Origin of the sequence: Vibrio variabilis (genome assembly GCF_003263785.1) — a bacterium.
Lineage (GTDB): Bacteria > Pseudomonadota > Gammaproteobacteria > Enterobacterales > Vibrionaceae > Vibrio > Vibrio variabilis.
Genome location: NZ_JYJK01000059.1, coordinates 1 through 57,671, shown reverse-complemented (window position 1 = coordinate 57,671; position 57,671 = coordinate 1). Strand labels below are relative to the sequence as shown.

43 protein-coding genes, 14 pseudogenes and 1 other annotated feature (1 of these 58 running past the window's edge) are annotated in these 57,671 nt (G+C 47.0%); of the genes and pseudogenes, 36 read left to right on the top strand and 21 right to left on the bottom strand.

Features of this window, described 5'->3' with window-relative positions; genetic code table 11:
• The 5 genes and pseudogenes from TZ48_RS08620 to TZ48_RS08600 all read left to right on the top strand — a co-directional run.
• Nucleotides 1–236, top strand: the 3' end of a protein-coding gene (locus TZ48_RS08620; RefSeq protein ID WP_112478867.1) for a sn-glycerol-3-phosphate import ATP-binding protein UgpC. The gene continues 868 nt to the left of window position 1, outside the view; 236 of the gene's 1,104 nt are visible here — the last part of the coding sequence; the start codon falls outside the window, past its left edge; the stop codon is at nt 234–236.
• Nucleotides 229–1,031: pseudogene (locus TZ48_RS08615) on the top strand (HAD-IIB family hydrolase). The gene TZ48_RS08620 and the pseudogene TZ48_RS08615 overlap by 8 nt, the downstream one beginning before the upstream one ends.
• A 138-nt stretch (nt 1,032–1,169) precedes the next feature.
• Nucleotides 1,170–2,309, top strand: coding sequence for a fatty acid desaturase (locus TZ48_RS08610; RefSeq protein WP_112478870.1), 1,140 nt, complete (start codon nt 1,170–1,172; stop codon nt 2,307–2,309).
• A gap of 122 nt (nt 2,310–2,431) precedes the next feature.
• Nucleotides 2,432–3,169 (top strand): MFS transporter, encoded by a 738-nt coding sequence (locus TZ48_RS08605; RefSeq protein WP_162674523.1) that lies wholly within the window; start codon nt 2,432–2,434, stop codon nt 3,167–3,169.
• Entirely contained in the window at nt 3,166–3,456 is a 291-nt protein-coding gene (locus TZ48_RS08600; protein ID WP_112478864.1) for a hypothetical protein, read from the top strand. The genes TZ48_RS08605 and TZ48_RS08600 overlap by 4 nt, the downstream gene beginning before the upstream one ends.
• 207 nt (nt 3,457–3,663) lie before the next feature.
• Here the strand turns inward: TZ48_RS08600 and TZ48_RS25790 are convergent.
• The 9 genes and pseudogenes from TZ48_RS25790 to pspA form a co-directional block, all read right to left on the bottom strand.
• Nucleotides 3,664–4,616 (bottom strand): annotated as a pseudogene (locus tag TZ48_RS25790) (sensor domain-containing diguanylate cyclase).
• Nucleotides 4,613–4,753 carry a hypothetical protein gene (locus tag TZ48_RS24355; RefSeq protein ID WP_162674522.1) on the bottom strand — a complete coding sequence of 47 codons (141 nt, stop codon included), beginning with the start codon at nt 4,751–4,753 and terminating at the stop codon, nt 4,613–4,615. Before TZ48_RS24355 ends, TZ48_RS25790 begins: the two are co-directional and overlap by 4 nt.
• Nucleotides 4,747–5,574, bottom strand: a complete 828-nt coding sequence (locus TZ48_RS08590) for a response regulator (protein WP_112478863.1) — start codon at nt 5,572–5,574, stop codon at nt 4,747–4,749. The genes TZ48_RS24355 and TZ48_RS08590 overlap by 7 nt, the downstream gene beginning before the upstream one ends.
• Before the next feature lie 340 nt (nt 5,575–5,914).
• Nucleotides 5,915–8,921: pseudogene (locus tag TZ48_RS08585) on the bottom strand (efflux RND transporter permease subunit).
• A 91-nt stretch (nt 8,922–9,012) separates the two neighbouring features.
• Nucleotides 9,013–10,089: an efflux RND transporter periplasmic adaptor subunit gene (locus TZ48_RS08580; RefSeq protein WP_112478862.1), complete on the bottom strand. Its 1,077-nt coding sequence runs from the start codon at nt 10,087–10,089 to the stop codon at nt 9,013–9,015.
• Nucleotide 10,090: 1 nt separating this feature from the next.
• Nucleotides 10,091–11,125, bottom strand: coding sequence for an efflux RND transporter periplasmic adaptor subunit (locus TZ48_RS08575; protein ID WP_112478861.1), 1,035 nt, complete (start codon nt 11,123–11,125; stop codon nt 10,091–10,093).
• A gap of 146 nt (nt 11,126–11,271) precedes the next feature.
• Nucleotides 11,272–11,691: an envelope stress response membrane protein PspC gene (gene pspC / locus TZ48_RS08570; RefSeq protein ID WP_239670752.1), complete on the bottom strand. Its 420-nt coding sequence runs from the start codon at nt 11,689–11,691 to the stop codon at nt 11,272–11,274.
• Complete coding sequence (gene pspB, locus TZ48_RS08565) at nt 11,651–11,887, bottom strand: envelope stress response membrane protein PspB (RefSeq protein WP_112461027.1); 237 nt, start codon at nt 11,885–11,887, stop codon at nt 11,651–11,653. Before pspB ends, pspC begins: the two co-directional genes overlap by 41 nt.
• Nucleotides 11,888–11,907: 20 nt before the next feature.
• Nucleotides 11,908–12,576, bottom strand: coding sequence for a phage shock protein PspA (gene pspA / locus TZ48_RS08560; protein WP_112478859.1), 669 nt, complete (start codon nt 12,574–12,576; stop codon nt 11,908–11,910).
• 143 nt (nt 12,577–12,719) lie between these two features.
• On the opposite strand from pspA, the gene pspF reads away from it, so the two are divergent.
• The 6 genes and pseudogenes from pspF to TZ48_RS08530 all read left to right on the top strand — a co-directional run bounded on the left by pspF (nt 12,720) and on the right by TZ48_RS08530 (nt 19,170).
• Entirely contained in the window at nt 12,720–13,802 is a 1,083-nt protein-coding gene (pspF, locus tag TZ48_RS08555) for a phage shock protein operon transcriptional activator (RefSeq protein WP_420822929.1), read from the top strand.
• 138 nt (nt 13,803–13,940) lie between these two features.
• A pseudogene (locus TZ48_RS08550) lies at nt 13,941–15,559 on the top strand (ABC transporter substrate-binding protein).
• The gene (locus tag TZ48_RS08545; protein ID WP_112478857.1) at nt 15,560–16,522 is read left to right on the top strand and encodes an ABC transporter permease; all 963 of its coding nucleotides are present in this window, start codon (nt 15,560–15,562) and stop codon (nt 16,520–16,522) included.
• Nucleotides 16,509–17,395, top strand: a pseudogene (locus TZ48_RS08540) (ABC transporter permease subunit). Before TZ48_RS08545 ends, TZ48_RS08540 begins: the two are co-directional and overlap by 14 nt.
• A pseudogene (locus TZ48_RS08535) lies at nt 17,395–18,388 on the top strand (peptide ABC transporter ATP-binding protein). Before TZ48_RS08540 ends, TZ48_RS08535 begins: the two co-directional pseudogenes overlap by 1 nt.
• Entirely contained in the window at nt 18,385–19,170 is a 786-nt protein-coding gene (locus TZ48_RS08530) for a peptide ABC transporter ATP-binding protein (RefSeq protein WP_112478856.1), read from the top strand. Before TZ48_RS08535 ends, TZ48_RS08530 begins: the two are co-directional and overlap by 4 nt.
• A gap of 71 nt (nt 19,171–19,241) precedes the next feature.
• Here TZ48_RS08530 and TZ48_RS08525 read toward each other — a convergent pair whose 3' ends face one another.
• Together TZ48_RS08525 and TZ48_RS26295 are read right to left on the bottom strand one after the other, a co-directional pair.
• Nucleotides 19,242–20,030, bottom strand: a complete 789-nt coding sequence (locus TZ48_RS08525; RefSeq protein WP_420822928.1) for a LysR family transcriptional regulator — start codon at nt 20,028–20,030, stop codon at nt 19,242–19,244.
• Complete coding sequence (locus tag TZ48_RS26295; RefSeq protein WP_420822927.1) at nt 20,027–20,137, bottom strand: LysR family transcriptional regulator; 111 nt, start codon at nt 20,135–20,137, stop codon at nt 20,027–20,029. The genes TZ48_RS08525 and TZ48_RS26295 overlap by 4 nt, the downstream gene beginning before the upstream one ends.
• 269 nt (nt 20,138–20,406) lie before the next feature.
• Between TZ48_RS26295 and TZ48_RS08520 the strand changes: the two genes are divergently transcribed.
• The 5 genes from TZ48_RS08520 (at nt 20,407) to TZ48_RS24870 (ending at nt 25,331) form a co-directional block, all read left to right on the top strand.
• The gene (locus TZ48_RS08520; RefSeq protein ID WP_239670751.1) at nt 20,407–21,876 is read left to right on the top strand and encodes an amidohydrolase; all 1,470 of its coding nucleotides are present in this window, start codon (nt 20,407–20,409) and stop codon (nt 21,874–21,876) included.
• 231 nt (nt 21,877–22,107) lie between these two features.
• Nucleotides 22,108–23,079: a linear amide C-N hydrolase gene (locus tag TZ48_RS08515; protein ID WP_112478854.1), complete on the top strand. Its 972-nt coding sequence runs from the start codon at nt 22,108–22,110 to the stop codon at nt 23,077–23,079.
• Between the two features lie 148 nt (nt 23,080–23,227).
• Nucleotides 23,228–23,902, top strand: a complete 675-nt coding sequence (locus TZ48_RS08510; protein ID WP_112478853.1) for a trimeric intracellular cation channel family protein — start codon at nt 23,228–23,230, stop codon at nt 23,900–23,902.
• Nucleotides 23,903–23,997: 95 nt separating this feature from the next.
• Nucleotides 23,998–24,723, top strand: coding sequence for an amidohydrolase (locus tag TZ48_RS24875; RefSeq protein WP_239670750.1), 726 nt, complete (start codon nt 23,998–24,000; stop codon nt 24,721–24,723).
• On the top strand, nt 24,615–25,331 hold the full coding sequence (locus TZ48_RS24870; RefSeq protein ID WP_338062258.1) for a M20 metallopeptidase family protein: 717 nt from the start codon (nt 24,615–24,617) through the stop codon (nt 25,329–25,331). The genes TZ48_RS24875 and TZ48_RS24870 overlap by 109 nt, the downstream gene beginning before the upstream one ends.
• A 75-nt stretch (nt 25,332–25,406) precedes the next feature.
• Here the strand turns inward: TZ48_RS24870 and rluB are convergent, their stop codons facing one another.
• The 3 genes from rluB to rnm all read right to left on the bottom strand — a co-directional run bounded on the left by rluB (nt 25,407) and on the right by rnm (nt 28,137).
• Complete coding sequence (gene rluB / locus TZ48_RS08500) at nt 25,407–26,339, bottom strand: 23S rRNA pseudouridine(2605) synthase RluB (RefSeq protein ID WP_112478852.1); 933 nt, start codon at nt 26,337–26,339, stop codon at nt 25,407–25,409.
• Nucleotides 26,340–26,478: 139 nt separating this feature from the next.
• Complete coding sequence (locus TZ48_RS08495; protein WP_112478851.1) at nt 26,479–27,099, bottom strand: L-threonylcarbamoyladenylate synthase; 621 nt, start codon at nt 27,097–27,099, stop codon at nt 26,479–26,481.
• Between the two features lie 141 nt (nt 27,100–27,240).
• Entirely contained in the window at nt 27,241–28,137 is an 897-nt protein-coding gene (rnm, locus tag TZ48_RS08490) for an RNase RNM (RefSeq protein ID WP_112478850.1), read from the bottom strand.
• An 80-nt stretch (nt 28,138–28,217) separates the two neighbouring features.
• Between rnm and trpL2 the strand changes: the two genes are divergently transcribed.
• From trpL2 to TZ48_RS08450, 8 genes and pseudogenes are all read left to right on the top strand, one after another.
• Nucleotides 28,218–28,328: a tryptophan operon leader peptide gene (gene trpL2 / locus TZ48_RS26610; RefSeq protein ID WP_112478849.1), complete on the top strand. Its 111-nt coding sequence runs from the start codon at nt 28,218–28,220 to the stop codon at nt 28,326–28,328.
• Nucleotides 28,275–28,377, top strand: a sequence feature (Trp leader region). (Overlaps the previous gene by 54 nt.)
• Nucleotides 28,378–28,541: 164 nt before the next feature.
• Nucleotides 28,542–30,106 (top strand): annotated as a pseudogene (locus tag TZ48_RS08480) (anthranilate synthase component 1).
• A 5-nt stretch (nt 30,107–30,111) separates the two neighbouring features.
• The gene (locus TZ48_RS08475; protein ID WP_112478848.1) at nt 30,112–30,747 is read left to right on the top strand and encodes an aminodeoxychorismate/anthranilate synthase component II; all 636 of its coding nucleotides are present in this window, start codon (nt 30,112–30,114) and stop codon (nt 30,745–30,747) included.
• Nucleotides 30,748–30,775: 28 nt separating this feature from the next.
• Nucleotides 30,776–31,777 carry an anthranilate phosphoribosyltransferase gene (trpD, locus tag TZ48_RS08470; protein ID WP_112478847.1) on the top strand — a complete coding sequence of 334 codons (1,002 nt, stop codon included), beginning with the start codon at nt 30,776–30,778 and terminating at the stop codon, nt 31,775–31,777.
• A gap of 25 nt (nt 31,778–31,802) precedes the next feature.
• Nucleotides 31,803–33,168 (top strand): annotated as a pseudogene (trpCF, locus tag TZ48_RS08465) (bifunctional indole-3-glycerol-phosphate synthase TrpC/phosphoribosylanthranilate isomerase TrpF).
• A 106-nt stretch (nt 33,169–33,274) separates the two neighbouring features.
• A pseudogene (gene trpB / locus TZ48_RS08460) lies at nt 33,275–34,463 on the top strand (tryptophan synthase subunit beta).
• On the top strand, nt 34,463–35,281 hold the full coding sequence (gene trpA, locus TZ48_RS08455) for a tryptophan synthase subunit alpha (protein ID WP_112478846.1): 819 nt from the start codon (nt 34,463–34,465) through the stop codon (nt 35,279–35,281). Before trpB ends, trpA begins: the two are co-directional and overlap by 1 nt.
• Nucleotides 35,282–35,622: 341 nt before the next feature.
• A pseudogene (locus TZ48_RS08450) lies at nt 35,623–36,860 on the top strand (dicarboxylate/amino acid:cation symporter).
• Between the two features lie 90 nt (nt 36,861–36,950).
• Here TZ48_RS08450 and TZ48_RS08445 read toward each other — a convergent pair.
• Nucleotides 36,951–38,779 (bottom strand): annotated as a pseudogene (locus TZ48_RS08445) (M4 family metallopeptidase).
• Nucleotides 38,780–39,090: 311 nt separating this feature from the next.
• Between TZ48_RS08445 and TZ48_RS08440 the strand changes: the two are divergent.
• From TZ48_RS08440 to TZ48_RS08425, 4 genes and pseudogenes are all read left to right on the top strand, one after another.
• Nucleotides 39,091–39,674: pseudogene (locus TZ48_RS08440) on the top strand (septation protein A).
• Nucleotides 39,675–39,760: 86 nt separating this feature from the next.
• Nucleotides 39,761–40,162 carry an acyl-CoA thioester hydrolase YciA gene (gene yciA, locus TZ48_RS08435; RefSeq protein WP_112478845.1) on the top strand — a complete coding sequence of 134 codons (402 nt, stop codon included), beginning with the start codon at nt 39,761–39,763 and terminating at the stop codon, nt 40,160–40,162.
• 346 nt (nt 40,163–40,508) lie between these two features.
• The gene (locus tag TZ48_RS08430) at nt 40,509–40,805 is read left to right on the top strand and encodes a YciI family protein (protein ID WP_112461010.1); all 297 of its coding nucleotides are present in this window, start codon (nt 40,509–40,511) and stop codon (nt 40,803–40,805) included.
• Nucleotides 40,806–40,822: 17 nt separating this feature from the next.
• Nucleotides 40,823–41,230: a GspS/AspS pilotin family protein gene (locus TZ48_RS08425; RefSeq protein ID WP_112478844.1), complete on the top strand. Its 408-nt coding sequence runs from the start codon at nt 40,823–40,825 to the stop codon at nt 41,228–41,230.
• Nucleotides 41,231–41,313: 83 nt separating this feature from the next.
• Here TZ48_RS08425 and metE read toward each other — a convergent pair whose 3' ends face one another.
• Nucleotides 41,314–43,596: a 5-methyltetrahydropteroyltriglutamate--homocysteine S-methyltransferase gene (gene metE, locus TZ48_RS08420; RefSeq protein ID WP_112478843.1), complete on the bottom strand. Its 2,283-nt coding sequence runs from the start codon at nt 43,594–43,596 to the stop codon at nt 41,314–41,316.
• A gap of 196 nt (nt 43,597–43,792) precedes the next feature.
• Here metE and metR point away from each other — a divergent pair.
• Nucleotides 43,793–44,703, top strand: a pseudogene (gene metR / locus TZ48_RS08415) (HTH-type transcriptional regulator MetR).
• 239 nt (nt 44,704–44,942) lie between these two features.
• Here metR and TZ48_RS08410 read toward each other — a convergent pair.
• Together TZ48_RS08410 and TZ48_RS08405 are read right to left on the bottom strand one after the other, a co-directional pair.
• Nucleotides 44,943–46,439, bottom strand: coding sequence for an ArnT family glycosyltransferase (locus TZ48_RS08410; RefSeq protein ID WP_112478842.1), 1,497 nt, complete (start codon nt 46,437–46,439; stop codon nt 44,943–44,945).
• 261 nt (nt 46,440–46,700) lie between these two features.
• On the bottom strand, nt 46,701–47,399 hold the full coding sequence (locus TZ48_RS08405) for a GntR family transcriptional regulator (protein ID WP_112478841.1): 699 nt from the start codon (nt 47,397–47,399) through the stop codon (nt 46,701–46,703).
• Between the two features lie 279 nt (nt 47,400–47,678).
• Here TZ48_RS08405 and TZ48_RS08400 point away from each other — a divergent pair, with 279 nt between their 5' ends.
• The 7 genes and pseudogenes from TZ48_RS08400 to TZ48_RS08370 all read left to right on the top strand — a co-directional run bounded on the left by TZ48_RS08400 (nt 47,679) and on the right by TZ48_RS08370 (nt 54,929).
• A complete protein-coding gene (locus tag TZ48_RS08400; RefSeq protein ID WP_112478840.1) occupies nt 47,679–49,295 on the top strand; it encodes an alpha-glucoside-specific PTS transporter subunit IIBC in 1,617 nt (538 codons plus the stop codon).
• Between the two features lie 124 nt (nt 49,296–49,419).
• Nucleotides 49,420–50,757, top strand: coding sequence for a 6-phospho-alpha-glucosidase (locus TZ48_RS08395; protein ID WP_112478839.1), 1,338 nt, complete (start codon nt 49,420–49,422; stop codon nt 50,755–50,757).
• A gap of 77 nt (nt 50,758–50,834) precedes the next feature.
• Complete coding sequence (locus TZ48_RS08390; protein WP_112478838.1) at nt 50,835–51,125, top strand: SemiSWEET transporter; 291 nt, start codon at nt 50,835–50,837, stop codon at nt 51,123–51,125.
• A 203-nt stretch (nt 51,126–51,328) separates the two neighbouring features.
• A pseudogene (locus TZ48_RS08385) lies at nt 51,329–52,749 on the top strand (AGE family epimerase/isomerase).
• Between the two features lie 133 nt (nt 52,750–52,882).
• Complete coding sequence (locus TZ48_RS08380) at nt 52,883–53,122, top strand: RNA recognition motif domain-containing protein (RefSeq protein WP_042503352.1); 240 nt, start codon at nt 52,883–52,885, stop codon at nt 53,120–53,122.
• A gap of 198 nt (nt 53,123–53,320) precedes the next feature.
• A complete protein-coding gene (locus tag TZ48_RS08375) occupies nt 53,321–53,887 on the top strand; it encodes an outer membrane beta-barrel protein (RefSeq protein ID WP_112478837.1) in 567 nt (188 codons plus the stop codon).
• Nucleotides 53,888–54,209: 322 nt separating this feature from the next.
• Nucleotides 54,210–54,929: a hypothetical protein gene (locus tag TZ48_RS08370; protein WP_112478836.1), complete on the top strand. Its 720-nt coding sequence runs from the start codon at nt 54,210–54,212 to the stop codon at nt 54,927–54,929.
• 55 nt (nt 54,930–54,984) lie between these two features.
• Here the strand turns inward: TZ48_RS08370 and TZ48_RS08365 are convergent, their stop codons facing one another.
• From TZ48_RS08365 to TZ48_RS08355, 3 genes are all read right to left on the bottom strand, one after another.
• Nucleotides 54,985–56,223 carry a DNA cytosine methyltransferase gene (locus tag TZ48_RS08365; protein WP_112478869.1) on the bottom strand — a complete coding sequence of 413 codons (1,239 nt, stop codon included), beginning with the start codon at nt 56,221–56,223 and terminating at the stop codon, nt 54,985–54,987.
• 186 nt (nt 56,224–56,409) lie between these two features.
• The gene (locus tag TZ48_RS08360) at nt 56,410–56,697 is read right to left on the bottom strand and encodes a helix-turn-helix domain-containing protein (protein WP_112478835.1); all 288 of its coding nucleotides are present in this window, start codon (nt 56,695–56,697) and stop codon (nt 56,410–56,412) included.
• A gap of 114 nt (nt 56,698–56,811) precedes the next feature.
• Nucleotides 56,812–57,531 carry a DUF3581 domain-containing protein gene (locus TZ48_RS08355; protein WP_112478834.1) on the bottom strand — a complete coding sequence of 240 codons (720 nt, stop codon included), beginning with the start codon at nt 57,529–57,531 and terminating at the stop codon, nt 56,812–56,814.
• Nucleotides 57,532–57,671: the final 140 nt, after the last annotated feature.

Sequence of the window (57,671 nt, the reverse complement as noted above, 5' to 3'; positions counted from 1 at the left end):
ATATTGAAGTTGAACTTATCGAAGCGCTGGGTGCCGACTTGTTGCTCTACTGCAAAACGCTTGGCGCACAATCTCAGAAACTTGTTGTACGTGTTGAGGGGCACTCTAAAATCGCTATTGGCGACAAGCTTGGTCTTGATATCGATGTAGAACACATCCATCTTTTTGATAGTGACACATCTAAACGCATTCACTTTGATAGTAAAACGCAGCAACAAGAGGTTATGAATGCCTAGGTCTTTAGCAGCGCTGTCTCACGCTCAGGCAAAAGAGATCCAATGGTTACTGACAGATGTCGATGATACTTTGACGTGGCAAGGACAACTTCCTCCAGAAACACTCGACGCTTTATCGAAACTACAAAAAGCAGGCATCAAGGTTGTCGCCGTTACTGGTGCGTGTGCGGGTTGGTGTGACCAAATTGCAAAGCTGTGGCCGCTTCATGGTGTTATCGGCGAGAATGGTGCTTTTTGGATGCAGAAGAACCAGTCTGGTTTCCACACTCATTCACTCAGCCCATTACCAGCGATGCGAGAGCAACAGCAAGCTCTCATTAAACTGCTGGCTCAGTTACTACGCGACTATCCCGGTATCGACTTTGCCAGTGATCAGGACTTTCGCTTCTGCGATGTCGCCATCAATCTTGGGCAAGATCGCGTACCGGTTGAAGCCGACATAGCAGCAAAGCTACTCAGTGATATTCACCAACTGACATTGAATGGACAGAAAGTGAAAGCCACTCAGAGCTCCATTCACATTAATGTTTGGGTTGGAGAGCACAGTAAGCATATCTCAAGTGAACACTATCTAAAGCAACAGCACGATTTTGACACTTTGAACCTGTCCAATGTGGCTTACGTTGGAGACTCACTCAACGATGAGAGCATGTTTGAGTGGTTGCCTGTCACATTTGGCGTAAACAACATTACTCCTCTGCTAGGAAAACTCAGCTCACCACCAAGCTTTGTTACAGCGGGGAACGGGGCTATGGGTTTGCCGAGTTGGCCAATCATCTTCTCGCGATACGCTAAGGCATTGATAAAGAGACATCCATTGTGATGTCTCTTTTTGTTTCGAGAAAAGACCAAGATATTTACAACTTACTCTTTGACTTACACGTGTACGCTGATATTCTAGCGAACAGTTGTAAGCTTAAATGGAGACGGTTGATGGATACAGTGAAAAAGCCCCCAGTTATTTGGCTAAATGTAACGATATTTCTAGGTACATTTATTCTGGCGACAGTGGGTGTCATTTGGTACGGCATGGTTGAAGGCTACAGCGTAGCTCACTGGGTTTGGTTCATCATTGCTTTCGTGTTTTGCGGGATGTCAATTACTGCAGGCTATCATCGCCTTTGGTCCCACAAGACCTATCAAGCTCATCGTTCTCTAAGGTTTCTCTTTGCAATTGGCGGGGCATTTGCACTACAAAACAGTGCCTTACACTGGTCTTCAGACCATCGCGTCCATCACAAGCATGTCGATAACAACGACAAAGACCCTTACTCTGCCAAGCGTGGTTTCTGGTACTCACACATAGGTTGGATGCTTCGAGAATATCAAGCCGAGCGTTACGATGATTACCGCAACTGTCGCGACCTGCAAAAAGACTCGATTGTCATGTGGCAACACAAGCATTATGTATTGTTGGCTCTGGCGACCAACTTTGGTATCCCTCTCGCACTTGGACTTTGGTACGGTGATGTTTTGGGCTTTTTGCTGATTGTTGGCGCCTTACGTTTAGTACTCAGTCACCACACTACCTTTTTCATTAACTCTCTGGCGCATATCTGGGGCTCTCAACCTTACACCAGTAAAAACACGGCGAGAGACAATGGCATTTTGGCCTTCCTTACCTTCGGGGAGGGTTACCACAATTTCCATCACATTTTCGAGCACGACTACCGCAATGGTATTCGCTGGTGGCAATTCGATCCTACCAAATGGTTGATTCGCTCGTGCGCGAGTTTAGGCCTAACCTCAAACCTGAAAACTGTGTCAGCATACCGAATTGAGAAAGCAAGGTTGATGCAGACCATGGCAAACGCTAAAGACAAAATCTTTACGTTACCCAATGCAGACCAGCTTCAAGAAGCCTTAGAGCAAGAGTTTCAGTTACTGCTAAGTAAGTTGACGGAATACGATCAATTGCGAAGCCAGGTTATCGACTCAGCAAAGTCCAGCGTTAAAGAGAAATATGAGCAAGCACTGCTGCGTATAAGACTCGAACAGCTCGACTTAAACCTTAAAGAGCATAAGAAACGTTGGCAGCAAATTGTCTCTAACCCTCGCCTTGCACTGAGCTAACAATCGCTCCTTCAATTCGGCTTCAATTTTATTGACAGTGAGCGAGCACGTCCCCGTGCTCGCCTTTTTATATAATCATGCTTCAACTCTTTAGCCATGATTATTATGAATAAAAACAACCTTTGGCAGTTCTCTCAAGCTCTATGGGCATTGTCCAATGGATTGGGGTCGCGATCATCATCGCCCCGGTTATTCTGTCGCGTACCGGAAGCGCGATTTTAGTGGGTCAAGTCATGCTCATTCTTGGTCTTATCGGTCTGGTTGCTCCCGTACTGGGCGCATTAGCCGACCGATTTTCATGGCACCGACAATTACACTTCTTCGCCCTAGCCTGTCACTGCCTGGCGTTACTGATATTACTCTGGGCAAGCCAAACTGTCTGGCACTACTGGCTCATCGCTATCTTAGTGGGGTTAGGGAGTAACCTCATCCTTATTCTAAACCCGACCTTTGCACTCAAACTGAATAATCAGCCAGCAATGCAGACGCGGGCGCTAAAACGTCTATTTCAGATACAAATGTTGGGCGTTGCTATTGCTGGGGTATCCGTTGGAACACTCAACTACTTTGGTTTATCGCAAACAACACAAATCGTCTCACTCATTGTGTTTGATTTGGCTTTGCTCATACTCATTGCGATTGCCCCACCTGCTGCCATCAATTTTGAGCCAGCTAATGACGAAGTAACGGTATCGCAAAGTCGCAAACCTTCTGCTGCGATTTGGTTTGGCTTCGTTGTGTGCGTAGCACTGTCGATGTTTATTGGCTCTAACATGGTTGAGCTTGGCCCCGTCATCATTGAGCAAGCGTTTGGAGTTAGCGTGGCAAGCAGTGCATTTGGGATGGCGATCGCAGCATGATCACACTGGTTTCTCTGGCACCTGCGGGTAAATGGATGGAACAGCATGGCTCCCAAGCGCTTTGGCTCGTCACCATTATTATTAACCTATTTGTTGCAGTGGTCATGTGGGGAATGTATGGCAATCAAGTCGTGGCGATACTGCCGCTTTCTCTTATCTTACTCTCTATCATAAATGGCGCTTGGAATGACATTTCCATTGCAGCACTCGCCGATCAAATTAGCCTTATTCTCCTGCAACATCACAAGGTTACATGGCTGCTGCCGTTTCTCTGGGATTTTCAGTAGGCACTTATTGTGTGGGAGTGCTGATTGATGCGCAAAACATATTGGGCGTGATGAACTTCTTATTGGTCAGCGGTGTGATCATTACTGTATTGGCGCTGATCATAATTGGACGTAGGCGCAAGCACCAAGCGGTTGTCACAACGAGCAGCCCTTCCTAACGGCTTGCTCGCACACTAACGCAGTACAAGATAGGCTCCAGCAACCGGCCTAAATCACTGAGGTTTTATTTCTGCCACGCTCTTTAGATTGATAAAGGCTTTGTCCGCTCGCACTAGCCATTGAAGGTGATTGGCATCATCGGTACGACTCTCAGTAATACCAAGGCTAATGGTATAGTTAAGCTGATTGCCATCGAGCACTACGGGCGTTTGCTCGATTTTTTTCCTCAGGCGCTCAGCAAAGTACATCGCTTGATCGGCAGTGGTGCCTGATAGCAATACCGCAAACTCTTCACCGCCGTAACGGCCACACACATCGGTGCCGCGAGCGGCTTTCATTAGTTGCTTGGCAGTTTCTTTAATCACCTTATCGCCTAGCGCGTGGCCATAGGTGTCGTTGACTCTCTTGAAATGGTCAATGTCGAACATCACCAATGAAGAAACCTTACCCGTGGTCTGCACCACATGGAATTCATCCACAAAGTTAGCTTCCCAAAACGCGCGATTAAACAAGCCAGTCAGGCCATCGGTGCGGCCAATTTCGGTGAGTTTTTCGTTAGAGCGCTTTAGGTGCATTTTACTTTTCGCTACGTCGCTTACGTCTTGAAGCATAATCGCAAAGTGCGTCACATCACCGGTCGGAGATTTTAGCGGAGTGATCACCATGTTCTGGTACATTGTCAGCAAGCCTTGGGAAACAGGTGAAAAGTTTTTAAACTCAAACACAACCGGTCTATCTTCCCAGTTTGAGAACCCTCGAGTCTTCAATTTGCTTGCGGATTCTAACTTTGCACGTAACCAGCTTTCCGGCAAATCTGGACAGCTGTGAAACAAGCTCTTACCCATTATAGCCTCTGCATGAATACCGCTGTAGTTCTGCATAAAGCTATTCCAAGCACAGACTCGATAATCGCGATCAATCACAACGAGCCCTGCATCCAATGTATCCAGTAGTTGCATTGTCCAATGGAAATCGGAGAGATCTAAGGTCATGGTTGTCATTGTAGAAGCTCCATTTGTCGACGAATGATATCCACGGACTCTTCGTCAAACATAAACAGTACCGAACAAAACAGATCTAACGCTTCAGCATCATAGGTGTACTCCACCGTGAACACGTGCTCGTTATCACTTAACATCGAGTTATCTGGCTAAAATCGTTGATTCTCAGCGGCTCTCGAAGTGAAAACTCCAGGCACAGCTGTTCAGATAGAGACACCAAAAAGGACGACACAAGCACGTTCACTAGATTAACGACGACTTCATCATTGGAAACATCGCCATCCGAGAAACCGAGACGCTCCCCCACCTGACTAATCGAATCCCCTTCAATACACACCAAGGCTTCACCATGAAGGCCGCCGCCAACAAACCTTTGCGCCGCTGCACAGCTGTTTTCGCGTGTCAGCGTATCTTGGATCATCATTGTGAGTTCACTAAACGACAGCTCACCAACCGTCGGGACGGGGAGGATAATAAACTCTTTGAGCAACATGGATATCGTTGCCGCTCCAGCACCAAGAGCGATATTGGACGTCTCCTGAAAACGCTCAAACATCTGAACTTTAGAAAACTGACTGCCAACAGAGGCTGGGCGGTTGAAAGGTAAGTGTAAATCATCAAACAGCGGTGTCGCGGCTTCTGGCGTTAACGGCTTTTGAATAAATGCATACGCCCCAAGCTCAAAACAGCGCGCTTGCGCCATTTCCTGAATATCTCCAGAAACCATGACGATTTTTGAACGACACTCGCGCTGACGCAATACTTCAAGCACTTCAAAACCATCCATACCCGGCATAGTAATGTCGAGAAACACGACATCAATCGACTGATTGTCGATAATTTCAATGGCTTCATGCCCGTTTGCAGCAAACACAATCTCACCTGCGAAACTCGCATCGATACAGCTTGCTAAACTTTTGCGTGCGACTTTAGAGTCATCACATATTAGTATTTGCATGAACCTATTCAAATTCTTGATAAATCAACCAAAACTATCTAAACAGAATTTCATCTTGGAAGCTAGGGGAATCCTGAACCGAAATCACACTTTTATCGTTAATTGCGAGAAGCGCTAAGTTACTGTTCAATAAAGGGATGAATGAGCCAACATAGATCGCAAAAATATGACCTAGCGCTCATATTGCAGGGAGTATGAAACGTCAATCCCGAAGGGAAAGAATTATAAAATTCAGAGGATTAATTCAGCTGTTTGTTCATACTTTCAACTCAAGTTAAATCAAAAAAGACTTGGTACTATGCAATATAGTACCAAGTCACTTTAGGAAGTAGCGCTTAAGTTAAATCGGTTTGACCCTATGGAATATCCGATACAACACCGGAACCACAATCAGAGTCAGTACCGTTGCAAAACCCAAACCAAACATGATCGTTACCGCCATTGGCTTAAAGAAAATATCCGGTAGCAGAGGAATCATACCTAGGATGGTAGTAATCGCCGCCATACAGACCGGGCGTACACGACTTAGTGCGGCATCTACCACAGCCAAGTAGGGCTCTTTACCCGACTTCATCTCTATCTCAATTTGATCCAGCAGCACGATACCATTTTTCAATAGCATGCCTGACAAGCTCAAAAATCCGAGCAGTGCCATAAAGCCAAACGGTGTATTGAGAGCCAACAACCCAGTCGTTACGCCAATGACAGCGAGTGGCACGGTAAGCCAGACAATCAATGCCTCTTTCACCGCATTGAACAAGAAAATGGTGATTAAGAACATAAATAGATAGCCAAGCGGCATGGTCTGGAATAACGACTCCTGCGCATCGCCTGAAGACTCATACTCGCCCCCCACTCTAACGAGTAACCTGGTGGTAATTCTATGGCTTCAACCTGAGGTTGGAGACGTTTTTGCAACGTTGCCGCTGTCTCTTCTCCAAGCAAATCAGGATCCGCCATAATGGTCAGCATACGCTTGCGATTTTTACGTACGATGATCGGATCTTCCCATCGAGTATCGTAACCCTGCGTCACTTGCTGGAACGGGATAAACTCACTTAGTGCCGGACTCCAAATCATCATGCCTTCAATGTTACGGATATCCACACGCTCCTCATCTGGCAAGCGTGCCACAATCGGCATCAAGGTTGTACCATCGCGGTACAGACCAACGTTTTTGCCCGAGAACGACATCATCAACACATCATCAATATCAGATTTTGTGATGCCGTAACGTCTTGCCTGACTTTCATTGAAAATAGGCTCTAACACTTGTGTACGCTCACGCCAGTCATGGCGAATATTGTAAGCGCCAGGATCGGCGTACATGATGTCCATCACTTGCGATGCGATGCCACGCAATACGGTTGGATCAGAGCCAATAATGCGCGCCTCTATTTTTGCGCCGCCGCCTGGACCAAGTTCAATCTGCTTCAGCTTGTAATTGATTTCTGGGAACGTAGCATCCAAATACTCACGGAATCGCTCCATCAAAGAATTCAATTCTTCGTAGTTATGCACACGCGTGGTGATTTCCCCGTAAGCGGCGTAGCTTTTCTCAGGTGCATAAGTCAGCATGAAACGTTGCAAACCTTTACCCGCTGTCGTCGTAATATGGTCCGTTTCTGGCTGGTCAGCAATCCAAGTTTCAATAGCTTTAAGCTTAGTGTTCGTTGCACGAATGTCTGTCCCTTCAGGTAACCACACATCCACTTGGAACATAGGTGTGGTTGAGGCTGGGAAGAAGGATTGCTTCACCTGAGTAAAACCGTACAGCGCTGCCACCAATGCTGCGACCAATACCACTACGGTCAGCCAAGCTCTGTGCATACAAAACTCAAGGAACTTGCGATACATAACGAAAATAAAGCCGTTATAAGGATCTTTACCCTCTTCGCCTTCTTTTACTTTTTGACCTCTAAAGAAAATGTCAGCAAAGAAAGGCGTGAGTGAAATCGCCGTGAACCAACTTAGCATTAGAGAAATCAGAAGTACCGAGAACAAGGTGCCACAATATTCACCAGTAGAGTCTTCAGAGAGACCAATAGGTGCGAATGCTGTCACCGCAATCACGGTTGCACCAAGAAGCGGCCATTTGGTTTGAGTGACAATGTCTGTTGCCGCTTGTAGCCTCGTTCGCCCTTTTTGCGTCCCTATGAGTATCCCTTCGACCACCACAATGGCATTGTCCACCAGCATCCCTAACGCTATGACAAGCGCTCCAAGTGAGATACGTTGTAAATCGATGGCCATGTACTGCATGAAAATGAAGGTGCCTAATACGGTGAGCAGCAGTATCAAGCCAATCAGCAGGCCAGAGCGCAACCCCATAAAGAACAGCAGTACGATAATAACGATAGCAACCGCCTGTCCCAGACTCACCACAAAGCCACGAACCGATTTATCCACCTCTTTCGGCTGGCTATACACTTCGTTTATCTCAATACCAACGGGTTGCTGAAACTTAAGCTCTGCGAGCCTGCGATACAAACGATCGCCGACTTCCACCACGTTAACACCAGTCGCGAAAGAGATACCGACATTCAGCGCCACATCACCGTTGTAAGTAATGATGTTGCTGGGTACTTCTATGAAGCCGCGTTTTATTTCCGCCACGTCTTTTAAGAAGATGAGACCTTGCGCCCCCCTTCGGTCAAAATCAAATCACCAAGCTCGGAAACATCAGTGAACTCACCCGTTGGCTGGATACGAATATACTTATCACCAATGCGCGTGGCGCCTGCGTTGGAGACGATGTTCTGAGTTTGTAGAAGATTGAAAATGGTGCTCGGCGCGATCCCCAAGGCACTGATGCGCTTTATTGAGATCTCGATAAAGACCTGCTCTTGCTGATCGCCTGTAACCGAGACCTTGCTTACGCCATCCACTAACTCAAGCTCCCGGCGCAGATAATCCACATAGTCGAGCAGTTCTTTGTAGTTATAGCCTTCGCCGGTTAACGCAAATAGAACGCCATACACATCACCAAAATCATCAATGACCGAAGGTTCATTGACTCCGGGAGGCAGCGAACCCTTCACATCGTTCACTTTCCGGCGGAGCTCATCCCAGATCTGCGGTAGATCGTCTGGCCCATAGTTATTTTTCATGGTGACGGTTATCTGCGACAATCCGCGACTCGAGATCGAATTAATCTCGTCGACATAGGTCAGTTGCTGTATCGCTTTCTCGATAGGATACGTGACCTCTTCTTCAACTTGCTGAGGTGTCGCCCCTGGGTAGGAGGTGACTACCATGGCATCTTTGATGGTAAATGCGGGATCTTCTAGTCGACCCAATCCAAAGAACGCGGACACACCACCGATCAAAAAGATCAGCGAAACCATCCAACTGATCACGCGGTTGCGAATGAAATACGCCGCGACTCCCGTGACTTCATCATCGGATTGCGGTAATGATTTTTGTTGTTCTTGCTCATTACTTCGCCTCCTGCGGTAATACTTCAACCTTCATGCCTTCCCTCAGCCTCGCAATCCCTGCAATGACAATCTGCTGCGACTGCTCAAGACCATCAAGGATCTGAATAGTCGATTGAGACACTTTGCCCGTGGTCACTTTTTGTTTTGTCACCGTGCTATCACCATTCACAACCCAGACAAATTTCTCATTCGCCGCCAAGCTGTCGCCATCTTGATTAAAGACTGCTTCAATAGGCACGCTGACACCAACGCCAAAGTTGATCCCCACATCTTTTGCTTTTGATGTCACATCCACTGCCATCCCATCAAGAATGAACTCATTTTCCGGCATCGGTAACACCAACGTTGCGGTAAAGGTGCCAAGTGCAGGATCTGGCTCTGTGGTGAATTCCTTCAACGATGCGATGTATTCGTTGCCAGAGGGCACTCTGACCAGCGCTTCAATATCAGTAACATCTTTATGCTTTGGCTGATTGAGAGAGAAGCTGTCCGGCATTTGCACCACCACTTCCACCTCTTCAACGCTATGAATATTCACCACTTGTTGCCCAATTTGAACATTTTCAAACTTCTCAGCAGAGACACGAGAAATGATGCCATCCACAGGTGCTTTGAGTTCCGTGAACGACAAGCGAAGTTTGGCAAGATCAAGCTCCGCCCGTGCATAGGCTCGCTGCGCCGCTATCTCATCAAATTGTGACTGTGCCAGAAGCCCTTTTTTTACCAGCGGGCTAGAGCGGCGATATTGGCTGTTAATGACGTTGTAGCGTGCTTGGGCATTATCTACCGCAAGCTGATAATCCGTCGGCTCTAATACCGCCAACACATCACCACGATTAACAAAATCCCCTTCCTTAAGATCGATTGAGCTTATCTCGCCAGCTACGCGAAAACTCAAATGAGAACGGTCTGCCGCACTCGCTATAGCAGGGAAGTAGAGTCGGCTTTTTAGCTCAGTACGACCGATTTCTGCCACGCGAACTTTTGGCACCTCGTCGCGTTCACCAACTTCAGGTTTACTGCAACCAACAAGCGTAGCCCCAATCAAAAAAACTGTGAGAGTGTGTAACTTCATACTAGAGCCCTCTCTCCTTGATCCACTCGCGAACCTTGATACCAGCGTCAATACCTTGAACTCCGGAAATAACGATTTGGTCGCCGTCATTAAGTCCACTGATCACTTGGCGCTTGTCGTTAAGCTTTACCGCTACTTTTTCAACAATACCCTGTTCATTCACGCGCCATACGCACTGCTTTTCGCCTTCCATAAACAGTGCTGATGTTGGTATCACTGTCGCTGAGCTACTTTTGGTCACAACGCGAACTTGACCAGCCATGCCAGGCAAAATCCCAACGTCGCTCGGACGCTCCATGACCATGGTGACTTTGTATGAACCGGTTTTTGGATCCGCCTCTGTATCAATTTCTTGGAATGTCAGTTCGTAGCTACTGGATGGGTGAGCATCAAATGTCATTGTCGCTTCCACCTCTGCCCCGCCTTGAAAACGGTTAAGGAGCGTATCTGGCAGTTGGAAGTTCACTTTGAGAAGCTGATTGGACTGAATGTTCATCACGCCTTCTTTGGCCTGAATGTATTCATAGTTGTCCGCGGGAATAATGGAGATAGTGCCATCGTAGGGCGCAAGTAATCGGGTATAGCTTAGATTTGCTTTCGCTTGCGACCAGTTGGCACGGGCAGAATTCATGTTTGCTTTAGCTTGGTCAAAGTCCTGTTCGGACACCACTTGCTCTTTGCGAAGCTTTAAAGCTCGTTGATATTGCACATCCGCCAAACGGAAGTTAGCTTGTGCTTGTTTTTCGAGCAGCTGATATTCATCCGGGTTGAGGCCTGCTAAGAAATCCCCTTTGGTGACTCGCTGGCCTGAGCGAACGGCAATTTCTTCAAGTTGTCCTGGAACACGAAACGCCAGCACTGCTTTATCTCCCGCTTCCGATGTGGCAGGAAAAGTACGTTCAAATTGGCTGTTGCCGACAGCAACGGAGAAAAGCTTAGCGGGGCGAGATTCGGGCTCGGGAACGGGAGGCGGCTCCTTACCACATCCACTGAGAAGGCCAGTGATAATCACCAGCAAGGTAAACTTACTATTCATTCTCTAACTACCTTGTTTTAATTGTACTTTTAAACATAGTCTAGAGAGGTGGGGCGTGCCAACAAACAGTGAACGAATAATGATTCTTACCTCTATAAAAAAAGAGACCGTGTTGGTCTCTTTGTATTTGGTTAGATTCGAGCTAACTACAGCTTGTTGAACTCGCGATTGACCTTAAACGCTTCGGATGTGACATACGCTTCCATATCTCGCACTTTGTGCTCCATTGAGTCAAAGTCACGTTCCAACGTATTAATGAGATCCTTAGCATTCTGTCCTTGCTGCCAAGGTTTACTCTTTAGCGAATGTTCCTGCTTGGACTTCATCGCCTGAACAAAATTGTCTGGCTGCTTTTCCAGCATCAAACTCATTGCTACATAGGCGAGCAGGACAAGGAAACTACCACCCAAGAGTGCCGCTGAAATCACTAAGATTCTGACAAGCCACACCTCAAGTCCAAAGTAATTGGCTAGTCCAGCACAGACACCAGTGAGCTTGCCGTTGACCGGATCTTTGTACAGCTCTCTATGAGTCATAAGATTGCCTCCAGTTTGGTGCTTCCGCATCTAGAATACGTTCTAGGTTATCAACACGAGCTTGCATCTTTTCAGCTCGCTGCGACAAGGACTGCAGTTTCTGAAACTCTTGCTCAGATAACCCATTATCGGCTTTGCGTTTGCTGCGGTAGTGGAGAAAAAGCCACAGCGGTGCGACAAAAATCAGAAAGACAATTAATGGACCCGCAATTAAAAAAGTCGACATGTTTTTCTCCTACTCCGTTGTTATTTGTCTTTGTTCATCTGCTCTTTAAGTTTGGCAAGCTCTTGGTCAATTTCATCTTGAGCCTGCAGCTCCGCGAACTCTTGATCGAGTGACTTAGCGTTCCCTGTCTTCGAATACAGATCCGCTTCCGCTTCCAGTTCATCGATTTTACGCGAGTACTGCTCAAACTTAGCCATCGCTTCGTGGGTACGGCTAGTGTGCAGATGTTTTTGTACATCGCGACGGTTGCTGGCTGCTTCTGAGCGAATCACAAGCGCTTGCTGCTTAGCGCGCGTTTCTGTGATTTTAGATTCTAGCTTAGCAATCTCGTTCGTCAGTTTCTCAATGGTCTCTTCGACTAAGGTTTGCTCATCGTGCAAGCCTTTCACAACGTTTTCAAGCTTTTGCTTTTCAATTAGCGCCGCTCTTGCTAAGTCTTCACGCTGTTTTGTGAGCGCTAACGTCGCTTTTTGCGCCCATTCTGAAATTTGTTCTTCAATGGCCGAGACTTTGCGCGCTAATTCTTTTTTGTCGGCAATCGCTTTTGCAGAGTTCGTGCGAACTTCTACCAACGTATCTTCCATTTCCTGAATGATGAGGCGAATCATCTTTTCTGGATCTTCCGCTTTATCAAGTAAGGCACTAATATTTGAATTTACGATATCGGCAAAACGAGAAAAAATACCCATATTACATCTCCTGTCTGGATGAGTTCGCCAATGAACTCTTTGGTTGTTGATTACAGTAATCCAAGTACCGTGCCAACATTTGCATTTCTTACATATCAATAACTTAACACTTGTCACTCGCATTCACTCAATGCCGTGCTAAGATGCATAGGCCAACAATTGGTATTTTTTACCAACATCGAGAGGAAATCATGGCGCAAAACTTAATTGGTGAATCTCCCGCGTTTTTAGCGGTGCTCGATAAGGTCTCGAGGCTTGCTCCCATCGACAGGCCTGTACTGGTGATTGGTGAGCGTGGTACAGGTAAAGAGCTTATCGCGCAGCGACTTCACTATCTGTCGAAACGTTGGGACCAACCTTTAGTCTCTCTGAACTGTTCAACATTAAGTGAAGGGCTGATTGACTCAGAGCTGTTCGGCCATGAGTCAGGCGCGTTTACTGGCGCCAAAGGACGTCACCAAGGCCGCTTCGAGCGCGCTGAAAACGGCACACTGTTTCTTGATGAACTCGCTACTACGCCACTTTCTGTTCAAGAAAAACTCCTTCGTGTGATTGAATACGGTCAGTACGAACGCGTTGGTGGCGCTAAGGCACTGGAAGCCAACGTTCGATTAGTCTGTGCAACCAATGAAGATTTGCCTGCACTCGCCGAAAGAGGAAAGTTTCGCGCCGATCTTCTCGACCGCCTCGCTTTTGATGTTATTCATCTTCCACCTTTAAGGCACAGGCAAGAAGACATTCCCCTATTGGCCGAATTTTACGCCATTAAAATGTGCCGCGAACTTGGGTTACCGTTTTTTGTGGGCTTTACCGAACAAGCTTGGCAAAGCATCTATGACTATCACTGGCCCGGCAACGTGCGCGAGCTAAAAAACGTAGTAGAGCGTGCTGTGTATCAGCAAGGCACCAATGAAGCACCGATTGAATCTCTAATATTCAACCCGTTTGAAAATCAATTCAGCCAGCTCAGTCCTATGGCGAGAAAAGATGAAGCGGACAACGAAACAAGCGTTGATAGCGCCTCGTCAGAGGATTCCGATGCAGCCAAACCGTCACAGAACTATGACTTTCCTTTGGATTTTAAATCTTGGCAAGATGAGCAGAATGTTAAGCTGATTAATGAAGCGCTGAAACAAGCTCAATACAATCAACGCGGTGCAGCCAAACTGCTAAGCTTGAGTTATGACCAGCTAAGAGGCTTAGTGCGAAAGTATAAACTGGTTTGATGTTGATGGGTGACTTCACTTTCTATACGACAAACTCGGCGATAAGTGCTTGTCGTTATTGGTTTAGCAAGCGAATTAGTGGTAAATTACCCTGATCTCAATATAGATATTACGTTCGCGAACGAATGTAGCGTGTTTATGAAGGCATTAATCAAATTATCACTCGGGCTCTGTGGCTTAATTTTGCTCGCTGGATGTGAAGACAAAGTCGATCACTCCAAAATACGACAAGACGGTTTCGTCTATTGTGACCAAGGCCGACCGAGTACATTCAACCCGCAACTCGTAGACGGTGGTATTACCGTAGAGTCAATTGCGCCGCAATTGTTCGACACCTTGCTCACGCTAAATGCGGGCACGCATCAGCCTGTACCTAACCTAGCGAAAGCTTGGGCGGTCAACAAAGCGGGAACTGAATACACCTTTACACTCAGAGACAATGTTCAATTTCAGAGCACCGATTGGTTTACACCGTCTCGCCCTTTGAATGCGAATGATGTAGTGTTCAGCTTTAGCCGTATTATCGACCCTAACCACCCCTTCCATGATGTGGGTGGCAGTGTGTACCCTTGGTTTGCCGGTATCGACTTCGCCAGCCTAGTCGAGAAAGTCGAAGCCATCGACGGGCTGACGGTTAAATTTACCTTATCAAGCCAGATAATTCGTTCTTGTCTAACATCTCTACTGCGCACGCACCTATCTTCTCTGCCGAATATGCCGACCAGTTGATTGCTAGCGACAATAAACTGAATCTAGATACTCACCCTGTCGGTACAGGACCATTCTACTTGGATGAATATCAAGTTGCGGACTTGGTTCGGCTTAAACGTCATGAAGACTATTGGCGTGGTTCCGCTCAAATGTCACAAGTGGTGTTTGATATCTCACACCGTGGTGCCGGCGCACTGGCAAAACTGCTACGTAACGAGTGCGATGTTCTAAACTCGCCTATTTCAAGCCAAATTCCGGTGATACTGGAAGAAGATTCGGTCGTACTGCAAGCCAAACCTGCTATGAACGTAGCGTTTGTTGCTATGAATACTCAGCACCGAGCACTTAGCGACCCTCGCGTTCGTAAAGCGCTGAACCTTGCCATTAACCGCGACACTATTCTAGAAGCCGTCTATTTTGGTAGTGGTGAAACCGCCTACAGTTTGCTTCCTCCAAGCTCTTGGGCTCACCAAAAAGATGCGATACAAGTTCGCTACGATCGCAACTATGCTATGGCGCTGCTTCGTGAGGCGGGTTACGCCCACGGACTTGAGCTAACTATGGCGGTACCTCTCGAGCCACGAGTGTATAACCCAAGCCCGCGTAAAACTGCAGAGCTGATTCAGGCAAACTTTGCCAATATTGGCGTCACGCTTAATTTGCTAACCGATGATCGCGTCGACCGGCAAGAACTGTCCAATATTGAATCTGTTGATATGCTACTGACTGGTTGGGTGGGTAATACGGGCGATCCGGATAACTACCTAAGACCTCTACTTTCTTGCACCTCTAAGCGCGAAGGCCTTAACCTGTCCATGTGGTGTAACGATGACTTCGACTTCATTTTGGATTTGGCTCTTGAAGTAAACCAACCAAGATATCGTCTTAACCTTTATCGCCAAGCGCAAAACATTTTGAATGAGGAAGTGCCGGTGCTGCCTATCGCTCACGGACAAAAATACCAAGCGCACAATGACAACCTGACCGGATTTAGAACCAGTCCGTTCAATGCTCAACCTTTTGACCAAGTAATGAGGTTGAAATAAATGTTCTGGTACTCAATACGTCGCCTTAACCTATTTGTTATCACGCTGTTGATACTCACCTTTGTGGGATACAGCTTGGTGAGACTCGAACCAACTTCTCAATGGGCATCAGCACCTATGCTCTCGGGTTGGTTCGAATACCTTGGACGATTACTTCAACTCGATTTTGGTCTAACGAAAGCCGGTGTGCCCATCACACAAGAGCTTGCCTCCGTTCTGCCAGCCACACTAGAGCTTTGCTTTGCGGCATTTACTATCTCGGTATTCTTAGGCATCCCTGCCGGGACTATTGCGGGTATGCGTAAAGGCAAGTGGCTCGACAACGTGATCTCATTTTCCTCTATGGTCGGCTATGCCGCTCCGCTATTTTGGATCGCACTATTGATGATCATGTATTTCTCACTCAACTATCAATGGTTCCCCGTGGCCGGGCGCTATGACCTGCTTTACGAGATTGACCATGTGACGGGATTTGCATTGATTGATGCCATCCTATCGGACGGTCCATACCGTAAAGAAGCGCTTCAAAGCGTTATCGAGCATATGATCCTACCTTGTTTGGTGTTGGCATTGTCACCGACGATGCAGGTAATTCGTATGATGAGGACTTCCGTTACCGAAGTGATGTCTCAAAACTACATTCGTGCCGCACGTATTCGCGGTCTTTCAAACTATGAGATTGTCATCGAACACGTACTGCGCAACGCCATTCCGCCAATTATCCCTAAACTCGGCGTGCAGCTATCAAGCATGATCACCCTAGCGATCATGACTGAGTCAATCTTTAACTGGCCGGGTGTTGGCCGTTGGTTATTAGATGCCCTGTCGAATCAAGACTACGCATCAATTCAGGCCGGCGTGCTCGTGGTAGCCACCATTGTTTTAGCGGCGAGTATCATCTCTGATCTTATCGGCGCGATGATCAACCCGTTAGTAAGGAAGGAATGGTATGCTGTCAGATAACGTTTATCAGGAAGAGCGTATTCCTACTCAGCTTGAGCGATTTTGGCGCAGCTACCGCTCAAATAGTCTGTCGATGTTTGGTCTGTGGTGTTTGATTTTCATCATCCTTATCACCCTACTCTCGCCATTCATTACGCCTTACGACCCTATGGCACAAAGTTCGAATCTATTGGTGCCACCCTCGTGGGATCCTAAGGGCACCGTAGATTTTTTCTTTGGCACCGATGATTTAGGTCGCGATATCTTGTCACGTATCATCGACGGCTCACGCTTGTCCTTTGGTGCGGCAGTAATCATTACCGTAATCGCTACCCTGGTCGGTTGCTTAATCGGTATCTTGGCTGGCATGACACGCGGTCTACTATCGAGCACACTCAACCACCTGCTTGACACTGTCATGTCTATCCCATCGCTGCTGCTAGCGATCATCTTTGTCGCTTTCTTAGGGCCTGGTGAATTTAATATCTTGTTGGCAATCTGCCTCGCGTTGATCCCACGGTTTATTCGCTCGATCTATGTCGCTGTGCATACCGAAGTCGAGAAAGACTATATCATGGCAGCCAGACTCGATGGCGCGAATGAGTTTTACCTACTTTGGAACTCGATTTTTCCCAACCTATTAACTGTGATTGCAGCGGAGGTTACTTTCGCTTTGTCTATCGCGATTCTTGATATCACTGCGTTAGGCTTTTTAGGCTAGGTGCTCAAGCGCCAAGCAGTGAGTGGGGTGCGGTTCTTGGTGATGCGGCTGAGCTACTTTACCTAGCACCGTGGACAGTAATTTTACCGGGCCTAGCCATTTTGTTTACAGTCGTAGTGGTTAACATTGTGGGTGAAGGTATCCGCAGTGCATTGAGTGCGGGGATCGAATAATGCCAGTACTAGATATTCGACATCTCACCATCGAAATCGAGACTCCTCAGGGGCTCGTTAAAGCTGTTGATCGTATGAGTTTCACTATTAATGAAGGTGAAATTCGCGGCCTTGTAGGTGAATCGGGCTCAGGAAAAAGCTTGGTTGCCAAAGCCATTGTGGGCGTAACCAAAGATAACTGGAAGGTCACCGCTGACGCATGCGCCTTGGTAATATTGACTTACTGCAGCTAACGCCTCGAGAGCGCAGGCGTGTTATCGCTCGTGATGTTGCGATGATTTTCCAAGAGCCAACAACCTGTTTAGACCCATCCGAACAAGTTGGCAAACAGCTCATCGAGTCCATCCCTGCCCGCTCATTCGAAGGCAAATGGTGGGAGCGATTTAAATGGCGTAAAAAGCAAGCCATTGCCTTGCTGCATAAAGTTGGCATCAAAGAGCACACTCGTGTGATGAACAGCTACCCCTATGAGCTCACCGATGGTGAGTGTCAGAAGATCATGATTGCGATGGCCATTGCTGCCAAACCAAAGCTATTGCTTGCTGATGAACCAACAATGACTTGGATCCCATCACACAGTCGCAGATCTTGCGTTTGTTGAGTCGTATGAACCAGCTCAATAACACTACGATTGTGTTGATTGGGCATGACTTAACGACGATCACTCAATGGGCAACGCGTATCACAGTGATGTATTGTGGGCAGTCAGTCGAATCAGCTGATACCGCTAAGATTCTGGCAAAACCAAAGCACCCATATACGGTTGCGCTGCTTAAAGCGATGCCCGACTTTGGAGAATGGATACCGCACAAAGAGAAGCTACAGTCGCTTCCAGGATCCATTCCACCGCTTCAACACTTGCCGATTGGTTGCCGACTGGGCCCACGTTGCCCGTATGCGCAAAGACAGTGTGTAGAAATTCCCGAAGCAAAACGAATTAAGAATCATAAGTTCAGCTGTCACTTCCCGCTGAATACGGAGAAAAAAGCATGAGTTCGTTGTTAGAAGTCTCCGATCTAAAAAAAGACTTTGTGACTCGCTCTAAGCTGTTCCAAAGAAAAGTACAGCACGCGGTTAAACCTGTCAGCTTTAGCCTTGAAGCTGGGCAAACCATTGGTTTTATCGGCAAAAATGGGTCTGGAAAGTCCACCCTAGCACGCATGCTTGCTGGCGTGGTAGAACCGACATCAGGTGAGATCCGAGTCAACGGTGATTTGCTTGAGCACAAAGATTACTCGACTCGGTGTAAGCTGATTCGTATGATTTTCCAAGATCCGAATACGTCGTTGAATCCGCGTATTCAAATCGGCCGTATTCTCGAAGGTCCTTTGAAACGGAACACCAACATGCCGCCAGAAGCGCGTATGCAACGTGTAAAGGACACGCTCATTCGCGTTGGCCTGTTGCCTGAACATGCCTATTTTTACCCGCAAATGCTGGCAACCGGACAAAAACAGCGTGTCTGTTTGGCACGGGCTTTGATTCTTCAGCCATCGATTATCGTGGCAGATGAAGCACTGAATGGTTTGGACATGGCGATGCGCTCACAAATTATAAACCTGTTTCTCGAGCTTCAAGAAGAAATGGGCGTTGCGTTTGTTTATGTATCGCAACATTTGGGCATAGTGAAACACATTACGGATAAAGTGATGGTGATGCACGAAGGCGATGTTGTGGAATATGGCAAGACCAGTGAAGTACTCACCAACCCACAACATATTGTCACCCAGCGCATGGTAGAGAGTCACTTCCACAAGACGCCCATACATCGTTAGTAAACGGCATCGTTAGTGAACGGTATCGGTAGTCAACGGGATCGCTAAATAGAAGCGCTACGAAAAATCAATTAACCAATCAGCTCTATATAACTGTCGATACCTTTTTGTATCGACTTTTTTATTTCCATAAGCGGCTTAGATTGCAAGCTCCAAAGCGCGATTGGCACAGACAATCCACCGCGGATCTTCTCACACTTTATCTCAGTGAGGTTATCCGCCACATAGTCGCTGGTTTCAATGTTCTTAGGCATTAAGGTCCAGCCTAAGCCTTTTTGAGTGAGCTTGATGGTCAGTGCTAACTGATCAATCAGGTCATGGTTTGCTGACAAAACCACATGATTCGCTAACCCTTCATCGACGAGAGATTTGAGGACAAACTGACGTGTCGTCTTCAGCGCATCGTAAACTTGATCTTCAGGTAAGCTCGCTAAATCACTGTACTTACTAGCAAAAGGAACAAACGGCATATTGCCGATCATGGTGTAGTCGATGTTGCTCATTGCGCTCGCTTTGGTCACATTGACGATACCAAACTGAATCGACTCATCAGCGAGTCCTTCGCGGATCTGCTCTTGCGTTCTCACCAACAAGTTCACACGAAGCGCGGGAAAGTCGTCGATAAGCTGCTCACGGATTAACGCAATCGCAAGATGCGGTAAAAAGCTACTGTAGGCGACGGTAACGGCATCAAGCTCTCCAAACGATAAGCTTAATGCCACCTTATCAAAGGTCTTGGCTTGCTCAAGCGCCTGCTTTGCGTATCGATAAAGAAAATGGCCATCTTGAGTCGGGTCAACGCTGCGAGTATTACGCTCAAACAGCTCGACGGAGACTTGATCTTCTAAGTTAGCAATCACCTGCCTACGGTGGTTCTGTGTTTACCCAGTCTGCTCCCCGCTTTACTAAAAGAGCGCTCTTCGTAGACACTGACAAACGCCGCCAACTGCTCCAAGCTAAAATTCACACACGCCTCCTAAACCCATTTAAAACGTAACTTGTTGTCGAAACGTTACTTTTCTTGTCAATGATAGACGAATTATTTCATTTGTCACACAGCTCAGACAGCCTAGCGAGGGCTGTACTTCTTTATTTATTGCTTTTCACCAAACCGTAGATGTGAGGATTGCGTCCTGCGCTGTGATGTTTGGTGATTGGAAATCTCATCATATTATTTTCTCAGACCCAGAGAGCTCCTCTCTGCATGAAATTAACTCGTGAAACATAAAGGTAAACATGATGACAGATTTCTCAAAAATCGATAACGAAGTTGAACAGCTAGCCGGCGTTATCTGGAATATGGCGGAAAAGGTTTGGGACTACGCAGAACTGAGCTATGAAGAGTTTAAAAGCTCAGCGCTGGAAAGTGCCGTACTTGCAAACAATGGTTTTACTATCACTGAGCGTGCGGTAGCTGGCCTAGAGACCTCTTGGGTCGCTGAATGGGGTACAGGCAAGCCTGTCGTTGGCTACTTGGTGGAGTTTGATGCGCTGCCAGGCCTTGGTAACGATACGGTGCCAACCAAAACCCCAGCTAAGAACGGCAATACAAATGGCCACGGTTGTGGGCACAACCTTATCGGTTCTTCATCTATTGGCGCAGCAATCGCTCTAAAAAACCACATGGAAAAAGAAGGTATCGCTGGCACCATTAAGGTTATCGGCTGTCCTGCAGAAGAAGCGTTGAACGGTAAAAACTACATGGTTTCTGCTGGCGCATTTGATGATTTGGATGTCTGCCTGCACAACCACCCTGCGATGGTGAATGCCGCACTGAACTTCCACTCTGCGGCTTCCATCGACCTACTAATCGAGTGGAAAGGCGTCACTGCCCACGCTGGTGCGGCTCCTTGGGAAGGCAGAAGTGCACTCCATGCTGCTGAGATTTTCTTAATGTCAGCGAATATGATGCGCGAGCAAATGGAACCTACGGGTCGCCTACACTACCAGATTCTTAATGGCGGTGACGCAGTGAATGTCATCCCTGACTACGCTAAAGTTCTGGTTCGTTACCGCGGTAAATCTGCTGAGAATGTGCGCAAATATAAGGCGTGGCTAGAAGACATGGCCAAAGGTGCCTCATTGTCGACTCAAACCACTGAAGTCGTGACTAACCTAGGCGGTATCTATGACATTTTGCCTAACGACCCATTTGCCGAAGCAATCACGACTCATATGAATCGTTATCTGCCGATCGCTTGGACAGAGGAAGAGCAAGAGTTTGCCAAATCTATTCAACGTGAAATGGGCAAACCAGAAGACGGCCTTGCTACAGACGTGATGGATGTACCTCATGGTGTTGAAGTTGGCGGCTCATCAGACGTTGGTGACGTAAGCTGGAAAGTACCGACAATGGGTGTGATGTTTGCCGCATGGCCTAAATACATCCCACCACATCAATGGGGTTGCACTGCGTGTAACGGTATGAGTATTGGACGAAAAGCTGGTCTGCAAGCTGCTCATGTTATGGCAGCGCAAGGACTGGAGTTACTCACAAATCCTCAGCTACTAAATGACGTGACGGCTGAGTTTGAGAAAAACAAAAACGGCCAGGAATATGTTTCATTGAATGATACCGACTATAACCCTAGAGGTATCTTAAATGACGAGCAGTTGACCAACTACGACTGCTGTCTACATACGGCTCTAGAACATTTTGGACTGGGCGAAAACTACAATCCGACCTGTGGTCATAGCCACAAGTAATTCTCACACACTCATCCAAGCGAGGGCATCAATGCCCTCGCTTTTTTTTGTCGCGACACAAAGCGCTTAGGTTCCCTATCTTCCCAATTTCGAATTACTAAGAGGTGATGATTGAATCCTCTTCAGTGAATTCAGGGTTTAGAGACAAGCCAGATACTATAACCGCAGTTGTTGAGACAAATGTATTACCGCTCAGCGAAATATCAAAACTAACCTTTGGAGAAAGCACTTATGTGTACTCGTATTATCTATCAAACAGAAACTGGCAAATTCATTACCGCACGTGGCATGGATTGGAACGATCCAACCGCAAAAACCAGCATGATCGTATACCCACGCGGCCTAGCACAAACTGGTGGCAGCATGGAAAATGCACTGACTTGGACTTCTAAGTATGGTTCTGTTTTTGCTTCTTTTTACGGCAAAGCATCTTCTGACGGTCTAAATGAAGCGGGTTTGGCTGCCAACACTCTTTATCTTGCTGAAGCAGATTACGGTGACTACACACTATCGAACAAACCTCGCCTTTCTATTGGCGCATGGAACCAATACTTCTTGGATAACTTCGCCACTGTCGCAGAAGCCGTCGCTGCAATGCAAGAGCCTCCTTTTGTGATTGTCGCTCCGCTACTACCTAACGGACGTGCAGCATCGGTTCACCTTTCTCTTTCTGATAGCACTGGCGACAGCGCAATTCTAGAATATATCGATGGTGAGCTGAAAATCCACCACAGCAAAGACTATAGTGTCATGACTAACTCACCAGTCTTTGACGAGCAAATTGCAATCAACAAATACTGGGAGCTTGTTGGTGGCGACAAAATGCTACCAGGCACAATCAATGCGGCAGACCGTTTTGTTCGTGCGAACTACCTACTAAAAAGCACACCTAACTTTGCTGACGGTCAAGAAGCAACGGCTGCAGCCCTATCAGTATTGCGCTCTGTAGGCGTGCCTCTAGGTATGGAAGATCCTGAGCACCCAAACATCTCTGCAACGCTATGGCGCTCAATGTCAGACCATGACGCAAAACGCTTTTTCCTAGACTCAGCAAGCCAACCTGCTCTTATCTGGGTTGACCTAGACAACCTAGATCTTGAACAAGGTGCACCAATTATGGCAATCGAGCTAAACGGCCCTGAGTTCATCGCCGGTGATGTGACTGACAAGCTAGCTCAGACATCAATGATCACTTGGATGTAATCATCGACATGACGTACCGCGCAGTTACCTCTTTGGATAAACAGATGGCTGCGCGGTATCCCTTTAGGTGCTGAGATTCGAAAGATCTCTAGCCCAGACCTTCGAATCCTGTTACTCACCTTTTATCTACACATGATTGAGGCAAAAAATGAGCTCTGGTCAAGAAATTTTCAGTGAAGTTGTCACCGTACTAGGAACCGCCGCTTTTGCGCTGTCGGCCGTACTGGCCGCAAGTAAAAGGCGAGTCGATATTTTCTCACTCATCATACTGGGACTGATCACGTCAATAGGCGGGGGAACCATGCGTGACCTCATGTTGGATGTCCCTGTCTTTTGGTCTCTAGATCTTAGCTATGTGTGGATCTCGATCAGTGCGAGCCTGTTGGGTTTCGTTTTCTTTGGCCTGCTGAAAAAGCGCTGGATAAACGAGTTTTATCTTCATATCGATGCCTTTGCTATCGCTCTGTTTGCCATTCAAGCCACTAACAAGGCATGGGCACTTGGCTTTGGACTCCCAATAGCACCCGTGTTTATGGGCCTAATTACTGCAGTGGGTGGCGGCATTGTCAGAGACATGCTGATGCAAAGACCTACTCTACTTTTTGAGAGCGAACTTTACGCGATTCCTATCGCACTGGGCTGTGCCATGCACTGCGTGGTTTTAAGTCTCGCACCACAATGGTCGGTACTGAGCTCGACACTCTGTATTTTACTCATCATTGCCGGTCGCTCGCTGTCCATCTACTTCAATATTGGGGTACCAAACTGGGCACTGCTCGGACAAAAGTTCACCCTAGTAAAAGTGCGAGAAGGTGAGGACTGAGTCCTCTACAGAAGAGTTTGTCGATACTAATGAGTTGAATAGCATAGGGAAAACCGCCGTTTGGCTCATCACAACACAACTACGGAAACACTATTATGATTAAAAAGATGACGCTTACTGCCCTAGCCTCTTCCGTCTTCCTATTCTCACCAACCCTGTTTGCTGACTCTGAGTTAAAACAGTCCGTCTACGAGGACAATGGAAGACTGATTGAGCTATTTGAACACTTCCATGCCAACCCCGAGATCGGCTTTATGGAATTTGAATCGGCTAAGATCATTGCCAACGAACTCAAACAGCTCGGCTTCGAGGTTCACGAAGGTATAGCCCGAACAGGCGTAGCCGCGGTGCTTAAAAATGGTGAAGGACCAACGGTCATGTTTCGTGCGGACATGGACGCTTTACCTGTTAAAGAAGAAACGAATCTCCCTTATAAATCCACAAACCCAACCAAAGACCGCTTTGGTAATCCGATTTACGCAATGCACGCGTGCGGTCACGATGCCCATATGACTTGGCTTCTGGGCATGGCAAAACAGTTAGCTGAAGCGAAAGAGAAATGGAGTGGCACCGTAGTTCTTATCGCCCAGCCTGCTGAAGAGTTGATTATGGGCGCAACAGCGATGGCAAAAGACGGACTATTTAATAAGGTGCCTGTGCCGGATATTTTGATTGCGGGTCATGTTCACCCTCTTCTGCCAGAAGGCAGTGTATCAATCTCCGACGGTCGTCGTATGGCGGGTACCGACAGATTGACGTATTCATTCAAGGTGTCGGTGGTCATGGTTCAACACCTCATGTCACCAAAGATCCCGTTGTAATGGCATCAATGTCGGTACTTGGCTACCAAACTATCATGTCGCGAATGGTCGACCAACAACAACCGGCCGTGCTTTCTGTCGGCGCGATTGAGTCCGGCAGTGAAAACAACATCATTCCTGATACGGCGACGCTCAAGCTCAACCTTCGCTGGTACCGCACCGAAGATCGTGATGTGATGCTCAAGGGTATCAAGCAAGTCACCGATAATGTGGCTCGCATGTACGGTGTGGATGAAGACAACATGCCGACTTATGAGATGAAAGGCTACTCAACACCACTCATTAATCCAACCAAAGAATCAGAAATCGCCAAACAGGCCATGATTAAATCTCTTGGTGAAGAAAACGTGAAACTCGGGTTTCCACCAGTAATGGGGTCTGAAGATTTTCACATGTTGACCTACGAGTACCCAGAAGTACCGGTGTTGTTTGTCGAAGTTGGTGCGGCTACACAGAACACATGGGATACCTTTGTCGAGCACGGCTCCTTCCCTAAATATACCAACCACAATCCAAACTTTGTGGTTGAGCAAGGTGCAATCCCAACTGGGACGATTGCGCTAACTTCTGTGGTTAAGGCATTTCTCAACTCAGATCAAAGTCAGTAATAAGCGCTAGATCAATTCGCAAGCACAAAAAAACCAGCTCAGGCTGGTTTTTTTAGTATTCAATAATGGTAGTGATTAGCGACGCGTCTTATTACGAGCACCTTGCTCACCAGAAGACTTTTTGTTGCGGCGCTGTTGGTTGCTACGACCTTTTGGTGCATTTGCACGCTCTTCGTGGCGACGGACTGCGCGACGAATTTTCTGGCTGCGAGAACGCTCACGTTGACGAGAAGTGTTCTGGCTTTGGTCTAGCATGGTCTCTTTCTCTGGGCGAAGTTCCACTAGCTCACGTAGGTAGTTGACTTCTTTCAGAGTCAGTTCCATCCAACCGCCACGAGGCAGTTTCTTGTCTAGGTAAATGTCACCGTAACGTACACGCTTAAGACGGCTTACGGTTGTCTCTTGAGATTCCCACAGACGACGAACTTCGCGGTTACGACCTTCGTTGATAACAACGTAGAAGGTGTGGTTCATACCTTCACCACCCGCGTAAACCACGTCTTCGAAACGAGCCATACCATCGTCAAGTTCAACACCGTTTACCACGTTACGAACTTTCTGCTCATTCACTTCACCGAAAACGCGAACTAGGTATTCACGCTCAACTTGGCGGCTTGGGTGCATTAGACGGTTTGCTAACTCACCATCGGTCGTGAACAGCAGTAGACCTGATGTGTTAGCATCAAGACGGCCAACGGAAATCCAGCGTGAACCGCGGATTTTTGGCAAACGATCGAATACAGTACGACGGCCTTCAGGATCGTGACGTGTACATAGCTCGCCTTCTGGCTTGTAATAGGCCAGAACTCGACAAACCACTTCTTCTTGTGCTTTGGCAGAAACAGTATGACCATCGATACGGATGACCGCATTTTCGTCTTCCAGACGCTCGCCCAGTCTTGCTACCTGACCATTCACACTCACGCGCCCTGCTTTAATAAGGGCTTCAAGTTCACGACGAGAACCGTGGCCTGCGCGAGCAAGCACTTTTTGTAATTTTTCGCTCATTTACCTACCTATAATGTCGTCTTCACAGACGTCGAAACCAGATAATGCGACCTAAAAATCGCGGTCGCGTATTATCGCAAAGAAACCCGATTCACGCACCAAGTTTCTTCACTAATTTAGTAAGAAAACATTCTAAACTCTACTCGAACGGTTCAGGGTCACCCGCACCAACACGTAGCACTTTTGCTTCGTCATCACTAAAGTCAATTACGGTCGTTGGCTGCTCACCCAAATAACCACCATTCAAGATGCAATCTACCGCATGCTCTAGCTTGTCGCGAATTTCTTCCGGATCCGATTCTGTCACTTCATTTCCAGGCAGAATCAAAGACGTTGACATTAGCGGCTCGCCCAATGCTTCAAGCAAATCCAAGGCAATTTGATTGTCTGGGACACGAATACCGATGGTTTTACGCTTTGGATTCATCAAACGGCGAGGAACCTCTTTAGTGCCTTTGAAGATAAAAGTGTAAGGCCCCGGCGTGTTGTTCTTTAGCAGACGGAATGCGGTGTTATCAACACGTGCGTAAAGAGACAGCTCAGACAAGTCACGACATAACAAAGTGAAATTATGCTTGTCATCAAGGCGACGGATCTGGCAAATGCGCTCTAGCGCTTGTTTATTTTCTAGCTGACAGCCTAGTGCGTAACCAGAGTCGGTTGGATAAATAATGACACCACCGTTACGAACAATCGCAACCGCTTGAGTGATCAAACGTGCTTGAGGATTTTCTGGGTGTACATAAAAAAATTGGCTCATTGTTATTCCTTCAAACTTAAGACGCTCTCGGTACGACCTTCCCTGTCGTTCGACTTCAAGAGCTGTCGCTTTGATATGATAATAAATCAACAGAGAGTGCAGTTAAGATGCTTAACTCAAGATCGAGTGATATCGGCTTCGTTATTCTTTTTCACCATCTTCTGCACCACTTTCAATTGTAGTGCTCGTCAGCGAAGTTGCTGTCTTTAACGGTAGGCGATCCCATACTGGCTCTACGCCCGATGGCAGCCATAGGTTTCTACCTAGCTCCATCCAAGGAGAAGGATAGTGGAAATCTGACCCTTGTGAAGCTAATAGATTGTATTGTATCGCATAATCTGCAAGGTTGCGCCTTTCTTGTTGACTTTGTTGTGGCTGAGCCACTTCCATTGCGTCACCATTGGCTTCAACAAATGCCGTCAGTAGACGTTTCAGCCATTTTGCCGTTAGCTGGTAACGGCCAGGGTGTGCCAGCACGGCTACCCCTCCCGCTTGATGGATGGCATCCACTGCTTCTGACATCGTGCACCAGTTTGGCGGCACGTAGCCGGTGTTATTGCGCGTCATAAACTTCTTGAACACCTGCTGCATGTTTTTCGCGTAGCCGTTGTCCACCAGCCATTTTGCAAAGTGAGCACGTGTTATCGGCGCATCACCCGCGATCGCTTTGACTTCCTCAAGCAAGCCTTCTCTGGTCGCTTTTTCCAGTCGGTGCGCGATGAGCTCGGAGCGCTCTACTCTTCTTGCTTGCTGCGCACGAATCAACGCGTTTAGCTCAGGGGAGTCAATGTCTACGCCAAGCCCGACAATATGAATATCTTTATTCTGCCAAACCGTCGAGATTTCGATACCGTTAACCAACTCAATAGGCAGAGACTGCTCTTCAATTAGCTGATGAGCGGCAGGCAATGCCTCTAAGGTATCGTGGTCGGTAATCGCCAATATTTTCACGTCAAAGCTCATGGCTCTGTCCAAGAGCGCGGCAACCGATAATCGGCCATCAGAGGCGGTAGTGTGACTGTGTAAATCTATCTTCATTTTTTCACATTTTCGGTTGACTTTTACACCACGAACTAGTTAACTAGTACGCAGATACAGTTATTTGAGATTAGGCACGTATGGTACTCGATATTCAACCATTCAAAAAACCTTTAAACCGTGGGGTTAACGCTCTAGTAGGTTGGTGGCGCACTTGGACACAATCCGAGTGGGCTTTTTTGCGTGCATAATCAAATACGAATTTGATTAAAGCCCACTCAATTGAGTGGGCTTTTTTGTTTTTCGATTCATCTGACAAAGATTTCAATTTAAACGATTATTTTAGCAACAATTTGGGGACATTGAGCGTTGGGCAAACGTTTTAATTGTGCGACTATAACCCATTAAACACTCGGTGTGCCAAGATTGTTGCAACAGCAGATTCAAGATTAAAAGGAGCTTTTGTGAATAAAGCCATTAGCATCAATAAACAGGGTCGATTGGAAGTCCTTTCTCTCCAAGTGCCATACGCACAAGACCCAACCAGACTGTTTCACACCTTGTGTGAAAACAAAACCGATAGTCTGCTACTTGAGTCTGCTGAAATCGACTCAAAACAAGACTTACAGAGCCTACTTATCGTTGATTCTGCCGTTCGTATCGTTTGTGAAGGTCACAAAGTGCGCTATGAAGCGCTAACGACAAACGGTGTCAATCTTCTTAACATCATTGCTCAGAACATTGCGGACGAAATTGAACACACGCTAACAGACAAAGAGCTCGTCGTTCAGTTTGAGATGCCAGACGACACACTAGATGAAGACTCTCGACTTCGTGAAGCCTCCTCTTTTGATGCGCTTCGTCTTGTTCAACACAGCTTTGACCTAAGTGGTTTAGACAAGAACGCCATTTTCATGGGCGGCCTGTTTGCCTACGACATCGTGGCAAACTTTGAACCATTGGGTGATGCAAACCAAGCGAACCAATGCCCAGACTTTGTATTCTATGTGGCTGAAAGCCTGCTTGTTGTTGATCACCAAAAAGAGTCTTGCGACCTACAAACCACACTATTTAATCATGATGATGCAGAGCTAGCTCGTATTCGTGGCCGAATCACAGAAATCAGCCAGCAATGCCAAAACCTAAAAATGGTGCCAGCGGCAACGAAAGTTGAAGGCATACAAGAAGACGTCAGTATCTCCGACGAAGACTTTTGCCAAATCGTCCGTGATTTAAAAGAGTACGTGGTTCGTGGTGACATCTTCCAAGTTGTACCTTCTCGCCGTTTCACATTGCCATGCCCTTCACCTCTGGCAGCCTACAAAGAGCTGAAGCAGAGCAACCCAAGCCCTTACATGTTCTATATGCAAGATGAGTTGTTTACTCTGTTTGGTGCCTCTCCAGAGAGTGCGCTTAAGTACGGCAAAGACTCAAACCAAATAGAGATCTACCTATCGCGGGTACTCGCCGTCGCGGCAAGAATGCAGATGGCAGCATCAACAAAGACCTTGATAGCCGAATCGAGCTAGAGCTTCGCAGCGACATGAAAGAAAACGCCGAGCACATGATGCTGGTTGACCTAGCACGTAATGACGTGGCTCGCATTGCTGAGCCAGGCTCTCGCCATGTGGCCGATCTTTTGAAAACCGACCGTTATAGTCACGTGATGCACTTAGTATCTCGTGTCGTTGGTCAGCTTCGTGGTGACCTAGATGCGCTGCACGGCTACCAAGCGTGTATGAACATGGGAACGCTAACCGGAGCACCAAAAATCCGTGCTATGCAGTTGATTCGTCAATTTGAAGGGCAAACTCGTGGCAGCTATGGCGGCGCAGTGGGCTACATGAATGGCGCCGGTGACTTGGATACCTGTATTGTTATCCGCTCTGCTTATGTTGAAGATGGCATTGCTCAAGTTCAAGCAGGTGCTGGCGTCGTATTCGACTCCGACCCTCAATCTGAAGCGGATGAAACTCGTGGTAAGGCGCAAGCCGTCATTTCAGCAATCAAAACGGCGCACAAGGGGTAATCACGATGTCTAACACTACAAAGTCAGTGAACAACAAACTCGCCAATATTGTTTTTGTCGATAATTTTGACTCGTTTACCTACAACCTAGTGGATCAGTTCCGAAGCCTAGGTCACAGCGTTAAGATTTATCGTAACCATATTGCTGCAGACAAAATCGCTAAGGCAGTATTGGAGCTGGAGAACCCCGTCGTCGTGCTCTCTCCAGGTCCTGGTGCGCCTTCAGAAGCGGGCTGTATGCCAGAGCTAATTAAAACGCTGCGTGGGAAAGTGCCAATGATTGGTATTTGTCTCGGACACCAGGCTATCGTTGAAGCCTACGGCGGTGTCGTTGCCGGCGCGGGCGAAATCATTCACGGAAAAGTGTCGATGATGGCGCATGACAATCATGCCATTTATCAAGGCCTACCTTCACCGCTAGCGATAGCGCGTTATCACTCACTGGTGGCAACGAAAGTACCGGATTCACTAGAAGTGACCGCACAAGTTGATGGTCTAGTGATGTCGGTCGCGAACGAACAAGATCGCATCTGTGGCTTCCAGTTCCACCCTGAGTCAATTATGACAACCTATGGTGCGACACTGCTAAGTAATGCCATCGCATGGGCAACAGAAAAATCCAACCAAACAAAATCGGCTTAAGAGCTCAAACAACTAAGGAATCGTAATTATGGAAAACATCATCAACAAACTTTACGACCAACTGGATCTGACTCAAGAAGAGAGCCAGTCGTTGTTTGACACGATTATCAAAGGCGAGCTAGACCCTATTTTAATGTCTGCTGCCCTAACCGCACTGAAAATCAAGGGCGAAACGCCAGACGAGATCGCCGGTGCTGCTAAAGCACTGCTTGCTAACGCGAACCCATTCCCTCGTCCTGACTATGATTTTGCCGATATCGTAGGTACCGGTGGCGACGGTGCCAACACCATCAACATCTCAACCACGGCTGCGTTTGTTGCAGCAGCGTGCGGGCTGAAAGTCGCCAAACACGGTAACCGTGGTGTCTCGAGCAAGTCTGGCTCTTCGGATCTGCTGGATTCATTCGGCATCGACTTAGCAATGTCTGCGGAAAATACCCGCAGCGCGGTCGATGAAATTGGCGTAGCTTTCCTATTTGCACCTCAGTATCACGGCGGCGTTCGCCATGCGATGCCAGTACGCCAAACCATGAAAACTCGCACCATCTTTAATATTCTTGGTCCGCTTATTAACCCAGCGCGCCCTAACATCGAACTGATGGGCGTTTATGATGCAAAACTGGTTCGTCCTATTGCGGAAACCATGTTACAAATGGGCATGAAGCGTGCAGCCGTTGTTCACGGCAGTGGCTTGGATGAAGTCGCTATTCACGGTGAAACTCTGGTCGCTGAAATTCAAGACGGCAAAATCACAGAATACACGCTAACGCCTGCAGACTTCGGTTTAGAGTCTTACCCACTAGAAACCATCAAAGGTGGGGAGCCAGAGGAAAACCGTGCCATCATCACTAATATGCTAACGGGTAAAGGGACGGACGCGCAGTTAGGCGCTGTTGCCGTAAACGTCGCGCTGCTAATGAAACTATTTGGTCACGAAGACCTTAAAGCCAATGCTGCGCAAGCCATCGAGGCAATGAACTCAGGAAAAGCTTACGAGTTGGTTCAAAAGCTGGCGGCACACGGTAAGTAACTCGGCGAATTAACAGGAAAAGACAATGGAAACAGTATTAGCAAAAATCGTCGATGATAAAGAAAATCTGGGTTGAGGAGCGCAAGCAAACTCAGCCTCTAGAAAGTTTTAAAACGGATCTCATCCCATCAGATCGCAGTTTCTATGGCGCACTGTCGACAGGCAAAACCGCGTTTATTTTAGAGTGCAAAAAGGCGTCACCATCAAAGGGTTTAATCCGTGATGATTTTGACCTCGACTACATTGCCTCGGTCTACAATAACCACGCAAGCGCTATCTCGGTGCTGACGGATGAGAAATATTTCCAAGGTAACTTCGACTTCTTGCCTCAAGTACGCGGCCAAGTTAAGCAGCCTGTACTGTGTAAAGACTTCATGATCGATACCTATCAAGTGTATCTCGCTCGTCATTACAACGCAGATGCTATTCTGCTCATGCTTTCCGTGCTCAATGATGACGAATACCGCGAGCTAGCAAAAGTCGCGGAGTCTCTTGAGCTAGGTATTTTGACCGAAGTGAGCAACGAAGAAGAGCTTGAGCGCGCGATTGCGCTTGGCGCAAAAGTTGTGGGTATTAACAACCGTAACCTTCGTGATCTATCGGTTAACCTAGATCGCACCAAAGAATTGGCACCGAAACTGCCAAAAGGCACCATCATCATTTCTGAGTCTGGTATTTACAACCACCAGCAGGTTCGTGACCTTTGCGCTTATGCGAATGGTTTCCTGATCGGTAGCTCGCTCATGGCGGAAGACAATCTTGAACTGGCAGTGCGTAAAGTTCTGCTGGGTGAAAACAAGGTCTGTGGTCTCACTCACGCTGATGACGCGGCAAAAGCTTATAAAGCGGGCGCGGTAAAAGGCGGCCTGATCTTTGTTGAAAAATCGCCTCGCTACGTTGATGTTGAATCCGCTCGCATGGTAATGAGCGGAGCACCTCTTGAGTTTGTGGGTGTATTCCAAAACCACAACCCAGAGTTTGTTGCCAGTACCGCTAACCAACTAAAATTATCAGCGGTTCAGCTTCACGGTGACGAAGATCAAGCTTATGTGGATACGTTAACCCCTCTTCTAAACGATGACGTAAAAATCTGGAAAGCGCACGGCGTCACTGACGCTATCCCTGACTTAACAGCCATCAAAGTAGACCGTCATCTACTGGATGCCAAAGTTGGCGAGCAATCCGGCGGCACAGGTCAAAGCTTTGACTGGCAATTGTTAAACAACACCAGTGATGTGATGTTGGCCGGCGGTTTGTCTCCAGACAATGTTAAGCAAGCCAGTACCCTTGGCTGCATCGGACTAGACTTAAACTCAGGAGTCGAGTCTCAACCGGGTAAAAAAGACGCTGAGAAGTTAAACCAAGCGTTCGCGTTAATCAGAGACTACTAACGGTCAGATTAACGACGAAAGAACACAAAAAGAATTATTAAAACTTGCTCGACAACGAATGTAGGTTTGCAAGAGCTCGAGCAAGTGGATTATTGAGGAATTAACCATGTCTAAATTAGATGCCTACTTTGGCGAATACGGTGGACAGTTCGTACCACAAATTCTAGTGCCAGCCTTGGATCAACTAGAGCAAGCTTTCATCGATGCTCAAGACGATCCTGAGTTTCAATCTGAATTCATGGCGCTACTGCAAGAGTACGCAGGCCGTCCAACTGCGCTAACGCTGACTCGTAACCTAACAAAAGGCACCAAAACCAAACTGTACCTAAAGCGTGAAGACCTGCTTCATGGCGGTGCGCACAAGACTAACCAAGTACTTGGTCAAGCGCTGCTTGCTAAGCGCATGGGTAAAAATGAGATCATTGCAGAGACAGGCGCAGGTCAACACGGCGTAGCACCGCTCTTGCGTGTGCTCTACTTGACCTTAAGTGTCGCGTTTACATGGGCGCAAAAGACGTTGAACGTCAAAGCCCGAACGTGTTCCGTATGCGCTTAATGGGTGCAGAAGTGATTCCTGTACACTCAGGCTCTTCAACGCTGAAAGATGCGTGTAACGAAGCGCTACGCGACTGGTCTGCAAGCTACGAAGACGCCCACTACCTACTGGGTACGGCGGCAGGACCTCACCCATTCCCAACCATCGTACGTGAATTCCAACGCATGATTGGCGAAGAAACCAAAAACCAAGTATTGGCTCGTGAAGGCAAACTGCCAGACGCCGTTATTGCTTGTGTGGGTGGTGGCTCTAACGCTATCGGTATGTTCGCAGACTTTATCGAAGAAGAATCCGTACGTCTAATTGGCGTAGAACCAGCAGGACTAGGCATCGATACTGACCAGCACGGTGCGCCGCTAAAACACGGCACAACGGGTATCTTCTTTGGTATGAAGGCACCACTAATGCAAGATCCTAACGGCCAGATTGAAGAGTCGTACTCAGTATCAGCAGGTCTAGACTTCCCATCAGTGGGCCCTCAGCATGCTCATCTAAACGCAATAGGCCGAGCAGAGTATGGTGCCATCACTGATGACGAAGCACTGGATGCATTCCAAGAGCTTGCGCGCCACGAGGCATTATTCCTGCCCTTGAGTCTTCTCACGCTTTGGCATACGCGCTGAAAATGGCACGCGAAAACCCAGAAAAAGAACAGCTTCTTGTCGTCAACCTATCGGGTCGTGGTGACAAAGATATCTTCACTGTACACGACATTCTAAAAGACAAAGGAGTAATGTAATGAGCCTGAATCAAGACCGTTATAAAGAGATGTTCGCTCGCTTAGGCGAGAAGAACCAAGGCGCATTCGTACCTTTCGTCACTATGGGCGATCCTAGTCCAGAGTTGTCACTGCAGATTATGGAAACCTTGATCGAATCGGGTGCAGACGCATTAGAGCTAGGCATGCCATTCTCAGATCCACAGGCAGATGGTCCAACGATTCAGGGTGCAAATATCCGTGCATTGGATGCGAAAACAACGCCAACAATTTGTTTCGAGCTGCTGGCTAAAGTTCGCGAAAAATACCCAGAGACACCTATCGGTCTACTGATGTATGCCAACCTAGTTTACTCAAAAGGCTTGGATGCCTTTTACAAACAATGTGCTGATGTAGGCGTTGACTCAGTACTGATTGCTGACGTTCCAACTAACGAAAGTAAAGAGTTTGTCGAAGCGGCACACAAGCACGGCGTACACCCAATCTTCATCGCACCTCCAACGGCAAGCGAAGAGACGATTGAGCAAGTGGCAAAACTTGGCGGCGGTTATACCTACCTACTTTCTCGCGCGGGTGTAACCGGTACGGAGACCAAGGCAAATATGCCAATGAACACTCAGCTAGACAAACTTAACAAGTATGATGCACCACCATCACTGCTCGGGTTTGGTATTTCTGAGCCAGAGCAAGTAAAACAAGCGCTCGATGCAGGCGCCGCAGGCGCAATTTCCGGTTCTGCTGTGGTAAAAATCATCGAAAATAACCTCGATGCACCAGAAACCATGCTTAGCGAACTGTCTCAGTTTGTTAAATCGATGAAGGCTGCAACACAGCGTTAATTGTCAAATTCCCACACTGATAGGTTGCACTTAGCGTGCAACCTTTTTTTTACATTTCGTTCTATTCGCCTCTCTAAAAATCATTCCCCAACAAAAAACTCGACCGCAAATCATTCTCAAAGCTAATGGCAAACGTTTGCTTTCGGGTATTCGTTCACCATTCATTCGGTTTTTTCGCGCTTTTTCTCATGATTTCGGTTTCTGCTGTTGCGCAAAGTGCTAAATAAGTGTAAAAATTGCCGTCGACGATTAGTCTAATATTTACCGTTCAAATAGAAGACTATACTAGGAATTGATAAATAATTAGCACAGGAGTTAAGGAAGTGTTAAAAGAAAAGTTGATGCTAAATAACATTGGCGTCCAAGTCGTGATTGCAATGATCCTCGGTACCTTCATCGGTGCCATGATGGGTGAATCTGCTTCTATGTTTGCTCCACTGGTACTATCTTCATCAATCTAATCAAGATGTTAGTAATCCCTCTGGTTGCCGTTGCTCTGATCTCAGGTGCAGCCGGTCTTGGTAACAGCAGCAATGCAGGTAAAGTTGGCGTAACAACGCTTGCTTATTTCGGTCTAACGTCGGCACTTGCAGTAGCACTTGCTCTGATTATGGGCGAAGTATTCCAACCAGGTGTGAACATCGATACCGCAGGTATCGAAGGCATGTTCTCAGCTGAGTACGCTTCAAAAGGTGAACTACCCACTTTCTGGGCTACCGTCACTGGTATGATCCCAACCAACGTTTTCCAGTCGCTAAATGAAGCCAACATCCTTCAGATCCTAGTGTTCTGTCTGTTCTTCGGTATCGGTCTATCAAAGCTTGAATCTACTCGCCGCGACCCACTGCTTAACGGTGTAAACGCTATCGTTGACGTTATGGTATGGATGATCAACAAGGTAATGATCGTCGCGCCAATCGGTGTATTTGGTCTTATGGCAGAAGCGGTAGGCACATTCGGTTTTGGCGCGCTAATGGTCGTGTTCAAGCTGTTCGTGGTTTACATCGCTGCGATCCTAATCTTCGGTTTCGTTGCTTACCCACTAATGATTCAACTGTTCACTAAGACTTCTGCGAAGAAGTTCATCAGCGCAATGAAAAAGCCACAAGCCGTTGCTCTATCCACGGCTTCTTCTATGGCGACGCTACCTGTCACAATGGACACAGTTGAAAAAGAGCTTGGCGTTAAAAACTCTACCGCGTCGTTTGTTCTACCTCTAGGTGCAACAATCAACATGTCGGGTAATGCGATCTACTACGGCCTAGTAGCAATCTTCTTCGCACAGTTGTTCAACATTGACCTTTCAATGGGCGCTTACATTGCGATCATCGTAACTTCAACGTTGGGCGCAGTGGGTCAAGCAGGTGTACCTGGACCATCATTCCTTGTTGTTGCAGTACTACTAGCAGCAGGGATTCCAATCGAAGGTCTACCACTACTGTTCGCTCTTGACCGTATCTTTGACATGATCCGTACTGCGCTTAACATCACCGGTGATGCCGCGTGTGCGGTTATCGTTGATGCATTGGTTGAAGAAGAAACTGAGCAAGAAGCGCAGCTTGAGAAACAGCAAGCCTAGTATTAACGAGTTGATGCTAAAACGGTTGTCACCATTAGGGACAACCCGTTTTTATTATGTACCGTGTAAAAACTTAGCTAGCACCAGCCGCTAGTTGAGCGACAACGTCACATTTGAGTAATCACGGTAACCTCTCAACATCACATGATAAGTGGTATTCGCTACCGCATTTACTGAGCATGACTCAACATTACCATCACGGTATGGGCGACAATCAAAATCGGAAGTCGTCGGTTTCGCGCCTTTCTTTACATACAGATCCGCATCACCACTCCCACCTGTTATCGCCACCGTCACCGTCTTGTCCGTATCACGCTAAAGGTGTAATAATCTGTGCTGTTGTAGCTGCCACTTAGCTCAGTAATCGGCTGACCTAGGACTAGCTCATTGCCTGGGATAGGCGGTGTAGTACCACAACTCGCATCCACGCCAACCTCTGCAAACGCATTGACGACATCACTGCGTTTAAATGACAGATCGTCTGCGGCCTTCGCGACGCCACAACCACCTTGGTTAAACGTACTATTCGCTCCCCAATACATTTGGTTGGCGAGTGTAAATGCCTGAAAACCTGACTTAATGTCCCAATTATACTTGGTGCTGAGCAAATAGAATGCACGATTGAATACACCACTTGAGTAATGCACATTCATGCCATCGTAATACTGCGAGGCATTATCGATACTCTTACCATCTTTCGAGGGTTGATCAAAGTAGCGCAATCCACCGTTTCCTTTAAAGATATCCGCTCCCACTAGCCAATCGACGCTGCCACGCATGTAGTATTCAGCCGCTTCACCAGCGATATCTGAATACGCTTCGTTCATACCGCCAGACATATTTTTGTATACCAGTCCTGAGTTTTGCTCAGTAAAACCATGGCTCACCTCATGAGCACTCACATTGATGTCAACCAATGGATAGAAGGTGTTTTGCCCATCGCCAAAAGTCATGGATGACCCGTTCCAGAACGCATTTTCATAGTTGTTGCCATAGTGGACACGCATGGTTAACTGAAATGTCAGTGGTGCGGTCTGCATCCAATCTTTGAACATATCAAACACCACATTACCGAAATACTGCGCATCATTAATTGGGGAGTAAGCGCCATTCACGGTTTTGTAGTCGTTATAGTTGGTTGAATCGTTGCAGGTATAGCTAAATGCTGACGAACCTGACGTACCGCCATTGAGATTGACCGTCTTAACATTACTGTTCGACATAGTGCAGGTATTCCCGGACTTACTCATCAAAATCGAGGGAAAGTCCTGACCAAAATAGTACGCGCCCGTTTTCTCATTGCCGCCTGGCCCTGTCGCCATTGCATGGTTAATGCCATCCCAAGACTCAAGAATGTCGCCAGACTCCGCATCCACAAACATAAAAGGCCTTTCTGGTTCATCGCCTGCGACAAAAAAGTCCACTAAGTAAACCATTCGCGCGACCTGGTCTTCACCAACGCGAACCATCAACTTAGATTTTCGGTTTTCAATTTCTGGTTTGGTATCAACAAACGACGGATGGAGGCTGAAGTGATGACGCTCTGCAAGTTGAAGGGCTTCATCGCTGGATATATTCGGTTTAACAACAGGGAGATCATTGACTAAACCTTGCGCCATCACCCCGTAAACCTCAGATATCCCCTGCTCTCCTTTGGTTGAGGTGATCGTCGCATCATAGACAGGCAAACCTTGATAAAGCTGCTGATATTTGACCTTAGTCTTCCCATTAGGCAGCGTTACTCGCTTTACCTCTGTATAAGCATCTGCCTGAGGTACGATACTAAACTGCGCGTCGATAAGCGCTTGTGCTTGGTTTGCATCTGTCATTTCGACAAACTCTGCAGCGTCGACGGATAACGCAATTAAAGCCGTCGAGGTTCCAATAAGCCACCTAGCTTGACGTGTTACATTGTTCATTCTGTATTCCTTGAATGTTATTGATATAATTAATACTTATAGTTCAATCGGTTATTCGATATCCGATTAAACAAAAACATATGCAACATTTTTGTAACACACAAGAGTAGAGTAAAAACTCGGTTTAAGCATTCTGTAAAGATTATCAGGCGCCAATCTATCAGTAACTGCCACTTAATGGTGCAATTGACGTGCTAGTAAATATCAGAGCTGAAAACTGTGTTCTTGTTTCCAAACGGCGACTGGCGTTTGCTCTAAAACGGTATTTGGTTACACTAGCGACTCGATTTATAAAAAGGTCTTACTGAGCCATGAAACAGCTGCTCGATTTTATCCCTCTGATTATTTTCTTCGTTCTGTACAAAATGCAGGATATCTACGTCGCCACCGGAGCGCTTATCATCGCCACCGCAGTGCAAGTTGCAGTGACCTATTGGCTATACAAAACTGTCGAGAAGATGCAGTTGATTACCTTTGCAATGGTCGCTGTTTTTGGTGGCATGACCTTGTTCTTCCATGATGACAATTTCATTAAATGGAAAGTCACCATTGTTTACGCGCTGTTTGCGATTGCGCTTGCTGTGACTCACGCAATGGGACGTGGCTTGATCAAAGGCATGCTAGGCAAAGAGATCACGCTACCTGAGCGAGTTTGGGCTAAAGTTAACTTTGCATGGGTGGTTTTTTTCTCGTTCTGCGCGGGCCTTAATATTTACGTACCTACGCCCTGCCCCTTGATATTTGGGTCAACTTCAAGGTGTTTGGACTGTTGGCGGCAACTCTGCTCTTTACCGTGTTTACTGGCATTTACATCTACAAACACATGCCGAAAGAGACATCCGACGAAGAGCAAAATAAAGCCTCCAAAAATGAGAACCAAGATCATACACCTTGATCACCGGCGGATCTTTTGTATACTCCGCGAACGATTAAGAATCAGCGACCTACGGGTCGCTGTGCTGTTTCTGGAAGACAATAAACATGACAAATACAACATCGAACACTCCTAAAGGCCAGTTAATCATTCGCACACTGGCAATGCCTGAAAACACCAACGCCAATGGCGATATTTTCGGTGGTTGGATCATGTCGCAACTCGACTTAGCGGGCGGAATTCTTGCCAAAGAGATTTCGCACGGTCGAATCGTTACTGTCTCTGTATCGAGTATTACGTTTAAACACCCAGTGAAAGTCGGTGACGTTGTTTGCTGTTACGGTGAATGTACTAAAATTGGTAACACTTCAATGTCCATTAACTTAGATGTATGGGTGAAACCGGTCAGCGTCGACGGTGTTGGCGAGCGTTACCAAGTCTGTGACGCGACATTTAACTACGTAGCAATTGATGCAAATGGGCGACCACGTCCAATTAATCCAAATTAAGCGACAGCTAACGATGACTTTTCAGTGAAAAAATGACATCTTATAGAACGAATTAAGTTACTATACCCAAGTAACCTCAAGATGCTGATTCAGCGAGATTTACTTGGGTTGCAGCCGCGGCGGCAAGTTGAAGGCATAGTGGGTCTATGCTTAAACTTGCCAACAAAGGCTGCTAGCCAAGCAAACTCGCCCGAAGGGAGCACTAGCCTTGGCTTATCTCAGCGTCAAATAACCTTGAAATGGATTTCCATTACTGCGGATATTTTCCTTGATATAAGCCAAGGCTAGTGCTCTGAACTCTGCATATTGAGGTCACTTGGGTATAAACTATTTGAAGGATACAAATATGTGGTACGTTATTTTTTCTCAAGATGTCGAGAACTCGCTAGAAAAGCGTCTGAGTGTACGCCCACAGCACCTAGAAAGACTTCAAGCGCTTAGAGATGAAGGTCGCCTATTGACCGCAGGTCCGATGCCTGCCATTGATAGTGATAATCCAGGTGAAGCTGGATTTACAGGATCCACCGTCATTGCAGAGTTTGACTCTCTGGACGCTGCACAAGCATGGGCAGATGCCGATCCGTACATTGAAGCTGGCGTTTATGAGAACGTAATCGTCAAGCCATTCAAAAAAGTATTCTAAAAGCGATAAATAGCATAATGAAAAAAACATTAAGTTGGCTAGCAATCGCTGCGCTTACCGCGTTGGCTGGTTGTTCAAGCAAAGGCGACGATGAACGCCGTAAACTCGAGCTGTTAGCGCAAAGCCGAGCGAGCGTCATATCCTCCGGACTACCGATTGAGCAAGGTCCGCTTTCCATTATGAAAGCGTCGGCGAGCAAAGGCATTGTTGAAATCATGATGATTTACAACACCGATGCCAAAGGCGCACTACCGTTAGATCAAGTTCTGCGTAACAGCATGAACTACTATTGTACCGATCGCGAGGTGAAAGCCAATCTGGAGCTTGGTCTCGGCTATCGCATTATGATCCGTAATGCTCGCGGCCAGTTGATGATCGACCAACTAGTTAATCAGCAGTATTGTGAAAAGCCGCTACCACAGTAGCCACGCGAACATGAGCGGTCAGTTATGAAAACAAAGAGGCTTGCATCAGCAAGCCTCTTTTTCATTTTATTACCGATACCCTATTACAATAAACGCTCTCGCAAGTTCTTCGCCGCTTGTACCAAGTTCGTTAGCGATGCTTCTGTCTCTTCCCAGTTACGCGTTTTTAGGCCGCAATCTGGATTAACCCACAGTCTTTCAACCGGAATACGCTTGGCCGCTTTTTCAATTAGCTGCTCAATCCACTCAACGTTTGGAATGTTTGGCGAGTGAATATCATACACACCAGGACCAATCTCATTTGGATAGTTAAACTCCTCAAATGCGTTCAACAGCTCCATGTTAGAACGAGACGTCTCTATCGTAATCACATCCGCATCCAATTCTGCCACCGACTCGATAATCTCGTTAAACTCGCTGTAACACATGTGAGTATGAATCTGAGTTTCTGGCCTTGCACTCGCTGCTGAAACCTTGAACGCTTTCACCGCCCAATCTAAGTATTCTTTGTGGTCGCGTTTTTTCAGTGGCAAACCTTCACGAATCGCAGGCTCATCAATTTGAATGATATTGATGTTTGCTCGTTGCAGCGCATCTACTTCATCTTGTAGCGCGAACGCCAATTGATTCGCGATGGTCTCTCGAGTGACATCTTCACGCGGGAAGGTCCAGCACAAAATGGTCACAGGCCCAGTCAGCATGCCCTTCATTGGTTTGTCTGTCAGTGATTGCGCATAAGTAGACCAATCCACAGTAATAGACTTATCACGCTCAATATCGGCGACGACAATGGCCGGTTTAACGCAGCGCGAACCATAGCTTTGTACCCAACCAAATTCTGTGGTTTGGAAACCCGATAAGTTCTCAGCAAAGTATTCCACCATATCGTTTCGCTCAGCTTCCCCATGCACTAACACGTCCAGACCCGTCGCTTCTTGGCGTTTCACGGTATCTTTGATGAAGCCTTTCATTAGAGATTCATACTCCGCGACCGTGATATCACCACGCTTGAAAGCGGCGCGGCTTTTACGCACTTCAGCCGTCTGTGGAAACGAGCCGATCGTCGTCGTCGGGAGCTTAGGTAACTTCAGTACTTCTTGCTGATGATGTGCACGCTCAGCATACGGAGCGCTGCGGTCGCCATTGGTAGAAGCAAGCGTCGCGACACGGCTTTGAACATGAGGCTTGTTTACCCAAGTTGAACGAGCGCGGTCTAAGATGGGTTGACTGTACTGAGCGCAGTGCTCTATTGCTTGTTGATCACCATCCAATGCTTTCGCAAGCCATGAGACTTCGGATACCTTTTGCTTGGCGAACGAGAACCAGTTTTTGCTGCCTTGCGGCAGCTTAGTTTCCAGCTCAACATTCACTGGACTGTGGAGCAGCGAACATGAAGACGCCACCCATAGGCGCTCACCCAACTTTGCTTTGATAGGCTTTAGAGTTTGTAAAGCGCTGTGCAGGTTTGCACGCCAAACATTACGGCCGTTAACGATACCCGCTGACAGCACCCAATCATTTGGCAGACGATTGACCACGTCATCCAATTGATTTTGCGCGGCAACGACATCAACATGTAACCCGTCGACCTCAAGCTCTACAATGGTATCCAACGAGTCCACTACTGAGTCAAAATAGGTCGCAAGCAGTACTTTGACATCACTGCGGATCACTTGATACGCCAACTTAAAGCTGTCCAACCACGGCTTTTCAAGCTCAAGTGCCAAAATAGGCTCGTCCACTTGTACCCATTCGATGCCGAGTTTTTCAAATTTAGCAAAGATTGCCTGATAAGCGGTCAGCAATCGTGGTAGTAGTGACAAGCGGTCGAAACCTTGCTCTACTTCTTTACCCAAGTAAAGGTAACTCAACGGACCAAGCAGTACCGGCTTCACTTTATGGCCTTGCTGCTGCGCTTCATTGATTTCATCGAAAAGCTGAGTCCAGCTCACTTTAAACTGATCGTCCGAGGAAAACTCCGGCACAATATAGTGGTAATTGGTGTTAAACCACTTAGTCATATCTGAAGCCGCTTCCCCCGCGCAGCCGCAATCGGTTTGAGACTGACCTCGGCCAATACGAAATAGCGTGTCTAAGTCCGGGAAACCGCTGTTGTGTCGCTTTGGCACATGGCCTAGAAGAAGACTGGTACCAAGTACATGGTCATACCATGCAAAGTCACCGACGGTGACATAGTCGAGGCCATCTTGTTTTTGACGTTCCCAGTTTTGTTTACGGATTTTAGCCGCGACCAACTTTAAGCCCTGCTGGTCAAGTTCGCCACGCCAATACTGTTCTAAAGCAAATTTCAGTTCACGCTTTTCACCGATACGTGGGTAACCAAGAATATGAGTTGCTGTCATGATGTTGTCCTTTTTATTCGTTAGCAGTCTGGATGGCTAAAGAATCACTCAGTAGAGCAATATGAACAATCGCAATTCATTCACAAAGAATATGAATCTTTCTCATGCAATAAGAAATCATCATTTAGACGTCTAGACGTTTACTTATACACCAAAGCACGGTAAGTTAATGAAAAGGGATTAAGGATGAGGGATTTTCATGATAGAGCTAAAACACTTAAAAACACTGGCGTCACTTCGTGATACCGGCTCACTAACCGCGACGGCAACGTCGCTGCATTTGACGCAATCAGCACTCTCTCATCAACTGAAAGATCTCGAAGCTCGTATTGGTTCACCGCTATTCATTCGAAAAACTCGACCAGTGAAGTTCACCTCTGAAGGCGAGATCCTGCTTAATCTCGCTAACGACGTGCTACCGCGTATCGCCCAAGCCGAAGGCGACTTAGCCGGCCTTAAAGAAGACGTTAACGGTCGCTTACATATGGCTATCGACTGCCACTCCTGCTTCCAATGGTTAATGCCAGCCCTAAAAGAGTATCAACTTGCATGGCCACATGTAGAGCTGGATTTCTCCTCAGGGTTTGGTTTTGAACCTATCCCCGCTCTAGTCGGTGGCGAACTGGATTTGGTCATCACCTCCGACATTCAACCCCGCTCGGAAATCCACTACGAACCTCTATTCGACTTTGAAATGCGCCTTGTAACTTCGATCTCGCACCCGTTAGCAGAGAAAGATCATATCGAGCCAAGCGATCTCACCGACCAAACCCTGTTGACTTATCCGGTGCAAAAACAGCGATTAGATGTCGTTAAACACTTCCTTACGCCAGCAGGCGTCGAACCAAATAAGTGGAAACAAGCAGATAATACTCTAATGCTGGTACAAATGGTCTCTGCCGGCCTTGGCGTCGCTGCCTACCAAACTGGGCGGTGAGTGAGTTCTCCCGCCAAGGCTTAATCACCAGCAAACCATTAGGTGAAGGACTATGGCGCAGACTGTTTGCCGCCGTTCGCAATGGGGAAAAGGATAAACATTATCTGCAAGCGTTTTTTGGCACAGCAAGAGCGCAGTGCAAGCAGCATTTGGATGGGATTAAGGTGGCTTGATGATGGGTTCTAGATCAGGCGACACGCAGTGAGCCTTTTGCTCCTCCCCTTTATAAGGAGAGGCTGGGAGGGGTGCTTTTCGCTCTATGCTCTATGTTCTATGTTCTATGTTCTATGTTCTTTAAGTCATCATATTAGAGAAAAAACCAAGAGCACCCCTCTAACTCCCCGGCTACGCGCCCCGTTATCAAGGGGGAGAACAAAAGGCTCGCTCCTATCGTCGCATCGCCTGAACTAAATCACTCTTTCGGCGCAATCATCCCCAAACAAATCTGCTCTACCGGCTCTTGCGGTGAATCTTGATAAGCAATTTGCTTGGTCACCGAAATTTTAAACTGTGGCCATTCATCAGTGAAACGCTTGAACGGTTGACCTTCACAGGTCGCGCCTACGTGGCTGAGTAACAGCACACCCTGTGATTCAATCTTTTCCGCAGTGATATGACGGTTGTATACGTTCGGTAGTGTTTCGTTGCTCCAGCGGTTTGACATTTCTGGATGCGGCGCAATATAGAATGTCATCCATTCTGAGATCTCTGCACCGCCCACCAGCTTGAGTGGTTTGTCTGTATTCTCGTACCAGAACGTTTCGGCATCATGTGCTAGTACTTTAACGCCTTCAAAGTTCTCACCTGCATTGCGTACATTGAAAACCATCACTGAGCTGTAACCCACGATCATCAATAGCGCCATTGTCACCAACACTTTGTAAGCACGTGACAGTTTACCAATCACGTCTTTGGCTAAAAACGCAACCAATACCGCAGGCGCTGGCATAAAGAATGGGTGTAACCATTCAACGAGGCGGCCGCCTTTATGGAAGGTAAACCACGCCATAATCACCACCAACGGCGCCAGCAAAACAAATGTCGTCAACCACACCTTTTCCGGTACATTTTTAGTAAAACGTAGACCACGTTTACCAAGCAAACCTGCAAGTAGAATCAACGGGTAGAAAACCGACAGAAGCGCCAACCAACTGCCCGGGCTAAGTTGAGCCGAGACTTGGCCACTCACCCATTTCACCGAAGAAAAGTTGTTAGCAAACATCCAAAAGAAGTTTGGAGTGACCAAAGCGAGAAAAGCCGCAATACCAATATAGAAATTACGATCGCTCCAGTTACGACGTACACTCGGTACTGCCAAGCTTAAAATGAAGATCATCGCGACTGGCGCAAAGGTGGTGTATTTCGCCATCGCAGAGCAGCCTGCCAAAATACCAAAAGGGATCCACCATTTTGAGTCTTCGTAAACTGCCTTGATAAACATCAGCAGTAACCAAGACCAAGATCCAAATAGCAGATAGTTGTCATTGTATGGAATGGCATCAAAGTTGATGACCCCTGACAAGTTCAATGTCAGCATACCCAGCCAAGCGAAAGCGATTGAATCCGTCAGCTTATACGCCAGACGATAGCAACCAAGCATACCTATGGCTACCACACTAAAGTGGCCTACATACCAAAATGCCGATGCAAACTCCGTAGACGATGAAATCAATAAAATACGCGCGACAAAACCCACAAACCATGGATTATTTGGACTGCCCCACTCTCCATTGCTGGCCCAGTTTAACGCCTCAACAGCATCATAAGGGACTGTAGGATCAAGGTGATAAGAAACCAGAGACCACGCCACAGCGTACGCAAAACACCAAATGAACGCAGCGCGGTGCGAGCGAGCGATATCAGTTGGAGTGTTGGAGGATTGGTCAAAATGAAGAATAGTAGACAGCATAGACGCCCTTGGATTCGGTTAATTTCAGGGGTTTGGCGGCAAACTTTACTTAGGATAAGCGTGTGAGAAAAGTAAACTAGGTCAATTCTCTGTAAATTCCCTCTAAATTCATAATCTTGGGAAATTAGTGCCTGCACAATAACAATTAGTCTATATATTTAGTTCGTCAAGGGGTGTAATGCTTTGTATCGAACTGGGTATGAGTGAGTCAAGAAAGGGAAATAGGAGTGAATGCCGAGGAGAACCTCGGCATGGGTATGTTTAGCGCTTTAAGTAGTGCTTGTACGAATACGTATTCGGTTTGAAGTACAGCTTAGTGTATTCAAAGATGCTGCCATCGCTGAGCTTACCTGTCGAAAGAAGGCGAATAATCGGCACCTCTGGAGATAGCTCAAACACTTCGCACAAGTGCTCGTCTGGCATAACCGCTTCAAAATCTTGGAGTGCACCGTCTATCTGCAAACCTAGCTCTTTTTCTAGATATTGGTACTTCGAGCCTTGCAGAGACATGATGTTCATTTGCGGGAACATAGCAACTGGCATGAATGAGTCTTCGTAAATAGAAGGGACACCATTTATCAGCTTAAAGCGACGGATAAAATACACTTTCTCATCGGAGCCAATTTTCAGCGCCGCTGCCACCTCTTCATCGGGATCCATCAGGGTAAACTCGACCACTTTGTATTCGAGTTTAGTCCCGGCATCACTCATGTATTCACTCGTGCTACGCAAGTTCGACATCGAGCCAGTCATGGTCTTACCGATAACGGTAGAGCCTGCGCCTTGGCGTTTCTCAACCAAGCCCAGCTTCACTAATTCCTCTATCGCCTTGCGCACCGTAATACGACTCACTGAATAGGCGTCGATAAGATCTCGCTCGGTAGGAAGCGTATCGCCAATCGCGAACTCTTCCGAATCAATGCGGGACTTTAAATCCTGCATTACCTTTTTGTATAACATGTTTTCACCTCTAGGCGTCAAGCTATCACCACCAAAAATACAAATCAATAACCAATCACACTAACTTCGTCACAACTCAGCACTACCGTCGATAAAACATCCCTTATAGGTCTCTTTTTATGCTCCAAATCACATAATACATGCTTTATTTGTACTCAATCACAGTTTACATATTATCAATTTGTCATGTTTTATTTTCAGGAGTAATTTAAGACCTGTCGAGAGACACAAGAATTACAAAAACAAAAACTCTATACCAATAACAAAAAGGACCCTTCCATGTTAAGTGCTATACAACGCTTAGGTGGAGCAATGTTTACCCCAGTTTTACTGTTTCCTTTTGTCGGGATCTTAGTGGGACTGACCATTGTTCTCAAAAACCCCATATTTGTTGGCGATCTCGCTGATAAAGACGGTTTGTACTATCAAGTTTTACAAGTCATTGAAGAAGGTGGCTGGACTATCTTCCGTAACATGGCGCTACTTTTTGCCGTCGGCCTGCCGATTGGTCTTGCTAAGACCGCTCATGCTCGCGCCGTTATGGTGGTCATGGTTTCTTACCTAACCTTCAACTACTTTGTTGGTGCGATGGGTGGATTCTGGGGTGAGTTCTTCGGTGTCGATTTCTCTCAAGCGATTGGCGGAACATCGGGTCTGACTGAAATTGCAGGTATTAAAACGCTCGATACCGGTATCTTTGGTGCCATCATCATCTCTGGCTTTGTTACCTGGATCCACAACCGCACGTTTGAAAAACAGCTGCCTGCTTACCTAGGTATCTTCCAAGGTGCGTCATTCGTAGCCATGATTTCATTCTTTGCCATGCTGCCAGCGGCTTGGTTAACGCTTTACATCTGGCCTTCAATCCAGCACGGCATCCTTAACCTACAAGGCTTCTTGGTCAGCTCAGGTTCATTCGGTGTTTGGCTATACACCTTCCTAGAGCGCATCTTGATCCCGACGGGTCTGCACCACTTCGTCTACGCACCATTTGTGTACGGTAACGTGGCGACACCAAACGGCATCGTTGTGGACTGGTTTACTAACCTAGAAACCTTCACACAATCCGCTCAATCAATGAAAGATCTTTTCCCTGCTGGCGGCTTTGCTCTGCACGGTAACTCTAAGATCTTCGGTTGTACTGGTATTGCGCTAGCGATGTACCACACAGCAAAACCTGAAAACCGTCAGAAAGTAGCGGCACTTCTTATCCCAGCAACGTTAACCGCAGTATTGGTAGGTATCACTGAACCACTTGAGTTTACCTTCCTATTCATCGCGCCTTGGCTGTTCGCAATCCACGCGATTCTCGCAGGCACTATGGCGATGGTGATGTACACCTTCGGTGTGGTCGGCAACATGGGCGGTGGCCTAATTGAATTTGCAACAGGTAACTGGATCCCTCTTCTGGGTAACCACACCAGCATGGTCGTGACTCAAATCGCTATCGGTCTTTGCTTCACAGCCATCTACTACGTGACGTTCAAATACCTCATCGTTAAGTTTGATGTGCCAATTGCGGGTCGCGGCGATGCAGAAATGAAACTGCACACCAAAAAAGACTTCAATGAGAAACACGGCATTACTGGTAAAGGTGATGCAGGTACAGCAACCCCACTGCAAATCCAAGCAGTAGAAACCATCGAAGGTTTGGGCGGCGTGCATAACATTGAAGATTTAAGTAACTGTGCGACCAGACTGCGAGTCACGGTCAAAGACCCAAGCAAGGTTCAGTCAGCAGAATACTTTATGGAGACGGGCGCGGTGAACATCGTGAAAAACGGTAAAGCCATCCAAGTCATCATCGGACTCAATGTCCCTCAGCTTAGGGAAGAGTGCGAAAAGATCTACAGCGCTACTAAGACTGTCGACATGACAATGGCTCCGGCCACGTAGTCCAAGAGAAACGAATAGCAATACCTAGATAATCCATCTAGTCCAATAACGTAAACAAAACAGATACTAACAACATACTACCAAAGGGCGGTAGCGTACCGCCCTAGTCCAAGTGAGGCATATCATGAAAAAAGAATTCTCAGTAGTTATCGCAGGCGGCGGCTCAACATTCACTCCTGGCATCGTTATGATGCTGCTTGAAAACCAAGAGCGTTTTCCAATCCGCAAACTGAAATTCTACGACAACTTCGCTCAGCGCCAAGAGACAATCGCTGAAGCGTGTAAAATCTTGCTAAAAGAGCGTGCACCGCACATTGAGTTCTCATACACCACTGACCCTGAAGAAGCGTTCACAGACATCGACTTCTGTATGGCTCACATTCGTGCTGGTCTTTACGCAATGCGTGAGCAAGACGAGAAAATTCCTCTACGCCACGGCTGTGTAGGCCAAGAAACCTGTGGTGCTGGCGGTGTGGCTTACGGCCTTCGCTCAATCCCTGCAGTTATCGAAATGATTGACTACATGGAAAAATACTCGCCAAACGCGTGGATGCTGAACTACTCAAACCCAGCAGCTATCGTGGCAGAAGCGTGTCGCGTCATGCGCCCTAATTCAAAAGTACTCAACATCTGTGATATGCCAATTGGCATCGAAACACGTATCGCAGAGATCCTAGGCTACGAAGATCGCAAACAGTTCGACATCATGTACTACGGCCTAAACCACTTCGGTTGGTGGAAAGAGTTCAAAGATGCGAAAACGGGTGAAGATTTGATGCCACGCATCAAAGAGTACATCAAAGAGAACGGCTACTTGCCACCAAGCGCAATGAACGGTGCCCAGCACACAGACGAATCTTGGAAGCAAACCTTCATCAAGGTTCGTGACGTATACGCACTCGACCCAGAAACGATCCCAAACACGTACCTTAAGTACTACATGTACCCAGACTACGTAGTCGAGCACTCAAACAAAGAGTTCACTCGTGCTAACGAAGTCATGGAAGGTCGTGAGAAAGAAGTGTTCACAGAGTGTCACCGCATCATCGCTGCTGGCACAGCCGTAGACACCACCATCGAAGTCGAAGAGCACGCGTCTTACATTGTTGACCTAGCAACAGCGATTGCATTCAACACCAAAGAGCGCATGCTGCTCATCGTTCCAAACAATGGCGCAATCGCGAACTTTGACCCAACAGCCATGGTAGAAATCCCATGTATCGTTGACAACACAGGTGCGAAACCACTGCAAATTGGTGCCATTCCTGAGTTCCAAAAAGGCATGATGAGCCAACAGGTATCGGTTGAGAAACTGGTTGTAGAAGCGCACGTTGAAGGCTCTTACCAAAAACTATGGCAAGCGCTCACATTGTCAGCAACCATTCCAAGCGCAACCGTTGCGAAAGCCATTTTGGATGACTTGATTGAAGCCAACAAAGAGTACTGGGTTGAAATGAAGTAATTCATTTCCACTCCAATACTTTCGCTAAATCATAAACAATGCCCTGTCTCGACAGGGCATTTTACGGAGCACAGTTAATGTTAGACATTACTACGCTGGGCTATATCGCAGCGTTCTGCACCACTTGTTCTTTCATTCCTCAAGTGCTGCACATATTCAAGACCCGAGATACCCAATCCATCTCACTAGCAATGTATTCCATCTTCGTCACCGGTGTCGCGCTTTGGCTTGTGTATGGCGTATTAGTGACTGACCCACCGATCATCATTGCCAACGCCATCACCTTATTGCTCGCCTCCATTATTCTGATTATGAAAATCAAAGATGTCACCGGCAAACGACCGACCTTCTCCAAAACCAGCGCTTGATAAAGCGTTACGACCAAGCCAAGCGCCCCCTGCTTGGCTTTTTTTCATTGTAAAACTCTTGAGCTGCACAACAGTTTGTATAGGTGTCATGGCGCTATAGTTTCTGCAATTCAAACACTTATAAAAAACAAGGATACGTCATGTTGTCTTATTCTCTTCGTACCTCTATTTTAGCTCTGTCTATCGCTGCCTCTGGTGGTGCGATGGCGTCACAAGCAGCGCCAAGCACACCAGAAGATACCTTTCCGAGCACACAAGCGTGGCTAACACACGCCAAACAAGGTCTTGCTCCCTATTGGATGCATGAAGCCGCGCAAGGTATACCCGTCGGCAATTTCCCAACATTTCGCTGTGACAACGGAGAGTTACTCGACATCTCCAACGTCTGCCCAGAGCTGCAACACGGCTGGATCATCCCTCACTTTGGGCGTGAATACACACGTATGAAGTCACGCCAGACCTACGCTTATGGCGTTCTATTTCATCTAACCGGGGATGTTAAAGCGCTCGAACTGGCCAAAGACGGGGCTTACTACCTCATTGACCAACTTCAAGACACCAAAAACGGTGGGTTTATCTCGTTTACTGAAGACGATAAGCCAGGTTTAAAGTGGACACAACGCACCTCACAAGACCAAGCATACGCCCTTGTCGGTCTTGCCATGTATTACTACCTCACTCGTGACCCTAAGGTAGAGAAGGCACTTATCGAACAGCAAGCGTTCATCTTCGATAAATACAAACTCAATAACGACGTCGGACTAGCCTGGGTATTAGAAGATGGCGATGACCAAAGCGCGAAACAACACGAGCTGGTCGCACAGCTCGATCAAATCAACGGCTACATGCTGCTCGTCGCTCCCCTACTTCCCGAGCCTCACAAAACCAAATGGCTCACAGATCTCGAGTGGCTTACACAAATCTTGGTCAATGATTACCACTCTGATGACGAGCAACGATTCTACGGAGCGATACACCACAAAGCCGTAATGCAGCAGAATGCCAAACACAATGACTTTGGGCATACCATCAAGGCGTATTGGATGACCTACCTCACATCTAAACTACTTGATAAACCAGAGTGGGAAAGCTTTGCTAAACAAGGGATGGAAGTGACTCTTGAACGCGCTCAACATGATATGCCATTCGAGTACGTAGCCGAGTACTTCCCGAAAGAAGAACAAGCTAAACGACAAGGCACCACCATCCCAACCTGGAAAGGACGACCTAATAGCGGAGGTAGTTCGTCATGGGAATGGGCAGAGCTTGATCAAGCAGCTATGACCCTCTCTATGGATGCCGGTAAAGTCAAAGCGCCTCTCGGTTATACCACCACGGGCTTTATGAATGTGTGGGTTGACCATAAGTATGGCGGTGTGGGTCTGAACCCTAAATCAACCAAAGCCTTCCACTGGGGAATGGCTATCACCAGTTTGAACACGCTTTGATTGGCACACTGACATCAGGCTCACTCAATCACAACCCTGTGACGCTGTATTACGCAGTCAACGATGAAACACGCCCAAGCTTCACGCCATACTACTACCAAGGCAAAGTGAACAAGACCACGTCGCTCAATAATGGCAAGGTTCAAGCGGTCAGCTATAGTGACATCACGCCTTAGCCTTTGTGCAAAAGCGCTGAGGTCAGGTAAAGAAGGTAAGAAAATCGAACAAACGGGCAGGAATCACTTGGTTTCAAAGGCATAACCTGCGACAATCCGCCCGTTATTCACCCTTGATTACAGATGGTCAATTATGCAAATCTTAGTACGCAACCTATCTCGCGAAACCACAGAGCACGATGTACGCCTTCAGTTCCGTGAGTACGGCCGAGTTACCGAGTGCACACTGGTACTAGACAAAGAGACAGGAAAGTCGAAGGGCTTCGCGTTTGTAACTATGCCAGAACCAGAAGAAGCGAAGGTAGCGATTAAAGAGCTAAACCTAACCATGTTTGGTGGCAGCAAGATCCGCGTTAAGTTCGCCGGTCATTAATTGGTTCTATTAGAGAACTCCGCTTATTCTGACAGATGAGCGGAGTTTTTTGTTGCCATTTTTAGGCAGTGTCACGTCTTTAACGACGAAAACCCCACCTTATTTGTTGTTGAGTGCAAAACTCAAAAATTAGTATTGCAACCTATCGAGCCGCGTTTTAGCCTTAATGCACTTACATGCATTATAAAAGGAATTACAGTGTCCCTTTCTCGTATCACTCTTACACTGACGCTCCTAGCCTCCGCTACCAGTTACGCAAGCCCAGTACAATTTTTACTTGGCGTCGACAGCCACAAAGGCTTTGCTGGCGGCTTAGAAACGGTGGTGTACGATAACTTTATTATCGGTGGCCAGTTCAACTTAGGCTCTTCTGATGAGAGCAACACTCAAACCGGCTCTTACCCAGGCATCACCAACCCAACGTTTACCAGCAAAAAATCGGCGCAGCATTACAGTTTGTATACTGGCTACCAATTTAATGACGGCATGTTAGACGGTTTGGCACTCAAGCTAGGCATCGCGCAAATGAACATCAACATCAGCGAGGATGTTTATGGCACTGATGGGAAATCGGACATCGTTTACGATATCAACGAGCGCAAGTATCAACCTTTCGTGGGTATTGGCTATTATGTGAGCGAGCGCATTTCTCTCAATGTCCACGCACATTTAGCAGGCATCGATACCATCAACATTGAAGGTCAAAAGCTTGAGTCAGGCTTCGATGCAACAACGCTCAGCTTCATGGCTGGATTCACCTTCTAAGCTATTTGTATTTCATTACAGCCATAGAATCCGATAGCGCCCATTTTTGGGCCTATCGACAACCTTCTGACAACCTCCTCATTTATAGCCTCTCATTTCTCGATACATATCAAACAAGTTACGCATGTTACGGTTTGCGACCGGACATTGGATTGAATTAACCTGATAACAGCCAAAGAGAAACCTCTATCTTGCGACTATTGACTAGGGAAGGTGAGCGAACCATGCCATATGAGCTAAAGGATTTTGAAGATAATGAAATCAGCTTCGCAGAGCTGAACAACAAGTCTTTTGCCTGCGCGCAAGGGAGAATCAAGAGAGCTTGTTTGTAAACACCTTTAAAAGATTGCAAGACAATGGTTTTATTGATTCTGATGAGCGTATCGCCATCCACCCAGAGAAGGAAGTCAACCCTTATCACCCCGACTTGATCGTCAACGAAAAGCGAGTCGCTGAACTAAAAACCAAAGCGTCACCACTGTTTATGGCGCAGAACTACGGTATCGATCCTCAGTATGCACTCACTATGGATTTAAAGGACTCGTTACACTACAACAAACTGCTTGAGCAAGGTACAGACGTCACCATCTATGTTTGGGTGAAGTGGGCAGCCAAATCAATGCAACGCTATTCCCTTATAAATGGGCAGAAGAGCTACAATCGCGACGTCATTGAAGTTGGACAATTAGCAGGAATATGGAAGGTGAATTTCTCCCAATTGCGCCAGTTCGAACGTGACTATCAAGTGCCCATTCATTGGTACAAGGAAGAATTTCGCAAGCCACCCGAATACTCACGCGATGACTCAGAACACACCGCTTGGTTTGATTATCTTGAAAGCTTTGAACCAAGACTCGTCAACCCTACGACAGGCAAACTGAAGAACATCACCTCAAAAGGCTATGACAAAGAAAGCCTTTACACCAAAGGCGATTCTTCCGGCAGTTACGTGTTTGACCTAAGAAACCCGATATTCCAGAGGCTGTATTGGAATCACAACAATCCGAAGCGTCTGAGTTTGGATATACAACACCACCGCTAAACGCAAACTAGGAAGCCAAAAGGCTTCCTTGCTAGCTATTACGTACTACTTGTTATTATGCGTTGCCAGTGGTTGGCTGCTCGAGTGATTCAATATCGTTGAGTAACCTTACCAGTGAATGGCCTAACGCTTTAGACATATTCACCGGTACCGCATTACCGATTTGCTTATACGCAGCGTTCTTCGAGCCTTTAAACTCCCAGTTATCAGGGAAAGTCTGAATACGTGCGTACTCTCTTACTTGCAGCGGACGCGTTTCAATAGGATGGCAGCGTTCGGTTTGTTTTTGTGCTGGAGACGTGGTGAGAGTCAAACTCGGCTCATCCAAAGAGAGACGCCTTGCCATACCTGTCTTACCACCACCTAGGAAGTAGCTCCCTCCCATGTACTCACGCTGCAGATCATCTGGCAGATCACGCCAGTAACCACCTTGCGGTACATGCTCCATGATTTCGCGTTTGCGTTCTGGGTAAAGCTGACCTTCTGACTCAGGTACGTCTGTGTCGTAAAGCTCACCTGCGTAAAATGCATCGCGAAGCGTCATCACTTTGCGATAAGGTGAAGGCCAGTGAAACTTCACTTTTTGCGCCAGATCTTTTCGGATAGCGACCAAGATCAAGCGCTCACGTTTTTGTGGAACTTTGTAGAAAATCGCTTTAAGTACACGTGGCTCTACCAATTCGTAACCGAGCTCATCAATGACGCTTTTAATGGTTTCTAGAGTGCGACCATCGTCGTGGGTAAGCAGTGCTCGCACGTTTTCTGCCAAGAACACTTTGGGCTGAGTTTCTTTGATGGCACGTGCCATTTCAAAAAACAACGTACCGCGCGTATCTTCAAAACCTAGGCTCTTACCTGCATAAGAAAATGCCTGACATGGGAAGCCACCAGTAAGAATATCCACCTCTTCTTCGATCTGGGTGAAATCCACGTTAGCAATGTCGCCTTCAATCACATTCCAATCTGGTCGGTTATGGCGCAACGTCGCACAGGCGTGCTTGTCCATTTCGTTAAGAAGAATACTCTCAAGACCCGCTTGTTCCATGCCAATTGCAAGACCGCCACCACCAGCGAATAGCTCCACCAGTTTGTAAGGTCGCAATGGTTTCACGGCGCGCTCATCATCCCAAAGGGTTTGAACCATAGATTGGATCTCTGGGTGATGTTCAACTTGGTCAAGCCCAATGGTGCCAGACTCCTCGCAGCGCTTTAGCTCGCCACGACGAATGCGTGCTTCCATGGTCGATTTAGATTGGGAAAGGATATCCGCTAATACTTCAACACTAAAATTCATTTTCTTCTCTTTGGACATCATAACAATGACGCTTCCAATAGTAGACAAGAACTGTACAAACATACAGTCCTTATTTGTTCGGGTTGATCATTCTACCTGTTTTTAAAAGTGCAGACTACCTGCCAAAAACTCTGACTCACATCAAACGTCCGCGCTATGTGGCTACGTTTAAGGTTGCCAGTCGCGCTATTGTTTCAAATAGCCTAGGGTTTGCGCCATACGCTCGGCGTTCTCTTTAACCCAGTGAGAATCAAAAGGCCCCCAAGAGATAATTTGATAGTGACCATTTTTCAGCGCACCGGTGAACTCACACTCGATATCAAGCTCATGCAAGGCATTAATCGTATCTTGAGCCGTTCGGCGTGGAATGTCGATGTTCGATTGGATCTTTGGGATGGTGTTGCAGCCAGAATCAATAAGATAAGCGAGATACAAGCGGCGATAAAATGAAGTTTTGGTTTTACTCGGGGTCATGCGTCCTTTTCCTTGGAAAGAGGAAGAGCATTGCGCTCCTCCCCTAATGATTCATCATCCGGGCAGGTTGATGTAATCCGAAATAGACTAGCAAAATTTGGTACTTAGAGCCAGTTACGCCGCCTGCTGCATTAGGAAAGCATCTTTGCGAGCATTGAATCGTTCGACGAGATCGTCAATCGCCTCATCAGAGTAAGGTTTGAGTCCGCTAGCCACCATTCGCTTAACGCCTTTGCCGATGACAATGCCGTCTTCTTTAAAGTTAAAATTCAGTGTTACCGTACCGCGCTTACCTTCAATATCAAACGTTGCACCGCTAAACTCTACCTCTGGATGAGTCAGGTCAAGACGAGAAAACTCCACTTCCATGCTCTCGTATATCACCAGCGGGCGCTGGCAGTTGATCATCATCTGCTTCTCTTGCATCAGTGGCACCATGATGTGCGGAAAGTTCATGCCTGAGAACTGAACGTAATTCGAGACCACATGTTCAATAAAGTCTGCAGAGCGGCTTTGCTCACCAGAGTGAGAAAAGCGTAGGTACTCTTTACCATTGTCATCGACAACCACAGATTCACTGTCGCTGTTACGCTGTACCTCAAGTTCGACGCCATCGTTAACCATTCCAGAGAACTCAAAACGCATCTTTTGGCTGATACCCTCTTTATCAAGCAAGGCCGCAAATAGCAGATCGCCCGGCACACAAAAGCGCTTGCTGTCTTCGTCGTGAATAGGATTAAAATCCCCGGCGATTTTTTTAGCAAAATGGCTAGCTTGTTGACGAGTGAACTGAAACTTTGAATTTTCTCTTGAAATATAAGGTGTTAGAAACATACAACGACACTATTAATTTAAAAACTGGCGGAAGTATAACTGATGCCGCTCAAGACAATGGTCTATCCAGATAATTACCTAAATAGTTGGTTGTTTAACGTAGCAACTTCTTGTAATATCGCCGCTCATTTTCGGTCTTA

Coding starts and splice junctions, on each gene's coding strand:
- TZ48_RS08395 (WP_112478839.1), top strand. CDS start 49,420: ATGAAAAAAGAATTCTCAGTAGTTATCGCAGGCGGCGGCTCAACATTC.
- rluB (WP_112478852.1), bottom strand. CDS start 26,339: ATGAGCGAAAAATTACAAAAAGTGCTTGCTCGCGCAGGCCACGGTTCT.
- TZ48_RS24355 (WP_162674522.1), bottom strand. CDS start 4,753: ATGTTAAGTGATAACGAGCACGTGTTCACGGTGGAGTACACCTATGAT.
- TZ48_RS08430 (WP_112461010.1), top strand. CDS start 40,509: ATGTGGTACGTTATTTTTTCTCAAGATGTCGAGAACTCGCTAGAAAAG.
- TZ48_RS08410 (WP_112478842.1), bottom strand. CDS start 46,439: ATGCTGTCTACTATTCTTCATTTTGACCAATCCTCCAACACTCCAACT.
- trpA (WP_112478846.1), top strand. CDS start 34,463: ATGAGCCTGAATCAAGACCGTTATAAAGAGATGTTCGCTCGCTTAGGC.
- TZ48_RS08590 (WP_112478863.1), bottom strand. CDS start 5,574: ATGCAAATACTAATATGTGATGACTCTAAAGTCGCACGCAAAAGTTTA.
- pspB (WP_112461027.1), bottom strand. CDS start 11,887: ATGTCGACTTTTTTAATTGCGGGTCCATTAATTGTCTTTCTGATTTTT.
- TZ48_RS08405 (WP_112478841.1), bottom strand. CDS start 47,399: ATGTTATACAAAAAGGTAATGCAGGATTTAAAGTCCCGCATTGATTCG.
- TZ48_RS24875 (WP_239670750.1), top strand. CDS start 23,998: ATGATTAAAAAGATGACGCTTACTGCCCTAGCCTCTTCCGTCTTCCTA.
- TZ48_RS08400 (WP_112478840.1), top strand. CDS start 47,679: ATGTTAAGTGCTATACAACGCTTAGGTGGAGCAATGTTTACCCCAGTT.
- TZ48_RS08575 (WP_112478861.1), bottom strand. CDS start 11,125: ATGAATAGTAAGTTTACCTTGCTGGTGATTATCACTGGCCTTCTCAGT.
- TZ48_RS08530 (WP_112478856.1), top strand. CDS start 18,385: ATGAGTTCGTTGTTAGAAGTCTCCGATCTAAAAAAAGACTTTGTGACT.
- TZ48_RS08580 (WP_112478862.1), bottom strand. CDS start 10,089: ATGAAGTTACACACTCTCACAGTTTTTTTGATTGGGGCTACGCTTGTT.
- TZ48_RS08380 (WP_042503352.1), top strand. CDS start 52,883: ATGCAAATCTTAGTACGCAACCTATCTCGCGAAACCACAGAGCACGAT.
- TZ48_RS08360 (WP_112478835.1), bottom strand. CDS start 56,697: ATGACCCCGAGTAAAACCAAAACTTCATTTTATCGCCGCTTGTATCTC.
- trpD (WP_112478847.1), top strand. CDS start 30,776: ATGGAAAACATCATCAACAAACTTTACGACCAACTGGATCTGACTCAA.
- TZ48_RS08390 (WP_112478838.1), top strand. CDS start 50,835: ATGTTAGACATTACTACGCTGGGCTATATCGCAGCGTTCTGCACCACT.
- yciA (WP_112478845.1), top strand. CDS start 39,761: ATGACAAATACAACATCGAACACTCCTAAAGGCCAGTTAATCATTCGC.
- TZ48_RS08425 (WP_112478844.1), top strand. CDS start 40,823: ATGAAAAAAACATTAAGTTGGCTAGCAATCGCTGCGCTTACCGCGTTG.
- TZ48_RS08515 (WP_112478854.1), top strand. CDS start 22,108: ATGTGTACTCGTATTATCTATCAAACAGAAACTGGCAAATTCATTACC.
- TZ48_RS08600 (WP_112478864.1), top strand. CDS start 3,166: ATGATCACACTGGTTTCTCTGGCACCTGCGGGTAAATGGATGGAACAG.
- TZ48_RS08475 (WP_112478848.1), top strand. CDS start 30,112: ATGTCTAACACTACAAAGTCAGTGAACAACAAACTCGCCAATATTGTT.
- pspF (WP_420822929.1), top strand. CDS start 12,720: ATGCATAGGCCAACAATTGGTATTTTTTACCAACATCGAGAGGAAATC.
- TZ48_RS08520 (WP_239670751.1), top strand. CDS start 20,407: ATGATGACAGATTTCTCAAAAATCGATAACGAAGTTGAACAGCTAGCC.
- TZ48_RS08495 (WP_112478851.1), bottom strand. CDS start 27,099: ATGAGCCAATTTTTTTATGTACACCCAGAAAATCCTCAAGCACGTTTG.
- TZ48_RS08365 (WP_112478869.1), bottom strand. CDS start 56,223: ATGAATTTTAGTGTTGAAGTATTAGCGGATATCCTTTCCCAATCTAAA.
- TZ48_RS08610 (WP_112478870.1), top strand. CDS start 1,170: ATGGATACAGTGAAAAAGCCCCCAGTTATTTGGCTAAATGTAACGATA.
- trpL2 (WP_112478849.1), top strand. CDS start 28,218: ATGGTACTCGATATTCAACCATTCAAAAAACCTTTAAACCGTGGGGTT.
- TZ48_RS08510 (WP_112478853.1), top strand. CDS start 23,228: ATGAGCTCTGGTCAAGAAATTTTCAGTGAAGTTGTCACCGTACTAGGA.
- TZ48_RS08545 (WP_112478857.1), top strand. CDS start 15,560: ATGTTCTGGTACTCAATACGTCGCCTTAACCTATTTGTTATCACGCTG.
- TZ48_RS08355 (WP_112478834.1), bottom strand. CDS start 57,531: ATGTTTCTAACACCTTATATTTCAAGAGAAAATTCAAAGTTTCAGTTC.
- pspC (WP_239670752.1), bottom strand. CDS start 11,691: ATGCGGAAGCACCAAACTGGAGGCAATCTTATGACTCATAGAGAGCTG.
- rnm (WP_112478850.1), bottom strand. CDS start 28,137: ATGAAGATAGATTTACACAGTCACACTACCGCCTCTGATGGCCGATTA.
- pspA (WP_112478859.1), bottom strand. CDS start 12,576: ATGGGTATTTTTTCTCGTTTTGCCGATATCGTAAATTCAAATATTAGT.